Origin of the sequence: Paenibacillus gallinarum, assembly GCF_014836635.1 — a bacterium.
In the GTDB taxonomy this organism is placed as follows: Bacteria; Bacillota; Bacilli; order Paenibacillales; family Paenibacillaceae; genus Paenibacillus; species Paenibacillus gallinarum.
The window spans coordinates 1-57,671 of the sequence record NZ_JACSQL010000019.1 but is presented as its reverse complement, the minus strand read 5'-3'; the positions used below and the strand labels follow the sequence as shown (position 1 = coordinate 57,671).

The following is a 57,671-nucleotide window of genomic DNA, read 5'->3' as shown; positions in this document are numbered from 1 at the left end:
CCTATCCGCTATATCCAAAAGTAGATGCCGAAATACTTTCTTCGATTCGAACGAAAGCGATTGGGTATTACGTTACCTATTTTAATTCTAATAACGAAAATCGTTCGCATAACATCGGCTTGGCAGCCAAGTCGATTGACAGCACAGTGGTTTTTCCCGGAGAATCATTCTCATTCAACGAAGTTGTGGGCATGAGAACTGTCGACAAAGGCTATAAACGAGCGGGCGTCATTGTTAGAGGTGAACTTTCCGAGGGCGTGGGGGGCGGAATATGCCAAGTATCCTCCACTTTATACAATGCGATTGACAGAGCGGGATTACAGATCGTGAAGCGGTATTCCCACAGCCGAAACGTTCCTTACGTTTTGACTGGGCGGGATGCAACTGTCAGCTGGGGCGGGCCGGATTTTGTGTTCCACAATGCCTACAATCAGCCGATTCTGATTCGGGCTTACAGCAGCGGAGGACGAATCGCTGTTTCTGTCTATTCCTCAGAGCTTATCGAATATCGGCCCCGGCACGTACCGAGCATGTCCCATAAGATTCCAGAAGAGACCGTCGATCGACAAGAGACCTCTGTTAACGGTGAATAATAAAATCCCATAACCAAATTTTAAATATTTCGACGATTGAAATGTCACGTAAGGCAAAATATATGGGAGCAGTCTCTAAGATTAGCGGTACAATCCATAAGTATGACACCTTGAATAAAGCTTGTGTTATTGGGACTCCTTCTCTTATGATGACCTCTTCTAAATCTGTAGAATTGATTACAAATGAATACATGATTCCCATGAATAGTCGCTAATTAGCGGCTTTTTCTGTTGAATCGGTGTAAGCACTTGCACCGATTGCCGTAATGGAATGAACATGTTTCGATTATCGATAGTGAAACATTTCTTTAGTAATCCGGGAGCTATGAAATTTTTCTAAGACGAAAATTGAAATGAAGGGATAGTCCAATCTTCAAGATTGGTTAATCGTTATGTGTATTTATGTTGTGTTTGTCTGTATTGGCATGGCGGCGAGACTCCAAACTTTTTTCTGCGGATATCGAATTTTATTACGTCATTCATAACCCGATCCTACCCATTCTCCCGGTTTCTATGTTTTAATAAAATGAGCAGTATCAACAAGAAACGATGAAAGTAGGATTCTATGAAGCGACTAACAATTGGCCTGTTCGCCCATGTGGATGCAGGTAAGACAACTTTTGCGGAACAGCTGCTGTATCATACGAACAGTATCCGGTCGCGCGGGCGGGTGGATCATCAGGATGCTTTTCTGGACAACCACGACATCGAAAGGGCAAGAGGCATTACGGTGTTTGCGGATCAGGCAGTAATGGAATATAAAGGAGATACCTATTATTTGATAGACACGCCTGGACACGTCGATTTCTCCCCGGAAATGGAGCGGGCGATTCAGGTAATTGATTATGCGATCCTGATTGTAAGCGCGGTAGAAGGGGTCCAAGGCCATACGGAGACGGTCTGGCAACTGCTGCGCAAGCATCGGATTCCAACGTTCTTCTTTATCAACAAAACGGATCGGATCGGCGCAGACGTAGACAGAACTGTGGCGGATATCCGTCAGCAGTTGACGGGGGAAATATACTGCATAACTCAGAGCTTCGCTGACGGCATCATCGGTGAAGCGTTGCGAGAGGCTATGGCGGAGCGAGACGAAGCATTACTAGAAGCGTTCCTCGAGGGAAGCGAGGATCCTAGCTTTTGGATGGGGGCCTTGCAGAAGATGATAGCAGCAGGACTTCTCTTCCCCTATGCCTATGGTTCTGCGCTACAGGATACAGGTGTCATTGAATTTCTAGAACAGATGCATTTGCTGACGACATCGTCTTATGACGAGAATGCTTCATTCCAGGGGCGGGTGTATAAAATCCGGCACGATGAAAGCGGTATGAGACTCACATACATTAAAGCACTGGGCGGTAAGTTGAAGGTGAGAGAAGAGCTTGCTTACGAGAGCAATGGGGTCCAATATGACGAGAAAATCACGCGGATCTTCTTGATGAACGGTCTCAAGTCGCAGCCGATAGAACAAGTGGCAGCAGGCGATTTGTTTGCGGTTGCTGGATTGTCAGCGGCAGAGGCTGGGCAAGGCCTGGGATTGTTATCAGACAAGTTAACTTACGACTCGGAGCCGACGTTACAATCAAAGGTATTATTCGATAATTCGATACACGTACAGAAGGTCCTCGCTGCTTTTCGTACGCTGGAGGCAGAGGAACCGTCTCTGAACGTTGTCTGGGATGAGAAATTCCAAGAGATCTCTATCCGCGTCATGGGATTGATTCAACTGGAAGTGCTGGAACAGATTGTGAGGGGACGATTTGGCTTTGCAATCTCTTTTGGACAACCAGAAATCTTGTATAAGGAAACGATTCAGTCTGCTGTAAAAGGGTATGGCCACTTCGAACCGCTTCGACATTATGCAGAAGTACATCTGCTGATTGAACCGGGAGAAAGAGGTAGCGGCATCAAGTTTGATAGCAAATGTCATGTCGATGACTTGAATGTCAGCTATCAGAATTTGATTCGGGATCATCTATATGAACGGGAGCATCACGGACTGCTGACTGGTATGCCTGTTACCGACGTGAACATTACACTGCTTAGAGGACGTGCGCATAAAGAACATACCCATGGCGGCGATTTTCGTGAAGCTGTCTTTCGAGCGTTGCGGCAGGGGCTTGAGAAAGCTGATAATGTGTTGCTCGAGCCCTATTACGATTTCAAAATCAAGGTCGCTATTGATGAATTGGGCAGGGTACTGTCCGATATTCAACGTGCTTCAGGTATTTTTGATCCGCCGCAGACGAACGAAACGCAAGCGGTGGTTACAGGCAGGGTGCCCGTGTCGACTTTCATGAACTACAGTGCAGAATTTGCATCCTTTACACATGGACGAGGCAGTATGCGCTGCGTGTTCAGCGGTTACGATCGATGCCATAATACAGAAGAAGTCATTGAGCAGATAGGTTACCGCAAAGAGGCGGATCCACTGTATACTTCTTCCTCCATCTTTTGTGCTAAGGGGGCGGGTTACTCCGTACCATGGGATGAGGCCGAAGCCAAGATGCATCTTGAATTAGAACCTTGAGTTATCTATTAGGAAAACTAATAGGATACTAAGCAACTATGAAATTATCGTGAATCGTTAATCTGATAATGCGAGTATCTTTATCTATTGAGGAGATTCCTTTGGAAATACTTGATTTTTTCAGAATTCCTATAAAATTGTGTATAGCTATTGATGAAAGTACGAAAGAAGCCATGATTATTTATTCTTCTAGTTAGAAAATAATCTGAACAATTGAACTTTAGTAGAACAAATAGGCCTGTCGGTTTGGCAGCCTATTTGTTTTGATATATTTTCAAGATAGCTAGCAAAGACAATTAACACTTTTCTATTAACTATTAAATATAATGACAAGGATCGTTAAAAGGTTTCGCGAATAAAATACATGTGCGATTATATGCAAAACTCGTGAGTTTGAAGTTATCAAAAATCAATGCAAGTACAGTTTCAATGGGGAGGCTTGAGATGAGAAAAGTTCCAATAGTATTAATATTTCTATTAATACTTATTACTGGATGTATGAATGCACAAGAAGATAATATAACTGTTAACGTAATTGGTAACCCTGATGCTAATGAGATATTAAGTCTTGATTCAGATGCGAATATTTTTATGTTTAGAGACTTGATATATAAAACCGGTATTGATTGGGTTGATGAATTGGTACTAACGCCCAATGAAGAGATTGGAGAAATAAAAAACCAAACTTCAATTGCAGAAGATTTTGTGAATGGAACCTCAAATGTTCTACCAGTAGGGACCAAAATTTACTCAAGTAAAGAACAAAAAGATATTTTATTGGTTGAGATCGATGGAGCAATACTTAAGTATTATGCTTTAGTTGAAGGGTGATATTTTACTGAAACGTCAGACTGTAAACGGGCACTTCCGCTTTAAAATCCGTAACCGCTGTTGAATGGATGTACCCGCGCTATCTTGCGACCACTTTCCATAATGAGGAACTGAACTTTCCGAAATAACGTCGGGGGAACAGGAACTGGGTCCCGTTATCTTATAGCAAACTATTATTTGCTATAGTAGGAGATTTATTGTGAGGTCAGATATAATAAACCTGCTGTATAAACGAAATATTGTGCTGGAATGACTGGCCACATTACCATAAGAAACGTCAAAAATGAGTAAGAAGCCGTAACCCTAATTACAGGGCTACGGCTTCTTATTCATTAAGCTAGTCTGAATTTAAAATCCTGATAACCGAACTCGCGCACGATCCGGCAATCCCCATCTTTGTCCTGCACGGCGATTGCAGGCAGTGGCATTCCGTTGAAAGTGTTCGTTTTTACCATAGAGTAGATCGCCATGTCCTCGAATACCAATCGGTCACCATTCTTCAGGGGTTGATCAAAGGAATAATCTCCAATGACATCGCCCGTAAGGCAGGTAGGACCGCCAAGCCGATAGGTGAATGACTTCTCCCCAGCTTCTCCGGAACCGACAAGCGGCGGACGGTATGGCATTTCCAAAACATCCGGCATATGACAAGTTGCTGACGTGTCCACGATTGCAATCTCAATGCCGTTCTTATGGATATCCAGTACCGAGGTGACCATATAGCCTGCATTCAGTGCAATGGCTTCTCCAGGTTCAAGGTAGACTTCCAAGCCGTATTTATTCTGCATCCGCGAAATACAGGCTTCGAGTCTTGGGATATCATAGTCATCTCTGGTGATATGATGACCGCCACCAAAATTGATCCATTCCATTTGTGGCAACCATGACCCGAATTTTTCTTCGACTGCATTTAGCGTGGTCTCCAAGTCGTCCGAGTTCTGTTGGCAAAGGGTGTGGAAGTGCAGTCCCGTAACGCCTTCAAGCATTTCAGGGAGGAAATCCTCCCGTTTGACTCCGAATCTAGACCCCGGTGAGCAAGGATCATAGATTTCATGTCCTAACTGTGTTGAACATTCCGGGTTGATACGGATACCAATCTTTTTGCCGGCGGCAATGGCTTTTCCTTTATACTTTTCCAGCTGGGAGAAGGAATTAAAGATGATATGGTCGCAAATAGACACAATCTGATCTATTTCATCTTCACGATAGGCAGGGGCAAAAACATGAGTTTCTTTGCCCATCTCTTCATGACCCAGCCGTGCTTCGAATAAACCGCTCGCCGTTGTCCCGCTTAAGTATTTTCCGATGAGGGGATACATAGCGGTCATGGAAAAAGCTTTTTGCGCCAGCACAATCTTGGCTCCTGTACGCTGCATAACGCCGTTCAAAATCTTCAGGTTTTTTTCAATGAGTGCTTCATCGACTACGAAACAGGGTGTCGGTAATTCCTCGAACCTCATATTAGCGAACGCGCTCCGACTCTTTAGCTTCCTCAGGCAATGCGTCAACAAGCACTGGATTGAAGTCTTCTACCCATGGAAGGCCCCATTTGTTCAGTTCTTCCATGAATGGATCTGGATCGAACTCCTCAATATTAAATACACCTGGTTTATTCCATTTGCCGGTCATAACCATTGCCGCGCCGATCATAGCAGGTACGCCCGTTGTATAGGAGACAGCTTGGGAGCCCACTTCTTTATAGCACTCTTGATGGTCGCACACATTGTAAACATAGTAAGTCTTGTCTTGGCCGTCTTTTTTCCCTTTGAAGATACAGCCGATGTTCGTTTTACCTACCGTGCGAGGGCCGAGGGAAGCAGGGTCCGGAAGCACAGCCTTCAGGAATTGAAGCGGAATGATTTGTTTTCCTTCGAATTCGATTGGTTCGATGGAGGTCATTCCTACGTTTTCAAGTGCTTTTAAGTGCATGAGATAGCTTTGACCGAAAGTCATGAAGAAGCGGATGCGTTTCAGTCCAGGCATGTTTTGCGCAAGGGATTCAAGTTCTTCATGATACAGAAGGTACATGTCCTTTTGGCCGACTTCAGCAAAGTTATATTCGCGTTTGATTTCCATTGGTTTCGTTTCGATCCATTGCCCATTTTCCCAGTAACGTCCATTAGCGGACACTTCGCGGATGTTGATTTCCGGATTAAAGTTGGTTGCGAAAGGATAGCCATGATCCCCGCCGTTGCAATCCAGGATGTCGATATATTCGATTTCGTCAAAATAGTGTTTCAGTGCATAGGCGGAAAACACGCCTGTTACGCCGGGGTCAAATCCGCTTCCCAAAAGAGCTGTAATTCCTGCTTTTTCAAAACGTTCGCGATAATCCCATTGCCATTTGTATTCAAATTTCGCCGTATCTTCCGGCTCATAGTTAGCTGTATCCATATAATGCGTTTTAGTGGCCAAACAAGCATCCATGATCGTCAAATCTTGGTAAGGCAAAGCCAGGTTCATGACGATATCCGGTTTAACTTCGTTAATTAGAGCGATTAACTCGTCTACGTTGTTGGCATCCACCTGTGCAGTAGTAATTTTAGTGTTACCGCCGTCCAATTTTGCTTTCAGCTCATCGCATTTGGACTTCGTACGGCTTGCAATACAAATCTCTTCGAATACCTCGCTGTTTTGAACGCATTTATGAATTGCTACTGAAGCTACGCCGCCGGCGCCAATGATTAGTGCTTTTCCCATTTTCCAATCTCCTATTCAAATTAAATTTTATGTAAAACGGCAACAAAAAAAGCAAGCGAAACACGCACTATGCGCATCACACTTGCTTCAATATATAGTCAAATAATAAGAAAAGTCCCAATAAACATGACTGGACAAACCTCTAGCGTGTTCATCAGCCAATCATAAAACAAATCGTCTCATGGAAAGGATCTTAATATTCAACTATACAATGTTAGGATCAGAGTCTATATAGCAAATAATTACTTTTACCACTCTTATTGACCGTTTCACAAGTTGTGTGCATAATGCACTGGTTGTAAAGTAACCAACTTATAAAATTCGAGCTTTTAACTCAATCAATAAGGCAACAAAGTTGCCAATCGGCATTTGACCCGGCTGTCCGTATGGCCTTGACTTCCATTAAAGAAAGTGGTCAAAGATTATCTGCTTGGAAAGATCCTAAATAGGAGTTGAATATCTGCTTTCCAAAAATAATGCTTCTTCATAGTAGCAGGCTTGAAGTTATAGCGCAAGAAAAATTTTCAAAAAAGATAGAAAGGTTGAAATTACTGTAGATTTTGTAGACGAAAATGGTTGGTCAGATACAGTTTTAATAAAGATCAGGTGAATCAATTCATAATACCTTTAGCTGATTTAACAGAATTATGCGGGTAACCGAAATCAACCTCAACTATGTCAGCTAACAAGGTGAATAATGTATTTTTTATTGACGACTTCTTTATTAAGTAGTAGTATTTTACCAATTTAGCTTATTGTGAGGGGAGGATACATATGCCTAATATTCAGGCAATTCTTCTGGACTTAGATGGAACCTTGCTTGGTAATGATAAAACGATATCTCCAAGGAATTATCAGGCTGTCAAAAGATGTTATGATTCTGGAATTCATATTATTATTGCCACGGCGCGGCCGCCTAGAGCGGCTAATCATTTTTTAAAAGAATTCCCTTTTGTAGACTACATGGTTTATTACAACGGTGCATTAGTTACATGTAAATCGAAGCAGAATGAGCAGCATATTAGTATCCCTATGGAGATTAGCCAACAAATCAATAAATTCATCGAGTTACGGGCACCTCAATCAATAATCTCATATGAAGTTAACGATTCATGGTATACATATAGTCCAGTTCCCGACTCCGAGTGCGCTCAATTGGGTATCCGTATGAATGACCCCAAGCCCCAAGTTATGGATAAAGAATATATAAGTTCGCTATCCCCTACCAAAATATTGGTCCTAGGTTGCAATGCATGGAATGAAATATGTGAACAATTCGGTGACCATGTGAACGTAATCGCAACCGATGAAGGTGTATTGGTCCAAATCATGCATAAGTCAGCCTCAAAGGAACATGGGGTACAATGGGTGTTAAATGATATCGGTGTAAATTCTGAAAATGTAATGGTATTTGGGGATGACTTTAACGATTTAGGCCTATTTCATATGTCCGGATTTCCGATCGCAATGGAGAATGCAATCATTGAACTTAAAAATTGTGCAGCCCACGTAACCGAATCAAATATTAACGATGGTGTCGCTGTTGCAATTGAAAGGTTTGTGTTACGTGACTGAATGTTTAATAGCAAAAGTGAAACATCTAGATACCCATAAATTAATGCAGTTAGTTGACGAGAGTAAGAGTGAAGGTTTTTTTCACCTCGAACGGTTGGTGACCGACTACGGTACTGGAACAAATACATTCGATAAGAACGGGGAAGCCCTCTTTCTCGTTCTTAAAAACAGTGAAATTGTCGGGGTCTGCGGATTGAATCAAGACCCCTTTTCAGATAGTAAAAAAGTTGGTCGTGTTCGTCGGCTATATGTCTCACCAAGTGTTAATTCACAAAATGAAACCCATTTTCTAGAGTTAAGCTAACAGGCAAAGGGGACTTAACAAGTATTGATATTAACAAAGATATTTGCGAAATTTTCGCTTACAGACAGCAACGAGAAGGCCATCCTAATCCATCTAAAGTGTTATGTAAAAGTATTTTCGATAATGAAATAACGAATGAAAAGTTTGATATTGTAACCTTAATTGGCTCTGCAATCAAAGAACCTGGAGATTTTGAAAGATGCTTAGATTCGTGTTTTGATTTACTGAATACCGGTGGATTTCTTATGTTTATGGCTAACTTAAAATACTCGTTGTTAGAAAGGTTAGAAGAATATCTAACATCAAAAAATTGTCAGTTAGAACAAAAGAATTTTTTTGAAACTTATCCTGAATACGCTTTCTTCATTTGTGAAATCAAAAAATAATTCAACACGCGGGTAGATTTGCTCTTTGCTCAATAGTTAAGCCATTATTCTTTTCTACCAAGGATATAGAAAATCAACTAATGGTTTAGTTGTAAAGTATACTTCCATACCATTAAATAGCAGTGTAGTTATAATTAAACTATAAATTCATGGAGGTGTTATAAATCATAGAAGCGAATGCTAGTCATTTTGGAGGAAGAATCAGTCAGCTTCGTCACAGCAAAAGTATGACACAAGAACAATTAGGGCTATTACTAAATGTTTCTGCACAAGCAGTGTCTAAATGGGAAAAAGGCGACTCCTTACCCGACATTTCTCTTATAACGGAGTTGGCGACTGTCTTTGATTGCACAACCGACTTTTTGCTTGGAAAAACTAGCAATTTGCAAGCCATGCTGCCTCAAATTCGAACGGAACTTCGGACGATGTCACAAGAACAAAAAATCAATTTTCTGGGCGAGGTGATTGCTGCCACATCTTTCAATGTACAGACACCCGCATCAGATTCATCACTGACTCAAATTCAGCTAGGTCCATCTGGATTAGGCCTGTGGGCAAAAGATAGATTAGTTTGTATCGCTACCTCGCTTTTTTTAAACGAAGCCACTGAAGCAATGAATGAATTAGTTGAGTTTCCAATGAACATCTTACCTCCGGATATTATAACCGTGCTATATGAGTTATTGCTTAATAATGAAAACTTACAGCCTGACTTCACTCCAGTAGAGGAGTCGATACTTCGCTCACGTCTACCCGCTGACATGAATTTTGATAAAGTAATCATAGATTGCATTGAACTCGGCTTTGTGGATAGGGTTCGAGGTGGGTACAGGCTTAATGTTAAAGGTGATATTGCCACTCGGTTGTTCTCAATCGTTCATAGGGTGGTAAGTAGACCTAGTTCGTTTTCCTTTGATTTTTCGTAAAATCTACCTTGATTTGAAACAAATAAGCAGCCGATCAACAGACCGGTTGCTTTTTCTTTTAAGTTAACATGCAGGACTTATCAATAATGTGCAGAAAAATAAACCCATTAGTATTTCATTCATAACATACGAGGTGCGATTTGAACTTAGTACATACGATCATAGATAGATTTAACCTTAGTGTTTTAAGTATAGACAATGTTCCTGAGTCTTTTAGTTCACAAGTATACAAGCTGAATCTTACTAATGGAGAAACGGTATATGCGAAGGTACCCTATAACAGGGATAAACTATATCGCGAATATCGTATGCTAGAAATGTTGAGAGAGGTAATACCGGTTCCAAAAGTGTTAGATTTCTGGAGTGCGGATGACTTCATTTCGGGTGCCTTACTTTTATCGGAGATGAAAGGCATACCGTGTACAGGAGCTATTAACGATGAATTAGCATTCCAAATGGGAGTATTACATGCAAAGCTGCATGAAACTAAAATGCCTGGATATGGTGCTCAAGGATCCGACGGTTTTCAATTTTCCAATCAGAACAATTGGAGACTTTATATAAAAAATAATTTTGAAAAGTATAAAGAACCTGCTAAGGAAGTTCTTGAGAAACAGCTTTTCGAAAAATGTATAGATCACTTTGAGAGTGCCTTTTCCCATTTACCGCAACCTGATGGCCCCTGTGTAGTACATATGGATTTTAGACCAGGTAATATATTAATAAATAATAATGACGTTGTTGGAATTATTGATTTTGAAAGTGCTCGGGGTGGATCATCTGAAATCGACTTCACCAAAATTAATCGATATGTTTGGGAAGTGAATCCCCAAAGTAAAACTTCCTACACAGAGGGGTATTCCACAATTCGTCCTATGATCAATTTGGAAACGCTACTACCTTTTTATACTTTTTACGATGCTTTTAGTGCTGTTGTCTGGTGTAAAAATAGAGGGATTGATAAAAACAGAGCGTTCTTCATGGAAAGTATTTCTGTATTGCAAAAATCCGTAGGTTGTTGATCTAGCAGACAGAACAGCTTATCCGTAGGTAAAAGTATATTTAGATAACAACAGCCGTTTCTCAGTATTCAACTGGGAACGGTTATTTAATTTCCTATGAAAAAACCCCTCTGTTCAACAAGGTTACATCCAGCTTACCCGATGTCTAATTTCTCTTGTTTACTAGAAGGGGAATAGCAAATAACGGCTCGAGCTAAGAGAAGTCTCGGTGCACTAACATTTTGCTATAAATAATTTCTATTGTTTGATTTTGTGATGCCTTATTTTCTGTCGTTTGACCGTATCACGAATGAACGGGTTACACATGAAAAAGAATGTAGAGAAGCTGAAGTGTCCTTGTTAACTGATCTTCGATTGTTTAGCGACAACTCTTCTCTTGAGATCTTCGTTAATGACGGAGACCTCGTATTTTCACTTCTGTATTTCACTGAGGAAGCAAACGTACGGGTTAGTTATGCCGGATTGAAACCGGATGGAATATGTTGAATCCGATTTCACCTGGAAATGTGGCTCAAGCTGGTGCCGTTCTTGCGGTAGCCATGAAAGCCAAATCTCAGAAGCTCAAGCAAGTGGCTTATCCATCCAGTTTTTCTGCAGCACTCGGAATTACGGAACCTGCCGTTTTCGGAGTAACGCTTCCGCTGGTAAGACCTTTTATTATGTCCATGATTGGCGGAGGAGTCGGGGGATTTTTGGCCTCCATTCTACATCTTAAAGCAACAGGTATGGCTCTTACAGGCATTCCAGGCATGCTGCTTTATCTGAACAACCAGTTACCACTTTACATTCTTGTTAATCTAGTTGCTTTCTCTGTTGCTTTTGTATTGACTTACACGATTGGATTTCGAGAAGTCGAGAAGAAGTAGTCGGAACAAGACACATTTCTAAGTGGAGAAAAATCAGTTGTGTTAAGCGCAACCACCTATATACAGTTCTTATCAAAAAAATGATTATATAAGAAGTTTACCTGGAATTTATATGGGATTTTTAGGTAAACTTTAAAGAATAATAGCTGGAAGGGGCGATGAATCCATGTTAAACAAGGTGGTTATCATCTAAGTCCACAGAAAGCTTCTCTCATTTTTTGGGGTTTCTTCTGTGGTAATTTCAGTGTGGGGCGTCGTTGCAAAAATTTTGACTGGAGGAGATCGTATAAATCATAACGAGGTTGTTAAGATCAGTGATGAATATTTACTTCCATTAGCGTCAGAGTTATTCGGATTAGAAGGTTATCATATCCAGCTTATTCCGGCACATAAAGGTGGGCGGAATGTTGTATACTCCTGTGAAAAAGAGGGGATCGACTCAAAAATACTCAGGATCGGATTCTTACCTGACAGGAGCCGGGAAGATTTTCTGGGAGAGGTTCACTATATCAGGTATTTATTCGAGCACGGAGGAAGTGTCTCGGATGTAGTTAGCTCTAAGAAGGGGAATTTGCTGGAAGAGGTCACTCATAATAATCACGTCTTTTTTGTATGCCTGTTTAATAAGGCGAAAGGGAAAATGCTAGTAGAAAATAATTATCAGTACCGGGAAGGTGCTCCGATTAGTGAGTATTACTATAATTGCGGTAAAGTCCTGGGGAAACTGCACCAAATATCGAAAGGATATACTCCTGTCCATCGCCGGTATAGTTTTTTTGATAAATACAATGCCCAATATATCGATAAACTGATTCCTGAATCCTTCCCTTTGCTTAAGGAGAAACTGGTAGAGCTCCTTAATACCTTACATGGATTGGAAAGGAACCAAGAGACTTTCGGTATGAACCATTTTGACTATAACGATGGGAATTATTCGATAGATTTTGATACCGGGCAAATAACGGTATATGATTTTGATAATTCATGTTATTGTTGGTATATGTTTGATCTGGCGGGTCTCTGGATCAGTGGGGTAGGCTGGATACAATTTGAACCAGACGTCGGTAAACGTAAAACGTTTATGGATGATTATTTTGAAACAGTCCTCGCAGGATACAGATCTGAGACCAAGATCGAAGATTCGATGTTGGATAAGTTGCCCTTATTTATTCAGGTAAGCATTATGGAAAATATTATTGATACATTCGAAGTAATGCATCACAATGGTGAGGAAACGACATGTGACGAAGAACTATCATATCTCATAAAATGTTTGGAAGACGATATCCCGTATAAGGGGTTTTTTCATGAACTATACTCATGTGAAGAACCCTTTGAGTATGAAGAACGATTAATAACTTTGGGTGACAATACAAAATCCAGTAATCAGTAAAGATAGTAAACATGAGCAGCCGGCAATCGATCGGTTGCTTTTTTATTAAACTAAAACGGGAAACATAGTTCAAATCAGAAAGATTAATAGCGAAGTGTAGATTTTTAAAAAGGAGGCTCCAGATGGAAACTAATCAATCCATTCGCTTGGCAGTCGAAGAATCTATACAGTTTCTTGAGCATGAACCGAATTTTACTATGAATCACGGCGGGTACACTCGTCAAAAATGGGATGGAGCTTGGTGGCATATGGCTGCTCTTTATGAAATGGGTGAGGTGAAACGAATCCCCCATTCCGCTATTGAAAGAGCAAAAAAACTACTCAAAAACCAGGTCTGGCGAACTTTCATTATAACTCCTGAGGACCATCCAACAAGTGATAGTGATAAGATGAAGATGGATTGCTGCCACTGTGAGCTTGCCGTATATTATATGATTCTCATGGGGTATGGCTGTGATTTGGACAAGGAACTACCTTGGATCCGTGAATGGCTCTTAGAGCATCAGCTACCTGATGGTGGACTAAACTGCGATCCTGAAGCTTATACTCATTCTCGAAAAAGCTCTATTGTTTCCACATTACCTCCGCTTGAAGCTATCTTATGGCATACCAACCGCGAATTTACTGAACAGGAAGCTCATTTTTTAGACGAAGGCGCACGCTATTTAATTGAGCATCGTCTTGTATGTTCTAAACAAGATGGAAGCGTCATTGACATGGAATGGCTGAAGCCTTGTTTTCCTAGGTTTTTTGAATATGATATTTTGCGCGGCATGTCCTTCTTAGCAGAATGGTCCCGGCGTAGAAACAAACCATTACCCGTCGAGCTGTTTAGTGAAGGGTTAGAACGCTTGAATACATCAAAGGCTGAAAAAGGTTTGAGAATTGGTAGACAAGTTTTTGATCCACAAGGTCCGTGGGGAGGATATACCTTTCCTTTATTAGAAGCAGTTGCCGGTATTGGTGTTGTTTCGCCTTATCTAACCAAACAATTAGATCGAGTGATCGAAAGAATGGAATCGGAGCATCTCAATGCAAGACTAAAGTAATAGGGGAGAAACCATGGTAGATAAGGAATTGTATGTATATCACATTGTTACTAAGAAAAAAATGTCTCTGGGACAGTTCATATGCTTTGATGACAACCAAAAAAATGCCCTGTATCACTTCTTTTTTGAGAAGGAACGTTTGAATTCCAAAGGCGAAGACTTTATTCAGATTCTAAATGGTCATTATACAGCTGACGGTTTAAAGATGGATAAAGAAAATGCGGAAGTAGCAATAAGTTATGTAGGACAGACAATGAGAGCTATTAGGGAAGTTATCGTTGAAATGGTAAGACTACAAGAATATCCTGAATACCCATCAAGATTGTCTTGTTTATACGCTGCTAAAAGCTATGAAGACGCTTTAAAATGGAAAGATATATTTGATTCATATAACCGAAACGTTTTACAACTTGTTAAACTGCGGGTTATAGGGAGTATCTTTGAGGGTGATGGAAACCTTTTACCGAAAGAGGATGCAGTACCCTTCTCCGTGAAAATCGAACAGGCTAGGACCTATTGGCAGGGAAATGCCAAAAATGAACTCCCTGAGCTTTTGATTAATGGAAAAATTGAAGTCGTTGAAATTATTGAAGATTCCTGCGCGAATTTATAAACGTTTACTGATAGTTACACTATGCTGTAACAAGCAGGTGGGTATTGTTACTACCAAATAGATGGAGATACATTATCTTCGGCATGCTGACTTTTTCGTGCAGTAAATGCTAGGTAATCATTTCTTATCTACGATAAATTGATATGGAAGGGAGGGGAAACGATGGATTGGTTAGACAGGATGAATAACGCCATGGATTATATCGAAACAAATCTAGCGGACAATATCTCCTATGATGAATTAGCACAGAGAGCCTGTTGCTCTACTTATCATTTTCAAAGAATGTTTCCGTTTATTACAGGAGTATCGTTATCTGGGTATATTCGACGTCGACGGTTGACATTGGCAGCATTTGAACTTCAGACCACGGATGCAAAGGTTATTGATGTAGCTATGAAATATGGATATGATTCGCCAGAAGCATTTGCACGGGCGTTTAAAAATCTTCATGGGATCATGCCGATATCTGCGCGCGATAAAGGTGTTTCTCTAAAAGCCTATCCTCGAATGTCCTTCTCTATTTCAATAAAAGGAGATATCGAAATGAATTACCGAATTGAACAAAGAGGGTCTTTTGAGATGTTTGGAGTTTATGGTCTCATTAATTCCGATAGGAAGATAGCTTTTTCTGAAGTTCCTAAGTTCCGTAAACAATGTGATGAGGATGGCAGTGTTGATCTGATGAACGAATTGTTGGGCCGCTTTACAGACACGATGTTGCATGCTGCCTTATATGATGATAATGGAGATTCTTTCAAGTATATGGTATGTTACAACCTACCTAAGGGACTTGAAATCCCTGACAACTTCACAAAACTGTCCGTTCCTGCTTCAACTTGGGCTATTTTCTCAGAGCCGCAATGTGACTTACAAAAGCTATGGGATCGAATATATTTCGAGTGGTTTCCGACATCGGAGTATGAACAGATTGAAGCACCAAGTTTTGAAATGTACTATGGACCGGCAGGGCACCATACAGGGGAGATTTGGATTCCAGTAAAGAAGAAATAGCTTTTTATTTCATAATAAGGCAGGTCAGAACACCGAAATCTAAGGAGGACGTCCGCAACGTTGTGGACGTCCTCTTTCTCTTTTTATTGGTGAACGTTTCTAAAATGGTAATGTGAATATTGCGCTAATCGGCAGGATAGCTCAATGATTTCTCGAATAATTACAAATGGAATTATATATAAACTTCGTCGTTGTACATAACAATTACCTAATATCTATATTAGGAGGAAAAATGATGATAGAGTTAAGAAAAATTACATTTGATAACTTCAATGAATGTATCAATCTTAGGGTGGAAGAAGATCAACAAAAATTCCTTGCCACGAATATGTATACGCTCGCCGAATTATATGTAGTTAAAACAAATAATAGTAGTTTTATTCCGATGCCGTATGCTGTTTATCATAGTGATACGATGGTTGGTTTTATAACAATGTCTTATGTAATTTCACAAAATAATCAAAACAAAAATTACTATGACATTTATAGATTGATGATAGATAAAGAATATCAACAAAATGGATATGGTAAAAAAGCAATAGTAAGGGCAATTGAATTAATTAAGACTTTTCCGCATGGCGATGCTTCGAAAATAATAATTGTCTATGGAGAGGAAAACAAGATAGCAAGGAAACTCTATACGTCACTTGGTTTTATAGAAAATGGTGAGAGAGACGAAGATGGGGATATACTTGCTGAGTATATCCTATGAATATTAATTAATAAAAATAAGGAACTTGCGTTGGCTAACATAAATTGAATTTACAACAGGCTTCCGAGATCATCGGAAGCCTGTTCGTCTAACCGGCAGTTATGCGTAACTTCTAGGGAATGTAAACATCTAAATAACGTAAGGAACGAGGAGGCAGACAATTCATGGGGGGAACGAATGTATGGGATGCGGAGTGGGAGGTTAACGAAGAGCAGGCGCGGACGCTGATAGGCAGACAATTCCCTCAGCTGTCATCGAAGCAAGTGAAGCGATTGGGCTGGGGCTGGGACAATACGGTTTTTCTCATCGGTGACGAGTACGTGTTCCGGTTTCCAAGAAGAACGATTGCAGTTGGCTCGATTCGTATGGAAGGGAAGCTGCTGCCGAAGCTGGAGGCATATATGACCATCCCCTATCCGAAACCGTTGTTTTATGGCGAAGCAAGTGACGAATACCCGGCACCATTTCTTGGCTATGCCTACATGCCAGGAGATTTTCCAATCGGTTTGACGGAAGAACGCCGGGTTTTATCGGCAGAGCCGTTGGCGAAATTTTTGCGGAGATTGCATGAGTTTCCGGTGCAGGCGGCGCTGAAGTGCGGAGTTCAGCAAGATCATCGAAACTTGACGGACATAGCATCGCGCAAAGTGAAATTGGAGGGCTTTCTATCGAAGGTGGTTGAACACTTGTCGCCGGAGGAGTCCGATGTGATCGAAGCGTATATTAGCAGGCTGCAAAAGGACCGTGTTGAGGCGGTGAATGCACTGCTACATGGCGATCTTCATTTCAAGAATATGCTTGTGAATGAGAACGGGATCGTTTCCGGCATCATTGATTGGGGCGATCTGAGCGTAGGCCATCCGGCTTGCGATTTGAGCGTTGCTTATAGCTTTTTACCCCCTTACGCTCGCGGCGTGTTTTTCGAAACGTACGGAGGAGCGGACGAGGAAACGAAGCTGCTGGCGCGGCTGATCGCGGTATACATCCCCATACTGATCTTAATGCAAGCGGTCGATGACGGGAATGAAGCGATTGCGGCAGAGGCGAAATCCAACATCATGCGGGCACTGTCGGATTAGGCTCATTATTTCGTTGCGGCTACGGGGCTATGGCTATCGGCACCATTTTGTCGTTTAAAGGTACGATCCGCCTTCTCTGATGCCGCTTTATGTTGAGGAACACGAAATTCAACAGAGTAAGTCGTTGCGCTAACAGGAAACGTTAGTTGAACACAGCAGGGAGCAGCTTGCCAGTTGGCAGCTGCTCCTTTTTAGTTATGCAAACCGGCAGTTTAACGCAGCAAATATACCTTGAATTTATGATACGGGTTACCGTGATGTATCTAAGCGCAAAGTACAATTTGACCACAAGATATACATATCAGTATAAACACAAACATACTCCGCCAATGTAGTGGGTTTGTGTTTATAACTTTTCTTTTATGGAACTATCGTTCCGCTAAATCAAGGGAGAGTAGTATTTCTAACATATTTCATTCCAACTCTGAAACTGATTCGCCACTAATTATCGTACCGTTATTCTTACCTTCACAAATTTCTTTCATCGAGCCTGGTTTATCGAAGTTAAACACATGCATTGGCAAATTGTAGTCTCTTGCTAAAATGAAAGCTGATTGGTCCATTACCTTTAAGTTGTGTTTTAAAACGTCGTTGTAATGAAGCGAACGAAATTTCCTTGCATCTTTATCGAATTTAGGGTCTGCATTAAGAACACCATCAACTCCTTGCTTTGCAACTAATAAAGCGTCACAATTAACCTCGATGGCTCTTTGTACTGAAGGATAGTCTGTTGTAACGTAAGGTTGACCGTTCCCCCCTGCAAAAATTACAATACAGCCTTTTTCTAGATGGTGGATTGCTCTTAGACGGATGTATGGTTCTGCAACTGAAGTAATAGGTATTGCCGTCATTACTCGTACTTCCTTTTTGATCTTGGCTTTAAGAACTCCACGAAGCATTAAACTATTTACTACAGTCGCAAGCGTCCCAATATTATCAGCTTCTGCCCTTTCTATCCCCCAGCTTTCCGCCATATTACCTCTGAAAATGTTACCCCCACCTATAACTAACGATACTTCAACGCCTAAATTTACTACTGACATAATTTCATCCGCAATATGGTCTAACCTTTCTGGTTCAAAACCAAATTCAGAGTTTCCTGCTACTGCTCCACCACTTAGCTTAACGAGAACCCTTTTGTACCTTGACAATTATTACACCCCCATAAAATAAAAACACTAAAGCAATAAATGCTTTAGTGTCCTAATGGAATGGAAATATGAAATTACGTAAGTCGACTGAATGTAAGTCTTCCGTGTCCACCTCATACTCCCACTCCTTCATGTTTTTTCCATAAAGTAATTTTACATTACGTGAAGGTAAACTGCAATTACCATAACCTACATATTTTACTTGTTAGCGTATCGCTTGGGTATGGAAATATTGCTCTAAACCATATGGGGGGGCGGCTTAAAAGAACCGTAAAAGGGTTTTTAGATGTATTCCTGATGAAGGAAGAGGGGTGGTGGTTTATATCAAAAGAGTGATTAGTGCTTTTCGAATGGGCTATAGCACACCAAGCCAGCAACTTGAAAATAAAATGTAAGCGATAACGTTGAAGATCAATATTCCAAAATATAGTGCGATATACTGAGTTTATACTAATTTTCAAGACCGATTTTATAGATACTTAGAGGGGATGAGGATACATTGCAACAGAAATTACATGAGCCGACATGGTCACGACTTGGCTTTTCTAACCCACCTGAACAGGATGCAGGTAAAGATATTGGTATTGTAATAATTGATACGATAAGACCACATAATACAATTCGTCATTTGGGGTCACGTATAAAATATATTTCAGTTCAAAACGATTTATCAGTAGAGTGTCGAGAGATTGCCTTTGAAGAGCCTAATGATTCGGATGGTGACAAAGGTGAACATGGACTAATGGCTGTACTAGCGTTATCCCATGAGCCTTTTGAATTTGAAGGAATAAAATATACAGGTTTATCACCTGCATCAAATTTTATAGTTCTCAATCATCTAGCTTTTAGCGAGGGTGAAGGAGAACGTCTAAAACGTGGTATAGACTATATTCTTGAACGAAGACAAGAATGGAACATAAAAATAATTCTAAGTATGGGTTGGCACGCATTAGATAATTCAGTTTTGTTAAAAAACACAAATGAGAACTCTACAGTTAAGGCACTAGCTTCAGCTGTTAAGAGTGGAACCCTTGTAATTTGTGCTAACGGTAATACAAGGCTAGCAAACATAATGCCCCCAATAGAATACTTAGCGGTTGGTGGCTATAACGATCATGGCTCTGTACAAATAGATGTTCATTCTACTTATCCAGATGAGCCGTGGGGAAGGAATGGCGATGGACATATTAGACCAGATGTTTTAGCGCCAAGAGTTTACTTACCAATTCCTTATTGTGAAACACTGGAGAAACCTAATGAATTATCGTATTTTTGGGGAACTTCTGGGGCATCCACGCTTGTAACAGGGGTATGCGCATATTTACTTTCTAAATACCCTAATCTCCAGATAGACACATTACGAAATGCGTTAGTTGATTTTGGAATCCCTTTAGTTGGCTATGATAACCTAGCACCAAGGGTTAATGTTTCGAATGTAATTAAAGCACTTAACGATGGCTACCAAAAAAGAGGTGTTCCACACCATTTTTCCCCAATTGATATTCAAGATCCATACATATCAATTATTTCGAATGACCCCATAGAGAGAGGACTAGCCTTCTCAATATTGGTTAAACAAGAACGATGTAGTCGTGAAGAGTTATGGGAATTTGCACATGATGATTCGCCTGTGGTAAGAAAAATCGCTATTTGGGCTTTGCAAAAACCAAAAGATGCTAATGAGCGTAAGTTATATTGGGAAAATTTAAGTAAAGAGAAAGAAGGTGGGGTGCGTGGTTGGTATGCGTATGGATTATTACAAGATGCAACGAAAAATGAGGTAGACTTCTGGATTACCTGGGCTACAGATTTGAATTGGACTGTCCGTTGGTGTGTTAATGGATACTTAGATAAGTTTCCAGAATTCCCTAAACTGGAAAAAACTTATGACCCAGATTCAATATTCGACAAGGCGTTGCCGATTTATGAATGGTATGAAAAATACAAAGTGGATATTGAAACCCAGGTTAAATAAGAAACCACTCCATTATTAGGAGTGGTTGTGGTTTTATCATTAAATACATATGTATACCCTACGATCAAAATGTACTATGTGCTTGGGTATATTACGGTGAACCGTACAGGTGAGGTCATTACGCTAACGGGAAACGATAGCTCAATAAGAGCAAGTAAGCAGCCAATTAAAAATCCGGCTGTTTTTTTCTTTTGAGCCAACGGGTAGTACAGTTGAATGATAATAAGAAAGTTATCTATAAAGGATACGATTTGGACGAAAGAAGGGAGTTATAATCAGCCAATAAGAATGGATATGAAATTTAGAGTCTGATTCATTGACTTTCGGGGGAATTCATACCAAATTCATAGATTCGGTTCGCTTATCTTAATCGGACGGAACTAGATGTGACCATCTATTAGCTAACAACAAAATGAAACCGCTTAAAGACCGGCTGTATTTTCATTACCAAAGGGACGGGATAGTTTAATTAAAATTATTTTTTATTTACAGAGATCACTTGATTTCTATTAGAATAATATCAATCTACCTTTGGAGTGTGATCTTTAATACTATGGATAAGAAGATTAAACAGCTATTCAAACAAGATATACTGAAACAAGCAGCGGAACAATATGGAGTTCGTGAAGACTCATTGATCAAATTAAATGGGTTTCAGAATTTTGTTTATTCTGGGGTGGCTGGAGAGCAAGAAGTTATACTAAGGATTGCTCATATCTCTCATCGAGATGAATTATTAACGAAAGCGGAATTAGAGTTCATCATGTTTTTGGCTGATTCCAATGTAAAAGTAGCGAAACCGATTCAGTCTTTAACTGGGGAGCTTATTCATGTTATTGATGATGCTTTCGTTGTGACTGCTTTCGAAAAAGTCGCTGGCAGAAATGCGAAAATTGCGGAGGATAGCAATACTTTTTATGAGAATATAGGTCAATTTGTTGGTAAAATTCACAAGTTTTCTCATCACTATACTCCAAAGCACTTACGTTATGAATGGAATGATAATGCTTTACTAGCCTCATTTAAAAAATATTGTCCGTCAGAATTACATAACAGCTTCGATCGTTTGATTGGGGAAGTTAGCTCTCTTACTAAGGATAAAGATACATACGGACTTATTCATGGGGATATTAGTAGCGGTAATTATCTAAATGATGGAGAGAAGGCTCATATTATCGACTTTGACGAGGTGGAATATAACTGGTTTGTATCTGATATAGCTACACCATTATTTTACGAAATACCGATTCCATGGGTAGTGGAGGGAGAGGCAAGAAAGGAGATTACAAAACGTTTTTTTCCAACTTCTTGAACGGCTATTGCAAAGAAAATACGATTAGTCCCGTATGGTTAAAGAAAATACCTTTATTTATTGACTTAAGGCAAGCCAGAGTTCTATCTGCACTGTATAGAAGCAGAGATTTTAATGCTCCAGATTGGAGTGAATGGGATGAACAAGCTCGTCGCTTCTATTATTCCAACTTACTAAATAACACTCCCTATATTGACATGGATTTTTCACGATTGTAAGAGTGCTTTCTATTGAACTTACAGAAAACATTAAATATAGAAGTGTATTTTTGAATCAGTTCGATTCTGATGCTGAAATCATTACGAAATGAAAATTATTAAGCTTATGGAGAGGATACTACCAATATAAATGGAACTCTTATAGATATCGGATATTTTTTAGGGAGGGATCGATTAATGGAATTTAGAGAAATAACGTGGGATAACTATATTGAATGTATTGAGCTACAAGTTACAGAGGAACAGAAACGCTTTATCTCTTCTAATCAACATGCACTCGCAGAAGCTTATATTGCCTCAAAAGAAGGACAGGTCATTATTACATTTGCGATTTATAAAGACGAAAAAATGGTCGGTTTTATAAGCATGTATTATGACGATGGTGATGGAAATTTTGAATACAGCAGCTATGGAGTTTTTAAGTTTATGATTGATAAGCGATACCAAGGCAAAGGGTATGGTAAAGAGGCTATGGTAAAAGCGATAGAATTTTCAAAATCATCTCCTCATGGAAAAGCTAGGGTCGTTGAACTTACATATAAACCTGAAAATGTAGTATCCAAAAATTTATATTCATCACTAGGCTTTGTTGAGACAGGGAATACCCATCCTTCGGGTGAAGTATACGCTGAGTTTGTCCTGTAGTCGTGACAGATTAGGCTTACTGTGTCGGGAAAAGAGATAACGAGCTTACTCTAGACGTTAACATTACGAAACTGGGCTTAGTGATCAATACTATACCAAGTGGACACTCCATTTTCCCGATAGCCAAGTAATTCTGTAATACGCCCTGCACCTGATATTCTTTCTTCTTCGGTAGTATATGAAAGGTGTTCAGAGTGAATTGGTTCGTAATCTGTCTCGTTTAGTGATGCCAGATAAAAGTATGTATTATCGTAAATCGCGTGGGGAGACAACTTAATTATGTTGATGACCTTTCTTACATCATCTTGATAATATCGTTCATGTACATTGGCTTTTTTATATTTAAATTCTATAACAGCTAATACTTCCTGAATTTCATTCGTAGCGTTCAGTTTTACCACAGCAAGATCTGCTCTGCTATTAGGAGAAATCATGTCTCTATAATGCAATTCCGTATAAATTCTTATATTTTGCTCGGTTAGAATATTAGCAAGTGATGAGCGAAGATGAAAATAAAAAGCGTTCTTTAAAGAATCTTCTCTTAATAGGTAATGTTGGTCATAATCCTTAGAAATGCTGTGTTTCCATATATTTTTTATAGTCGCATGGATCATATTTTTGATCATGATTATAACCTCACAATACGGTTGTTTATGCTTTAAAATAACATTTATGAATGCGATTTCTCTATTTATATCGGCCATTTAATGGCTCTTATTAGAGCTATAATTTATTCTTAAAGTGTACCAGCAAAATATACAATAATCACCTTTTATATTAGAAGTAGGAATTGGAGAGCCACATTATGAACAGAGTACAACATGAAGTTCCTTTGAGATGTAAAGGCGTTGCAGTAGTACTACTTAAAAACACACCCTGTGGTTACAAAGTGCTGTTATTAAAGCGAGCTACTTCTGTATTACGAGATATTTGGTGTTATATTGGCGGCGGTATTGAAGAAGGGGAAAAAGCCTGGGAGACTGCGCTAAGAGAAATTCGTGAAGAGACAGGTATTACAAATGTTTCCCTTTTTACTTCAAATAAGTTCGATCAATTCTACTCTGCAAAAGAAAATTACATTTATGTTGCGCCGGTATTTGTGGGATATGTGGATGATGATCAAGAAGTGATTTTAAACAATGAACATAGTGATTACGAATGGTTGACATTTACTGAAGCCATAGAAAGAGTTAGTATACCCGGTAATGATGACGTTCTTACATTTATCGAGAAACATTTTGTAAGAAACTCTCCTATGGAATTTTTACGTATAGGAATGTAGTCTTTAAGAGATAAATATCGTCCCTCATGTTCTATAAATGTCGTTATATGCATTATGTTGACGGTTTTGGTCGTATGCATTTTGTCATGTTATGATTCTTTTTGCATGATTACCTGAAAGGAATGTTAAATGAATGAAGAATAAAATCATAAAGATGATTGGAACAACTGTATTGTCTATCTCCCTTATAACTGGAATTGCTAGTTTTTCTTTGGCAAGTAATGACGATGTTAGTCCCGAAGAAGGCAATGAAATCAATGAAGTTAGCCCTTATTCACTCAAAGATATATTAAATTGGGTTTTAGAGCGTGATACCGTGGACCCTGTAACCGATTATTTTGTGTCAATTGGATATCCCTATATAAAACTTGATGCAAAAAATACAGGTGCACAGCCTTTTAGAATTGAAGTAAAGCACAACAGTAAGAATACTATTATTTTTAATGAAACAGTTGAAGCAGGTGAAACAGTAGAATTTATAAACAATGATAATATGCCACCTGTTCCTTCAGGTGCTTATACAGTGAATATTTACGGTGGATCAGGCCTACCCAAGGGACAAGTTGTTCTGATAAGTTCTGACACTAGGTGGCCTTAAAAAAGAGATTCAATTAAACGATCCACCAGCCGAATTTGAGGAGGCTCGTTCATTAATTAGGATCTGAAAAGTTGCTATTACATCTTTAATCGTGAGGATTAAGTACGAACTCGAGCTCACAACTCCATAATACAGCGGCAGCCGGTTAGTAACCAGCTGCCGCTGTATTCGTATATCGTCTCATTTCTTCTGTTTCAGAATATACTGCATATATTATAAATACACCCTCCATATCACTGAGTAATTGTCCGTTTTTCTAAACTCAAAACAACCCATTCCGATCCCCTTCGAATATCTCGCTTTTTCGTTTAGAGGAATGAGTAACGAAAGTAGGATGGAAAGACCGATACCATTGAAGACAGAATATGAAAATTAAAACAAGATCGATCAAATCACCCCCATAATACATTAATAAACCACCAGTTTGGCCTTGATCTAGAGGGATTCCTTCAGGAGGATTTGCATAAATCCTCTTCGATAATATTCCGTGACCTGCAAAGGCCACGATCATCGTAAGAGACCGGAAGGTATAGCTAGTGCGATGCGGGATAGGTTCCGTATAGATCATGGAAGCCGTAAAGAGGTAACCAGCAGCAAAGACATGAAAGTGAACCAAAGTATGAATAAGCATACTATATTGCATCGCAGTATAGAGACCCGTACCGTATATTAGCCACAGTCCACCGATATTAAGAATGGCTGCTGATATGGGATGGGTTATTAATAATAAGGGTCTGGATCTTAGCAATCGGGTGACTCGTCTTGCCCAGTATACTTTCATTGTCCGAAGAGCAAGAGTGAGTGGCGAAGACAAGACGATGAGCAGTGGTCCTAACATACCTAAGAGCAAATGGCCCAGCATATGTGCCCTAAAGTCTAGATGTGCCCAATCAGCGAGCGGACCTGTAACGGCTGACGCCGAGCACAATACACCGATTATGAAGCAAGCATAGCGATAAGTTGGCCACTGCCTGCAGCGCCGATTAGAAGACCAGGCAGCATAAAAATATAGTGCGAATGCTGTTACAGTAATTAAGACCGGAATAAATAAAGATGAACCTAAGTCGAGGGTACCGCTATGTGAATGACTCATATGGTGGTTAGTCATAATAAACTTTTCCTTCCGAAGGCATTCGTTTCGGACTCGTATGTATCGTAATAACAATTCCGACAATTAATAAAACGAGGGCTGAAATATTCCATACCAAATCATATGGGATAATATCAACATGATAACGAATCTGGTGTAATCGCATAATCTTATGCTGAATAATACCGTCATAAAGTTGGAAAGAACCTGCCCCTAGCAGAATCCCTCCAATCCACCTGCGTGGCGAGAAAGAATCTCGTCGTCTAAGGTCAGCGAGCATGAATGAAGATCCTATGGTTGCAAAGAAACTAAAGGCATGGAATAAGCCGTCGGATACAAGGCCAATGTCGCTGGTGGACTTATCATAAAAGTGGTGCCAGTGCAAAAGTTGGTGGAACACCACCTCATCTATAAAAGCTATGACACCGAAGCCGAATAAAATTCCTGACCATAAATTACGGGACGAGTAATTATGTCCGGTAGAACTATTTATCCTTATTTTCTCATTCCCCATGATTGAACCCCTTTTTTACATATTAGTTATGCTTGAATTCTTCATACATCTATTGATAGTCTTACCCTCAAAGAAATACAGTAAACCACATATAAAGTCATTGAAGAATTTAGAGTCATACGGTTGAGAGATCAGCGCGTGAGACTATCAACTAGTCAATTTTCTTATGCGAATGGAGAATGATGATGAGCGGAATTATGTTTCCTACTGGGTCAACCAAGAAGGAGTGTATTAATTCAATGGACGCAATGGTGTATGATTTCTACGGAACACCAGAAGTCCTCCGGTTAGAAAAAGTAGAAATCCCGAAGCCTAAGGACAACGAAGTCTTGATCGAGGTCCACGCCGCTTCGGTGAATTCCTGGGATTGGGACCTCCTTCGAGGGAAACCATTTATGAACCGTATAGGTGCCCTGCGTCACCCCCGATATAGAATTCTAGGGGCTGACGTAGCAGGAAGGGTCATTTCGGTGGGAATGCACGTCAAACGATGTAAACCAGGAGACGAGGTGTTCGGAGATCTTTCTTCATGTGGCTGGGGTGGATTTGCAGAGTATGTTTGTGCCAGCGAGGAAGCGTTAACGCCAAAGCCTGAATCAATCAGCTTTTCGCAGGCCGCAGCCATTCCACAGGCAGCCGTTTTAGCTTTACAAGGTCTACGTAATAAAGGACACCTGCAAAAAGGGGAGCATGTTCTTATAAATGGGGCAGGTGGTGGGGTGGGGACGTTTGCCATCCAATATGCTAAATGGCTTGAAGCAGAAGTAACCGGTGTAGATCATACTAAAAAGTTAGAAACACTGCTTTCCATCGGAGCTGATCATGTCGTCGATTATATGAAAGAAAATTTTACTGCTCAGGATAAACATTACGACCTCATCCTCGACGTTGTAGGAAAGCAATCTGTCACTCAAATCAAGCGTGTACTTAAAACAGGTGGGAGATATGTAATGGTTGGTGGTTCTACGACTCGAATTCTCCAGACTCTATTAGCAGCACCGCTCATGTCTAAGATTGATAAAAAGAAAGGGGGAATACTCATACATAAGCCTAATCACGATGATCAGTTGATATGGAAGACCTTAGTTGAAACAGGCCAAGTGAAGCCTGTCATTGATAAGAGTTATTCTTTACAAAATGCAGCACAGGCCCTGGAGTATTTTGGAGAAGGCCATGCAATCGGGAAGGTCATTATAAGCATAAAACCGGAAGATGAAACCTATCATCCAGGCCTGTTTTAAGGAAAATACCACCTGACTATAGATAAATGCTCCTTGCTCTCTCGTTGAAAAAACATAGTACAGTGACGTGAATGAAGTTGCACCGATCTGTTCCCTCGAATCATTGGTGGTTATACATCAGCCAAGAGAAGAATTAAATAGTTTTTCAATTGAACAAGGGCGGGATTTTTAAGACCTCTACTGAAGATCTTCATATGGTAGAGGTCTAGATCAATACGATTATGTGAAGAAGAGGCGATAATACAGAGATTGATCTTAATAAGTTAATTCATTCTCAATAAATTGCAAAAGCTTACTCATCACTTTTGCTTGTTGGATGCTCCTGAGCGGTTATCATTTGACCTAAAGAACTGGCTGCTGCACGGCTCGAAGTGCATTTATTCGACCCTGCGTCCAATAGGTTCCCGTTCCTGGTATCGGATCGCAGGTGAAAACAATACAATCTCTTACATTGGTATTGGTTCTACCTTGAGATGCAAGGAGTGCTGCTAATCCTGAGACGTGTGGAGCCGCCATCGATGTTCCGCTTAAGTAAGCATAGCTGGTTCCCACGTAGGTAGATAAGATTTGTTCTCCAGGAGCAGCAACATCAACCCATGCGCCGTAGTTGGAGAAGGTTGATTTAACATCCGAAGAATTCGTTGATGCAACGGAAACGACACCGGGAAGATAGGCGGGATAAACAGGGGTGGACGAATTGCTATTACCTGCAGACGCGATAACAACTGCACCTCGGTCCCATGCATACTGTACAGCTGCTTGAAGAAATGAATCATTCGCTAGCGAACCCAGACTCAGGTTAACGACATGCGCTCCATTATTAGCAGCATAGACGATACCATTAGCCACGCTCGACAACAAACCATTCCCGTTATTATCTAGCGAACGTATAGGGATAATAGAGGCAAAGGGAGCCATACCTGCAATACCAACTCCGTTATTTGTAGCAGCAGCGGCAATCCCTGCCACATGTGTTCCGTGTCCGTTACCATCACTTGGATTCGGGTCCCAATCCACATAGTCGTACCCAGTTAGCAGCTTTCCTGCAAGTTCCGGGTGATCCGGCTGAACACCTGTATCTACAATCGCGATCCTGATATTCGCGGAACTTTGCGTAATATCCCAGGCAGCAGGAGCTATAACTCTTTGCGGCCCATACTGATAACCTGGGAAGAACGGGTCGTTTGGAGTAAAAAATGCTTTATACTCATGATTAGGCTCTGCAAATTTGATCAGTTTGCTTTTTGAATAGAGCTTAAGCATTCTGCGCATTTTACGATCTGAAGTAATCCGATGAAAACCTAAATCATCGTAGGACTCCTTAATTGTGCATTTTGTTTTTTTGTAAAGTGCATCCATATCCTCCTGTGATGTTCCATCAATAAATTTGATGATAAGCTCGTTTTGGGCATGAGGGTGGAACTTGCGATCAGCCCTTTTATCCAAATAACGATAGAGAATAATAGTGAACAAGACGGGGGTAGCGATAGAAAGCCCTAACCATAACAACATCCATACTCCTCCTCTAGTAATATCTAGTAGATTCGGAATATTGTATGGATAAGGGTGTAAAACAGCTTGGACTTCTTATGAATATGATGAATTCGTTACCACCAAAAAAAGTGCACCACATATTTATTAAGCTTTTAGTATGATTTTCATTTCGAATTGAGATAAACTGAACAAAAGAAATGAGTTTCTCAACTATTTGTAATTTGATTTATACACCATCTGGAAAACAAGAAAGGCAGGTAATAGACTTGAAGGAAAATAAAGGACAAGCTACAGCACCAAAAACACAACCATTTGGAAAAGAAGCTTTTGAGAAAACGGAAAATACAACCATTCGCTGGTTAGGAAATTCAGGATTGTTTATGAATAGCCACGGAACATGCATTATGATCGATCCTGTATTAATTGGTTTTGATATGCCCTTATTAATTGATATGCCTATTACTCCCCCAGATGTTCCTCATCTGGATTCGATATTAATTACTCATTCCGATAATGATCATTTTAGTCGTGAGACATGCAGTGCACTGAATGCGGTATGCGATACTTATCATACGACAAATTATGTTGCCGAATTAATGACGGAAGAACAGATTAATGGCGGTTGTGGTCATGATATTTATGACACTTTTGATATTGATCATATTCATGTTAAATTAACAGCCGCCGACCATGCATGGCAAAATGAGCTGAAGGATCAAAATCGTGTCTTTCAATTTGAAGACTGTTGCGGTTTTTATATAAATACTCCCGATGGCTCTATATGGGTAGTTGGTGATTCCCGGCTACTGGATGAACAACTTCACATGCCAATACCTGATGCAATACTCTTTGACTTTTCTGATCAATCATGGCATATAGGGTTGGACAATGCTATCAAATTAGCAAATGCCTACCCGGACACTAATTTAATTTTGTCACACTGGGGAAGTGTGGATGCTCCTGATATGGAGGCATTTAACGGTGATCCCAAATCACTGGAAGGACGCGTTGTAAATCCGAAACGTATACATGTATTGGCACCAGGCGAAGCATTTGAACTGCGAAGAATAAACGAAAATTAGTCCCTGGGTTTGAATGAGTTACTAGGAAAACGGTAGCTACTTCTTAAATTGAAAAGCAGCGGTCAATTATGACGGCTGCTTTTTCCATGATGAAAAGAAAGGTCTGAAGATTGCATCTGGGCAATTTGAATCGATCTTTGAGAATTATCTCCAAGCACAAAACTATGCAGATCGTGCACTAGGTGGTTTTCTAGATAAGCTTGAGGAAGATGGGATTCTTGATAAATCCATTATTGTCGTCTATGGTGATCATTTTGCTCCAGGGCTTCATGCCGACGATATGTATAAGTTACTAGGCAAAGATACAAAACCAAACGTATATGAGTCGTCTGAGCTGTTTAAAGTTCCTTTCATTGTTCGCCTGCCAAAAGGGGAAGATGCAGGTGTTATTGATAATACGGGAGGACAAATGGATCTTTATCCTACACTTATCAATCTTCTGGGACTGAACAAAAAGGAAACTTTTTATCTTGGTCATGATTTACTGAACGCTAAGAGTTATGCGGCTTTCCGTACCCACATCCCATCAGGATCGGTTGTGAATAATGAGTATTTCTATCTCAGTATGGGTGATGGTGTGTTTGAGAATGGTACTTGTTATGATCGAAAAACAGGATCAGCAGTTGAGGTTAATCTCTGTATTGCACCATACCGTGAAGCAAAAAATAGCATTAAGATCTCTGACTATATTTTAAATCAAGATAACCTTGAGGAAATTATTGATCACAAGCCAGGGGTGGAGAATGCAGAAACCGAAGATATGCTTTTTGCCAATACACCAAATGCCTGGGCCGATCATTATACTTTAATTGCTCATGCTTTAGGTGCCATTGATGGATACAGCCATACTAACTCCATCGATGCGCTGATCACCAGCTACGATAATGGCCATCGCGTATTTGAAATGGACCTCATCACCACTTCCGATGGAGTGCTGATTGGTCGCCATGACTGGTACGAGGATCTGTATGGAAAACTTTATCAAGAAGTATCTAAAGATAAATTTAATAAGCCACTGAGTCTAGATGAGTTTTTAAGTCTGCCGATTAATAAAAAGTATACGCCAATGACCGCGGAACAAATGCTTGTGATTCTATCCCAGTACCCTGATATGTATATCGTAACAGACACTAAAACAGCAAATTCTGAAGAGGTCAAGAAGCAGTTTAGTCAGCTGGTTGCTTCTGCCAGGTCTGTCGATCCTTCCGTGTTAGATCGAATCATTCCTCAGATTTACACAGAAAATATGCATAAAGCAGTGGATGAGATTCATCCATTTACAAACTACATCTACTCTCTGTATATCAATGATTATGATGACGACCGTGTTTTGCAGTATGCAAAGGATAATAAGCTCGGCGTTGTGATGATGGATGAAAATCGATATAGCAAAGCATTTGTTGATCGACTTGCCAAAGCGGGTATCAAAACATATATGCATACCTTTAATGACGTTGATAAGGTCAAAGATTATCAAAAGCAAGGTGTTATTGGGGTCATGACAGACCAACTGATTCCAAGCGATATAAAATAAATATTGAAAGAAATCTCTATTGTTGGATGTAGTTAAAAAGAAGAGGGAGTAGGTAGCGAATCGAGTAAGGGGAGGCTTTACAACGAAAAAATCAAGTCATTATTTATACTTATGTCAGATCAGAGTGGATAAAATCGCATGCGAAGTCGCCTTATGGTGACTTTTCTTTTTTTTAGGATATAAGCCTTATCCAGAGTTCAGGAAAGACTTATATCCTTTACTCCACATTACGAGAACAAGATATGGATGGAAGTTAATCGGATCACTTGTATTTAATTTCTATTGTCTAAATATCCTATACATTCACTTTCACTATGCTTGGTTTTTTCGATTGTATCATCTTTATAATGAGTACCTCTTTTCTCACAGAATTGCACAACATTTTTTCCCTTTTTTGTTAAACCATATAAATACTCCAATTGAGGTTCATCTTTGAAATTCACCAAATAATGCGCATGATAGACACTCTGATTGACCCCGTGTTTTGGAGCTATCATGTGTTGCTCTACTATGTCATCATCCGTATAGCCTAATTGCTCCAAATGAGCTGGAATATACTTATTAATTAGATAATTATGATAAGGATTTCCATTATTGAGAAGATAGAGCGTAACAAAGATAAACGATAATATTCCTAAGACTCCCATGAGGATAATACCTGAAATTATACGTAAAACATTCTTTTTAGTTAACAAACCTATAACACTTCCTTCTTCAGCCTATTGGTACGTCGTCAAACACTGTTTTATAAGACCACGTATCAAAAAAATAACTATCGTTGTAAATCTGCACTTTCCTGAGAACTATGACAGATTGTTCTCTAACATAATCCCTACTTGTTCTTCCATAACCTGTGGTGGATACGGCATTCCATTTGTAAACCACCATTCCACCAGTCCTACATATCCGGGTGCGAAAAATTGTACAAGAAGCTCCTCTTTTACTCCACTTTCTTTCCCTTCGGTCATATCCCATCCACTGCGTATATCTTCGATTACAAATTCAAGAAACCTACTACGAAAGAAGGGAGCTCCTTTGCTAGCAAGCATTACTGAAAAAAAGGAGTATTTTTCTGCAAAATACTCAAACCAACTGAAATCTCCTTCAGATGAATTAGAATCATTTTCACAGATCGCTCGAAGTTCATTAATATGCTCTTCGATGAGCTTATCCAACAAATCAAATTTATCCTTATAGTGATGATAAAAAGTTTTGCGATCTACATTTGCTCTGTCAGAGATATTCTGAACAGTGATCTGATCAAAATTATTTTTCTCTGTCATCAATTCAATAACCGCATTTTTTATCGCTTCCCGAGTTTTGAGTATTCGTCGATCCACTTTACGCATACGTGTGACACCAACTTTCAATAAAATATTCCACAATAGATTAGCTTTTGTTACTTATTCCGCAAATCCGTTTTATTTGGCCGTTGCAGAACGGTTGTAAGAACATAATAATACACATGTGGGGAATAATCCATCATTGTAGAGATTGTAGAGTGGTTATTTAAATTCATTACGAAGCTAATAACTTTACGAAAGAGAGCGTGATCAAATGGAATATGCAAAACTCGGAAACACGGGTATGGATGTTTCTCGGATATGTCTTGGATGTATGGGCTTCGGTGATGTGAACTGGGTGCATAAATGGGTGCTCGATGAGAAGCAGTCCCGTCCGGTAATTAGAAAAGCACTGGAGTTAGGGATTAACTTTTTTGATACAGCAAATGTCTATTCAAACGGCGTGAGCGAGGAGATTGTCGGAAGGGCATTAAATGACTTCGCAAATCGGGATGAGGTTGTCATTTCAACCAAAATTCATGGCCGGATGCATGAAGGTCCGAATGGCGCCGGTCTTTCTCGAAAAGCGATAATGAGTGAGATAGATAAAAGTCTGGCACGATTACAAACTGATTATGTAGATTTGTACCAGATTCATCGCTGGGATTATGATACTCCTATCGAAGAGACGATGGAAGCTTTACATGATGTGGTGAAGGCAGGAAAAGTAAGATACATTGGTGCTTCCGCCATGTACGCTTGGCAGTTTCAACAAGCTCTACATGTTGCAGAAAGAAATGGATGGACCCGGTTTATATCTATGCAGAATCATTTAAACCTTATATACCGCGAAGAAGAGAGGGAGATGCTGCCACTCTGTAAAGCTGAAAAAATTGGTGTTATCCCATACAGTCCGCTTGCGGGTGGAAGATTGACAAAGGATCCGGTGGAAAAGACACATCGTTCGGAAACCGATCAAATTGCAAAACAGAAATACGATGCCACCGCTGATACGGATCGAGTAATCATTGATCGTGTAGGATCTATCGCAGAAAAATACGATGTTTCACGCTCTCAAATTGCACTTGCTTGGTTATTGCAAAAAGAACCAGTAACCGCTCCTATTGTCGGCGCGACGAAAATATCTCATCTAGAGGATGCAGTAGCTGCTATCTCGATTAGGTTAACATCGGAAGAAATCACTTCCTTGGAAGAAGAGTATGTACCTCATCGGATCGTTGGTCATAATTAAATTTAGGGGATTTTAGCAATATAGGAGGATTTATATGCAAAACGTAATTTTAAACAATGGTGTTGAGATGCCTATTCTCGGATTTGGTGTTTTTCAAATAGAAGATCCAGAGCAATGTGAACAAGCTGTATACGATGCTCTTATCACGGGCTATCGCTTGATTGATACCGCGGCAGCTTATATGAATGAAGAAGCAGTGGGAAAAGCTGTGAAACGAAGCGGAATCCCAAGAGAAGAAATATTTATCACAACGAAACTTTGGATTCAGGATGCAGGTTATGAGAATACAAAGAAAGCTTTTGCAAAATCTTTGAAAAGACTTCAAGTGGACTATATTGATTTATATTTAATCCACCAACCTTTTGGAGATGTGTATGGTTCTTGGCGTGCATTGGAGGAATTGTATCGTGAAGGAAAGATTAAGGCGATTGGGGTCAGCAACTTCTATCCGGACCGATTGGTGGATCTAATAGATCATAACGAAATTGTTCCAGCAGTAAATCAGGTAGAAACCCATCCTTTCTGCCAACAATTAGAGAGTCATGAGCTTATGAATGAAAATAATGTTCAGATTATGTCCTGGGGGCCGTTTGCTGAAGGGAAAAATAATATGTTCCAGAATGAAGTATTAGTATCCATCGCTACAAAGTATAATAAATCCGTTGCTCAGGTGATTCTACGTTGGTTGACACAAAGGGACATTGTTGTTATTCCAAAGTCTGCTCATAAAGAGAGAATCATAGAAAACTTTAATATTTTCGACTTTGAATTAAAACAAGAAGATATGAAGAAAATTGCTACTCTCGATACGAAGGACAGCGTGTTCTTTTCACACAGGGACCCTAGCTTCGTAAGATGGATCGGTAATGTTAAATATGATATTTAATGTTCGTTACAAAAGACCAAGTTCTCTTTAGGAACTTGGTCTTTTTGTAATTTACCCGAAGTAGAAAAGTATAAAGAATAAGGAGATGAACATACGAGAAGAAAATAAAGTGAGAAAGATTACTGAGTTGATTATGCAATCAACCTTTTTCAAAGGAGCTACTCTTTTCAAGAGTGGGGATGAGAGTTACAATTTAGATAGAGTTGGAAAGGAAGTGACCGAATGATAAAAAGAAACCTATTGTTTAATTTTAATAGATTCTCAGAAAATGAAGTTTTGATAGAATGGGAAAAAGCTGTTAAGTCAGAAGATGTAATCGTATTAGAGTCCATTAATTCAGACTGGTCTATAGAAATAGATGGCATCCAAAGTATATCTCAACAAGAATTTGAAAGCTTTTTATCTAAAATTGATGTATTTGATAATGAAGTACAACTTTATTGTAAAGAGATCTATGAAAAAAGTTCTTTCGGAGCAGAAAATTATATTGTGACATTGCAGTGGATTTCGGTACTTAAAAATTCTATTACAATGGGGTACTGGGGGGATTATGTAAACGTAGAATTAAGATCTAATATAAAGTATGAAAATGGTATTTGGAAGCAGATAGGTATCTGCTATCAATAGCCTAGAAGATTATACATATTTTATATAAACCAATAAAAAGAAAGAGGGAAACACATTGTCTGTTTGGAAATCATATATTATAACAACTTTTGAGGTATTAGGATTTTTAATAATTGGCTTCCTCGTAACTGATAAAGTATTGAGACCAACACTTGAAGGTTGTGGTATTCGTTACACAGGAAACGTATGGGTGAATTGGTTCGGGGTCTCATACCTTTTGTTTTTTCTATACACCCTTACCCGTGGTCTATTTTTTAATAGACATAACACCTTTTTCAGGAAGCGTATAAAATCTATAGCTTTTTGGCTTTTTCTTATTGCCTCCGTCTATATTATTAATATTCCTTTTGTAAAAGGGGAAAACCCATTCTAAGCTTTAACTACGGGTTAACACTCTAATGTTTTTTATTTCCAAAGTTTTTTAATTTCATTCTTTAGGTTATTAATTGTTCTCCCATTCGTTATATTTGTGAAGCTACTAATCTCTTCTGATTCACTTTCAAAAGCGGAAAGAACATAATGATTATCTACGATATAATAAGTACCATAGCGAGTAAAAGTATAACTTCCTTCTTGCTGTGACCCAACTCTTTTTTTAACGGCTGTAATAATCTTCATTCCGGACTTTAAATGGGGCTCCATATCCGATAACTCAGAATTATACATAATATTTACTGTATCTTTCACTTCATCACCAACAATAACTTCATCAACGGTTACTTCGTACGATATAAAAGTCGGCTTATAAGGCTCAATTCCTCTAACCCTATCTTTTTCAGCTAGATTGCCTTCGGGGGTGCCTGACTCTGCAGGTAATTCTACGCTAACATCTTCAACTTGGTTGACAACTTCAGCAACGATGACTGAATCTGTAAAGTCTAAAATTTCGTTAAAGGGAACATCTCTAGTATTTACGGATGCTGCCGTTCCCATAGAAATTGGATAGTCTTTCCGGAGTTCTTGAATCCTTTTTTGCGATAATGCATCCGTAGATGTATTAGAACAACCAATGACTAAGACTGTCGTAAGTAAGACAAGGGCCGCTTTCCGTTTGAGTTTGTTCATATAAATAGTCCTCCTAACTGAATATTTGTTTTTAAGTTGGTAAAATGGATCTGTTTCACTTTACTGTATCATCGTACTTTGAGTAGATACAGAGAAGAGTTGAATCATAAGCAATTATTAACTTAGCAAGAAGGAAGGGCTTCCCTTGCTATCGAACTTGAGAAGCTCGCTCCTCCGTGGGAACGAACTTCTTTTTAAGGTTTGCAACGCAACCCGGTTTAGTTGACGCTAGACGTGCTTTCCCCAGAAGTCCAGTGCGCAATCCTTTTCTTTCTCGGCTGTCCTCTCCACGAGAGATATACCCAAATTCGAAGCATATGTTCGACCGGACCACTACGAAACTTCTTCAGATAGATTGGACTAATCCATAATTGAAAACCATAGATAGCAACTGCGATGACAGCACCGACGAACACACCGGCACGACCAAACAGTCCAAAACCATATCCATAATAAATCGTCGTACAGATCACACTTTGCACTAGGTAATTTGTCAATGAGAGACGACCGACTGCTTCGAGCCTATCAATGAGAGCAGGGCGGTGGCTTCTCGTATACAGCAGAGCAAAAGCATAGATATAACCGAGCGCAAGCAGCGAACCTCCGAGCGTTTCCCCAATTCCCATGCCAGGCCATCCTTCCACGCCGAGCTGCGGAGCAAGTACGCTATACGCTTTGAATGTCAGACCGATCGGAATCAGAAACATGGTACGTCGAAAATATGTACGTCTCATCGCTAGTGGATCATCGAAAGTCCCAAATCTGGCAGCGCGCATGCCGAGTAAGAACATCGGCACTGTCATGAGCGGAGCTAGTACCAGGGCAAAAACGATGACCATTGCCTCCATCTCACCAAACGGATCAGCATGGTTACGGAAATTCTTGATCTCCGCATAACTACCGCTGCTGTATACATCCTGACTTTGCAAGATGTAATTTTGCATATGCGGTGTCGTAGAAACCAGTTGATCCACTGGATTGGAAGCAGGTAAACCAAGGAGACCCGCTCCGGTAAGTAGTAATACCGCCCAGACCAATAGCGTCTTCGGTTTCCTGTTTAAAAACAGTAGAAGGAAGAAACCGGTAGCGCCGTAAAACGTCAGGATGTCCCCCTCCCATAGAAAAACGGAGTGCAATATTCCTAATGCGAACAGCAGCAGAAAACGGCGGCTCAGATGACATTTCGGACGGAGATCCTGTGATTTCAGACTGTCCGACAGTTTAATCATTCCGAACCCGAACATAAATGCGAAAATCGGCATGAAGCTACCCACTACCGTGATTGAGATGAATGAGTGGAAAGCTAGATCTATCCCCTTGATTCCGAACAACTGTGGTTCGCTGCCTCCGAATTGACCATATTGGAAAATTAGCATATTCGCGAGCACGATACCCGCGAGACTGAACCCTCGGAGTCCATCGATCAATTGGACGCGTTTTTTTAATGTATTAATTCGATCACCTCTGTCTTCAGAAATCCATTCCGTTATAATTAACGCTAATGCCTTCCTTAATGTTTCTTAAACTCCAAAAAGTGTAACACGTATTTAGTACGAAAAATGGAGGACAAGCCAATAATAAAGGCATTATCTTTCTAAATACTGTAAAATAAACCCAGGGTCTAGTGATGTAATAGCTATAGGATATTTGTTGTGGAAAAAATCATTTCACAAGCCGTTTATCATCGCCAGATGATGTACCTTATCTAGCCCCTGAAATCGTTCTTTATTATAAATCAAGCTATTTAAAGGGCATTGATGCTGCAGGTAAGATATCATAATGGCCACCCTTGGTTAGAAAGAATGAATTAACGGCCAGGATTTCTACTTACAATCAATAAAATACCTATTATCAGTTTTTAATGTTAGGAGGGGGCAGTAAATGGAATTTATATTTATTCGGCATGGACATGGAGAACATCTCAACGATTATCCAGATCGTTTGAATACTCTGCATCCTAGTCTTACAGAGTACGGCAAGTTCCAAGTAGCTCAGCTGCGAAATGAAATTAAAATTGAACCTGGTGATTTAATTCTTGTAAGTCCAACTAAACGTACAATTGAGACGGCATCTATTTTAACGAATGGTTTGGACTTCATTATATCTCCACTTGTTGGTCCAAGAATGTTTCCGCAGAATCCTGAACTTCCTTTTTTAAAGTGTGATCAGATCCTATCTAAAACTGAAATTATAAAGCTTTATGAATCTATTGAAATTCTTGATTTCAATTTGGATTGCTGGAAAGAAGGGATGAATAGGATCGAACAACATGTTTTCGAAGGATATGCTAAGCAGTTATTAGAGTGGACCCGGAAAAGCTATAAAAAAACATTCATTATTTCACATGATGGTACGATCACGAATTATCGGATATTGCTTGGAGAAAAAGGATTGACGAGAAAAGATTTCCTCGGTGAGGCTGGGGTATACCAAATGCAAGATGAATGACCGTGAAGCATCCTACACTTTAAAAGAGAGAGTGATAAATTTATGTCGATATATACGATGAATTCAGCAATGGAGTTTGCTTCAAAGAAGGATATAGAAACATGGGTTCATCTTTTTTTGAATGGGGAAGGTGGCAATGTAGGATTATCAGAGGGACTGAAATTGAAAACAAGATACTGGCTAGGACCCGTAGAAATGGAAACCAGATTTCTCAAGAGGATTGTTGGACCTGAATTAGATATGGAGTATATCGAAGATGAAAATTGGTGGAGTCATAACATCAATCAAATTTGTAATCGATTAGAAGAAGGCTGGGATATGCCTCCATTAATCGCGGAGAACAGAAATGGATATATAAGTGTAAGAGACGGGAATCACCGTCTGGGTGCATTGCAAAAGTTAAAAAAAGATAAATGCCATATCGTAATCTGGGATGATCATGGGGTATGCAATATAGTAAAAGCTTTAAAGCAGATCGTTAAAAATTAAACAAGGCATGAAATCTCAAGGAGTCATGAACTTCGTCGGACGATATACCAATTAGTAAAGCGATTAAGCTAAGGGAGTAGGAAAGGAGGATACTGAGAGTTGAGTAATGATGAAAGACTATTTGAATTTCAAGCACTAGCTTATCATACGTTAAATGATCCCCGAAGGGTGGAGTCTTGCTATAGACTCCGAGATTGCAAAAACTTTGGACTTACTTTCATACTAGCTTTTTTCAGAACATAAAAAAGAGGAGGAAGCAGGAATATATTTTGACCGGTATCAATTAAGATTTCTTGGGCTCGGTCAAATGATAACTTTCACGAACCATATCATGAATGTCAGGTATTGATAACTCGCCATCGAGATAAACCGTGTTCCAGTGTTCTTTATTCATATGATACCCCGGTTGTACATCTTCAAATGTATTTCGCAACGTTCCAGCATGATCAGGATCACATTTTAAATTGATACACAAACGATCCTTGTGACGGAAGATCAGAGCAAATATCTTTTTATTTCCCTTATGTCGAATCGCTGTCCAACCGTCACCAAATGGATGGTCTTCATAGGAGTCTGGATACGACAAACAGTGTTTTTCAATGTCCTTTATATTCATATTGATAACCTCGTTTACTTTTTAATGTTTGAATTCGGCCCTAAAATCTGAAGGTTTGCAGCCCGTTTCCTTTTTGAAAAATTTACTGAAGTGTGTGGTCTCCTTAAAGTTAAGTTTTTCTGAAATTTCACTAATGGAGTAATCCGTATGAACAAGCAATCTCTTTGCCTCTAGAACAATTCGAGCAGATATAAATGCTTTGGCACTCATCCCAGTAGCCTTCATTGTTGCTCGAGTTAACGTTTTTTCTGTGCAGTTCAAATGAATAGCGTAGTCACTGACATGACCCCACTCAGTAAAGTGTTTTTCCACAAGCTTCTGAAAGGATCTGAAACGCTGTGATATTTGAGATTTTGATTCTTGAATGTATTTTTGTTTATGCAGAACATTAAGCCAAGCCATAAAAGCATAAAGCTGATACCGTAACAGCATATGAATATCATCCTCTGTCCCTATAATCGATGCGTCCTGTGCCATTCTTACAATTGAATCAACCCCTCGAGATAACTCGGTATCGTTTAGAGTCAGAATTTTTGGTAACCTTTCCATGTCAAATGCTAATTTATGTTCGTTAAAAGTCGAAGTCGCAGGAATAAGAAATTCAGAACGAAACAGAATGATCCAACCTTCCCAATCCTCATCGTGCCCAAAGTTATGAACTTGACTCGGGGATACAGCAATTACAGTCCCTGGTTGACATGAAATCGGTTCGAAGTCTATCCATTGATTACACTTTCCCTGAGTTACACATATAAGCATATAGAATTCATAGCGATAAGGTACATACATTCTTCCTTCGGGCGTACGTTCTTTTAAGTCAGAGAAGCTAAAAATTTCTAAATCATATGTATATGGTAATGGTGGTTTATACTTCAGGGGTTCTATATTTACTTTCTCATTTGGTTTGGGAAACATAATGTACATTTCCTTTCCGTTGTGTTTATATAAATCATGAAATGTCCGATATATGTCATTTTTATTCCTCATTACGCCTTTATTCCCAATATAAAATGACCTAAAATGATCATACCATCTTAATACTGATTATGAAAAGCAGCTGAGGTGAAACGTGGAGATTAATAATACGATAGCTAAAAAAATATTGAGTGAAACCAAAGGAGAGTCTACAGTCGGGTTTACTCACTCACTTAACCCTTATAGCGGTTGTGCTTTTGGATGTTCCTACTGTTATGTGAGAGAAATGCCGATTCAAAAGTACAAAGATATCCCCTGGGGAGAATGGATCAACATTAAAATCAATGCTGCCGAAAACTATAAAAAAGAAATCAAAAATCTTCGCAGGAAGAATAAATCAATTAACATTTTTATGTCTACTGCAACAGATCCTTACCAGCCTATTGAACGCAAAGTAGAAATGACAAGAAAGATATTAAGGGAGATGATTGAATCTCCGCCTGATTTCCTTCAGATCCAAACAAGAAGTCCTTTGGTGGAAAGAGATCTTGATATCCTATTGAAGCTTCAGGAACGTTGTGAGTTACTAGTCTCTATGACGATTGAAACAGATCGAGAAGATATAAAACGCACTTTCTCACCTTTTGCTCCTGGAATCAATCTCAGATTAAAAAGTCTCAAAAACATCCACACTGCAGGAGTCCCAACTCAAGCTTCCATATCTCCTCTATTACCGTTCACCCCGGATTTCCCTGAAAAGTTAAAGGGGATTGTTGATCGAATTTACATTGATTCACTTAACATTGGCGATGGTTTAAAAGGGAAGCGATCGGAGCGTTTAGGGATGCCTCTATTATTTCAAAAGAATGAGCTTTCTAGATGGTATCAACCCGAGATTCATTTGAAGAGTATCCCATGAAGGGGAAAGTGTGAAAATCGATCATGTTAAATGGTCAAATGTGAATTGGGCTATATAATAAATTTTTAGTTAAGGTGAGTGCAACTACTATGACACAACACAAAAAATTGTTTGAGAGCGTACAGATTGGGACTAAATTATTGAAGAATCGTGTGGGGGTTGCTCCTTTGACGCGTACTAGTGCTACACCGGAGGGACTAGCTACTGAGCAGATGTCTAAGTATTATGCTTCTTTTGCTAGGGGCGGTTTCGGCTTTATTATTACAGAGGGAACTTACACGGATGAAGTGCACAGTCAGTGTTATTTTAATCAGCCAGGCTTAGTGAATGAAGAGCAAGCTGATGCTTGGAAACAGGTAGTAGATGCTGTTCATGAAGAAGGTGCATTAATCTTCGTTCAACTCCAACACGCTGGGGCCATATCGCAAGGCAATCGTTTTAAAACTACTAATCTTGCTCCTTCGGCGGTACTTCCTAAAGGAGATCCGTTGTTCTTTTATGGCGGTGCAACATCATTCTCAACTCCACGCGCTGCCACAAAATCGGATATCGATGAAGTTATCCAAGGTTTTGTAAACTCAGCAGTACGTGCAAAAGCCATAGGGTTTGATGGGGTAGAGATCCATGGCGCGAACGGATACTTACTAGATGAGTTTTTGACTGATTATACAAATCTGCGGACGGATGAATACGGGGGAAACCCTGAAAACCGAGTTCGGTTATTGGTTCAAGTAGCCAATGCAATTCGAGAAGTAGTTGGGGCTAGTTTTGTGGTAGGTATTCGAATTTCACAAGGTAAAGCTAATGATTATCTGCATAAATGGTCTGGAGCAGAAGAGGATGCTAGGGTGATATTTAGTGAACTAGGAAAAACGGAGTTAGATTATATTCACATCACTGAATATCAAGCATGGCAACCGGCCTTTTCTCAGGGTGAATCGCTTGTTAAACTAGCTAAAAAGTACTCTGGAATTCCAATTATAGCAAACGGTCAACTTGAAGATCCCGATAAAGCATCTGATATGATTGGACAAGATCAAGCTGATCTTGTTGCCTTAGGAAAAGGTGCCCTTGCTAATCATAACTGGGTAAATAAAGTACAACGTGGAGAGGCATTATCAGAACTGGATGATAAAGTTTTGAGACCTGATGCAACCATTAAGGATTTTGAAATAGATCTCTAAAAATCAAAAACAGTAGTAGTTAAGGATCAAACAAATCCGATAACTACTACTGTTTTTATTTTAAGGTAGTTTGTTAATTATTATTCTTTCGTCAATTTGTAGCTTTCATCAAGCAACTCCATTATCTTTTTCTTTGTTTGCTTGTGTAGCACTACACTAATCCAATGTTCTTTGTTCATATGATATGCAGGTAAAAATCCTTCTTCTTTTTGGAGTGATCCAACGAACTCAGGCTTACACTTTATATCCAAGATATCTACCTTGTCATCTCCATCTAAGTTAAGCTTATTTTTCTCTACATTCATAATTAAACCATACCACTTGTCATTTTCGTCATGACGGAGAACTGCATAATCAGGAAGTTTATCCCATGGGTAGTCTGGTGTTGTGTTGTACTTCTCTTTAACATGTTCGAAAATTTCTTCTCTTTTCATGATATCCTTCCTTTCATATACGGTGGATCAATTATTGATGTAACAAATCTGAGTATAAAATATTGAGTATTGACTATCTCTAGCTATTACCACTACTGATCAGAATTAAATCACAGAATTCACCGTAGGAGAAATGAGTTTGATTAATTAGATTCAGCACAAGAATGGATACATTATGATCTATTTCACGATCAAGGAACCGGACTAAGTGCGCAGGATCTTTGAATTTAAAATGGAACCCTTTCTATCTTTCCACGTTGTTTATAATGAGCAATTGTTTCTTAGTTAACTGGGTAAAGTGGAAAATAGAAGGGAGGCTAAAGCAGAATGGAATTCAAATTTGGGGACGCTTCTATACTCATACCTCCTTTACACATAACGCTGATCGCAATATTAATTATTTTCCTATTAGTAAGATGGAGCAAGCAATTAGAAACAAGACGATTTACGGTTTTCTTTTACTTTATGATTAGCGCTTCCATTACTCCAATTTTCTCCCGTGGTACAAGGGATGGTGTATTTGAGCTATGGATTCCCTTAGGATTTTTAGTGGTTATCTTTTACTTGTTTCGAAGCAAAAGAAATCATCCTTCTAAAATGAAAGCGAGTATTTTAGGACTTTCCATTGCAATATATCAGTTAATTCTTCAATATAACGGGACAGGATAGTTCAATAAGAACAAATAAGCAGCCGCTCAAGCGATTGGTTGCTTTTTCTTTTAATTTAACGGTCAGATTATTTCCAATATGTGATAAAATTAGAACAATATTAATAGTAGTCTTAGTTAAATTTCCATTGTAATGATGAGACAAGCCTTCTCCTAAGGAAGTGAGAATATATACATATGTGTGTCAGGATCATTAGTTATATAGAAGAACGCTGTAGCAATACTTAGTACATAAGGAGATATCTACTTCAAGGAGGGTTAACTTACAATGCACTATGACGTAATCGTAATTGGAGCAGGATCGATGGGGATGGCGGCAGGTTATTTTTTAGCAAAGAGTGGGAAGAGAACGTTATTATTAGATTCTTTTAACCCCCCTCATAATAGAGGGAGTCATCACGGAGACACAAGAATTATTCGGCATGCATACGGCGAAGGTGTAAAATATGTTCCGTTGGCACTTAAAGCCCAAGAATTGTGGAATGACTTAGAGAAAGTAACAGGAAAACAATTATTTCTCCCAACAGGGGTTTTAAACGTAGGTTACGAAAATTCGGATTTTATTCAGAATATCATCTCAAGTTCAACAACCTATTCATTGGCACTGGAGATTCTAGATTCTAATGAAGTAAATAAGCGTTGGCCGGGCATTAGTTTACCGGAGAATTACATTGGTTGCTTTGAGCCAACATCAGGAGTGCTGAAATGCGAGGAATGCATAGATGCATATCGAGAACTCGCAGAGCAGAACGGTGCTACCATCATAACCAATAGTAAAGTGCAAGAAATATCAGTTCATGATAAAAGAGTTACCATCAAAACCGATGATCATACTTTTAGTGCCGATGCATTAGTGGTTTCAGCAGGAGCCTGGTCTGGAAGTCTTCTTTCCATGCTGGACTTAAACCTCCCTCTAAATCCAGTAAGAAAAACATTTGCTTGGTTTGATGACAACGAAGATGTATATAATCAAGAAAATTTTCCAGCCTTTGCGTTTGAGACATCTCAAGGAATTTTTTACGGTTTTCCAAACATCGATGGAGCTGGATTAAAAGTAGGCCGGCATGATGGAGGAGAAACAATCAACCCAGATGAACCCATTCTGGAATTTAATGAACTAGAGAAAGATGCGACTGATATAAAACAATTTTTACAACACTACATACCTTCTACACAACAAATGAAGTATGGTAAAACCTGTATGTATACAATGACTCCTGATGAAGATTTCATTATCGATTTACATCCTACTTATTCAAACGTTGCCATTGCATCCGGCTTCTCAGGACATGGCTTTAAATTTAGCAGTGTAGTTGGACAGATTTTAAGTGAATTGATTATATCAGGAAAGACAGAACAGAATATTTCTCCTTTTTCAATCCATCGATTTTCATAAAACAGCTTTAAATATCTGAACAATATAGGTGAACAAAAATGAAATCCAAAGAAGACTCCAAAACCACTGCTGAAGTGGAGCTGGAGTCTTCTTTAGGCTGTGTCAAGTCATTCGTGCTTCAAGCCGCCGTGCCACGATGGACAACGTGTAGTTGATGACGAAGTACAGTACGGCTGCGAGTAGCAGAGCAGGGATGACGTAATCGAAACTCTGACCACCGAGGATCTGCACGTTGTGCATCAACTCCGGCAGGGAGATGATGATCGCAAGTGAAGTATCCTTCAACAAGGAGATGAACTGACTCACCATCGGAGGCGACATACGCCGTAAAGCCTGGGGCATGATGATACCGCCGAGTGTCTGCATGTAGCTCAGTCCAGAGGAACGAGCCGCTTCCACCTGACCGCGTTCAACTGATTTGAGTCCACTGCGGACAATTTCAGCGATCATGGCGCCTTCAAAAAGACTAAGTCCAACAACCGTGGACCAGAAGACGGACATTTTGATCCCCAGTTGGGGCAGCACGATATGAATGAAGAAAATGATCAGCAGCAGCGGCAGATTCCGGATGATATCCACGATGACCGCCACAATCTGTGACAGGACGGGAATGCGGGTATATCGAACGGTACCGAGCACCGTACCCAGTACAAAGCTGAATACAATCGATAAACCTGCCACTTGCAGGGTGATCAGGAATCCTTGCAGCAAGAAACGAAGGTTGGGCCATGCGTAGGCCCCGCTAAAGTCCATAATCATCGGCCTCCTTCTGTAGTAGGACAAGGTTTAGGATGAATGTCTGTTTTACATGGTGACCTGACCCGCTTTATTGTTCTTTTTAGGTTTGACTTTGGAAAGGCTGGCATCAGCATCACTTTGCCCGAATCGGCGTTCCATATAGTGAACTAGGAAGCTGAGCGGCAAGGTGAGCACCAGGTAGAACAGCGCAACAATGGTGTAGACGCTCAGCGGCAGGAACGTATCTGAATTGATCAGATCGGCAAAATACATCAGATCCATGCCAGCCACGACCGCAAGGATGGATGAGTTCTTGACAAGATTGATAAACTGGTTGCCAATGGACGGCAATACAATCTTTATCGCTTGCGGTAAAACGATCAGGTTCATGGCCTGTACATAGGACAGACCGGAAGATCTCGCGGCCTCTAACTGTCCACGAGGGACCGTCTGAATACCCGCCCGGATTGCTTCCGCAATGAATGCAGCTGTATAGATAGTCAGACCGAGTGTACCCGAGATGAATCCATCGAGTGAAATACCCAGTGCCGGTAATCCAAGATAAAAGAAAAACACGACAAGCAGTAGGGGGATGTTACGGATAAACTCCACAAAAGCCGTTCCGATCCAGTTGAGCGGTTTGATGGGGGATATCCGAAAGATGGCTATGATTGCACCAAGAATAAAGCTGCCAATCAAGGCCATGATGCTCACCTGGATGGTATTGAGGAACCCTTCCAGGAATCGATCTGAGTGTTTGATTAGTACGTTGAAGTCCAATTTGCCCATGCTCGCGAAGCCTCCGTTCTCCAGAGGTAGAAACAGCGACTAACGCCATGCCCATGCACAGCATAATACAGGCGAAGTCGCCGTTTTAACCATCATTAATCGGGGTTACTCGGGCTTGCTGCCAAGCCATTTCTCATGCAATGTATCATATTCACCGCTGTCCTTCATGCTTTTAAGCAGACTGTTCACCTCTTCGACGAAGGCAGTATCACCTTTGCGAATCGCCATGCCGTAAGGTTCACTCGTGAAATTTCCACCAACCAGCTTGTAGTTGTTATCCGTCTGCTGCATGCCGATCAAGATGATGTTATCGGTCGTTAGAGCCTCGCCTTTACCTGCTTTGAGGGCTGTGAAGGCATCCTGATAATTGTCGTATTCGAGTACCTCGGCACTCGGGGCTTTTTCGCGAATGTTTTGCGCAGAAGTCGAACCTTTGACGGCAAGTACCTTCACACCGCTGAGACTTTCCAGACCTGTAATCGTGCTGTCATTTTTCACAAGCAGGGACTGCCCGGCTTCAAAATAGACATCGCTGAAATCCACTTGTTCCTTGCGTTCATCCGTAATCGTCATCGTAGCGATGATGAGATCAATATCACCGTTTTGCAGCATTGGAATACGCGTTTTGGACGTTACTTCCTTCAATTCTACCTTCGTTTCGTCTCCAAGAATCTGTTTTGCGAGTGCCTTGGCAATATCAATATCAAATCCTTCGACTTCGCCGCTTGCGGGGTCTTTCAAACCGAATAATTTGGTGTCGTATTTCACGCCGGCAATGAGCTTGCCGCGCTCTTTAATCTGTTCGATCGTGCCTTTGGCTTCGGTATTCCCACCAGAGCCACCGCTGGCGCCACAACCAGACAATACAAGGGATAGAATCAAAACGAACATAAACGACGGCCACTTCAATACATTTTTCATTTGGTAAAGACCCCTTTCAAAATGGATTATTCTCAGTGGTGAATCAGACGGCTCAGGAATTTCTTGGCCCGTTCTTCTCTTGGGTTGTCGAAAAATTCAGCAGCAGAGGCTTCTTCTACAATTCGTCCTTCATCCATAAAGATGACTCGGTCTGCGACCTCGCGGGCAAAACCCATCTCATGTGTAACAACGACCATCGTCATCCCGTTGTGGGCAAGAGACCGCATAACATCCAGAACTTCCCCGATCATTTCGGGATCCAGCGCAGAGGTGGGTTCGTCAAAAAGCATGATCTTCGGCTCCATAGCGAGACCTCTTGCAATGGCTACACGCTGCTGTTGTCCGCCGGACAACTGGGAAGGATAACTATCGGCCTTGTCAGCAATGCCTACTCGGGTCAGATACTTCATCGCTGTAGAGGCTGCCTGCTCTTTGGGTTGTTTACGCACCTTCATGGGTGCAAGGGTAATGTTATCGATGACTTTTTTGTGAGGATAGAGATTGAAGTGTTGAAATACCATGCCGATGTCACGGCGAAAGAGGTTGATGTCCACCTTTTTCTGATGTAAAGGGACACCACTGACAACAAGTTCACCTTCGGTAATTGTCTCGAGACGATTGATGCAGCGGAGCAATGTACTTTTGCCTGAGCCAGAAGGGCCGATAATGACAACGACCTCTCCTTCTTCAATGTGAAGATGAATATCTTTGAGGACATGAAAATGGCCAAAATGCTTCTGTACACCTCTGAATTCAATCAAGAAATCCCATCCTTTCTGCTACGTCTGTTTGAAAAGGAATATGAAGGAATGAATTGGAAGTTATTTAATCATACATACTCATTCTGCTAAAGGCAATTCTTTTGTTATAAAATATAACATTGTTAATAAGATTCATAGAGAGAAGCCTGTGAACACGTTGAATATTTTATATTTGAGTGAACTCATTGTGATATTTACTCCCATAATATGAATCTATTCTACTGTTACTTCACAAAAATCGGAGCACATATATAGAGTATACTGGAAGGGATGTTTACTTTATGACTCTGAGCTTAAAAACAAATAACATCAAAACTTAATTGTACGGGGCAATAATACGTAGTCTTATGCCCTATGGCATTGATATGACAGAGCGAGAGAATGCGCTTACCAGTAAGTGCTGCAATATTAAAGACAGTCCAATTCAATTACAGGTAGAGAGGTTTTCTGAACGATAGGTACATATTACTTCCTACTTAAGAGAGGAGAAGGTATTGAATCCATATGAAAGCTTATGAAGTGAGTTTCCCTGTCATCTTTACACCAGATGATCAGATTACGGATTATGGAGCGGTAGGGGGTGGCTTGACGGATAATACTGATATGTTTCGACTGGCTGTAGCAGCTTGGAAGAAGCAGGCGATGGTAAAATTGTCATTCCTGCGGGTATTTGGCTATCTGGCTAATGGGTCCGGTTGTTCACCGCATCCGGATTAAACTTCATGTTCAGGTGGGAGCTCACGGGTAGGGGGTTTGGGATGGCGATAGTCAGGTTGAATTGAAATTGTACGGCAACGGGAATGAGCTTGAAAATGAAAAAGTGCTCGTGCTAGGTATGGATGTTGCTGCTAGGCACTCGCCGCAGATACTATATCTATAAATGAACAAACAAAATCCCGATCCAGGTACGTTTGCATCCGAATCGGGATTTTTTGAGGTATTCTAGCCTAATTGTATGTTGTGTATGTTAAGGTTAAAAGTTAAAGTTGTCCGGATCGGAACCAAAGCGCTTATTCTCGTTCAATTGATTAATGCGCTCGATATCTTCCATGGTCAGCTCAAAATCGAATAGGTCCGCATTATCGCGAATGCGCTGTGGTGTAACGGATTTAGGTATGGTGACTATCCCATTTTGCAGATCCCAACGTAGAATGACCTGTGCCGGTGACTTGCTGTACTTGGCAGCGATGTCCTGAAGAAGCGGATGCTCCAGCAGATGTCCCTGACCAAGTGGAGACCAGGCTTCAATTTGGATTTGATGTTTACTGCAATACTCCCGAAGCTCCTTTTGGGTCAATAGTGGATGTAGTTCCACCTGATTCACAGCGGGTTTAATCGTGCTATCTGTCATCAGGTCCTCCAGATGGTGGATCTGGAAGTTACTCACCCCAATGGCACGGATGCGTCCTTCCTTATGCAGTTTCTCCAGCGCTCTCCATGTATTTTTGTACTTGCCTTTGACAGGCCAGTGGATCAGATAAAGATCTAGATAGTCCAGATCTAGTCGTTCCATACTTGCTTCAAAAGCTGCAAGCGTGGATTCGTAACCTTGGTCTCCGTTCCACACTTTGGTGGTAATGAACAGATCCTCGCGAGCGATTCCGGATTCACGAATACCTTGAGCTACACCCGTTTCATTGTTATACGCTTTCGCTGTATCGATACTGCGATAACCTGCCTGAATGGCCGTTTTGACGGCTTCAACCACTTCTTCTCCATCCTTAACCTTAAATACACCAAAACCCAGCCAAGGCATTTTAACTCCGTTATAAAGTGTTGTTGTGTCCTGCACATGTTTCATGGTCCGAAATTCCTCCTCTGATTTGATTCATTATTCAATTATTCAATTATGTAATCACTCTGCTGAATGTCAGCCAATTGGTAATAGATGGCCGTCTGTACTTAATTATACTAGAATATTTTTGGTAATAGAAAGGGAATACGACCATTTTGATTGGAAAAACCCATATTTTATCTTTTTAAGACGTGTACGAATGGATATAGCGCTCACTACGATGGAAGATAATCAGGACGATGTGTAATTGACAGGATTGAATGCGAAAATTGTGTAAGGCTTAGCAAAGCTACTGGAGAAAACATAATTATAATAGAGATCTGATGCAAATATAGTTGAATTGGGTAATGTGAATTTTGTAAATAAAACGCTTAAAAACGATGCTAACAGCCGATGTGATCATAATGATTTTGTACTATGATGCAGATATGTAAACCATTAATGAATAGAATAGGAGATTGATATGAGGTTGAAGCGACGACTCGCATGTATATTTTACTTGACTGTACTAACCACTTTCATTTTGGGAGGGTGCCAGGACATGAAGCAAAGTGATAAACAGGTCTATTTTAAAGAAGCGGAAGAGGAAGCAGTAAAATATCTGAAAAACAAATATGAACTGGATGTCGTAATCACGAATAAAGAATTGTTACCTGAGATGGCACTCGATTCTATTGCTATGGAAGGACATGTTGTTGAACAGGAATCACAAGAATTTACGATCTCGTATGACTATGCGGATAAAAAAATCGAAAACTTTGGCATGAGTCCAGCAATTAAAAAAGTAATTATAGCTAAGGGTTATGATCCGTTTAGCGAATAAATCATACATAGAGGGGCACTGCTCTAGTACCTAAAAAGGGGGGGGAATTTAATTATGAATAATATAATAAAACCTTTACTTATTGTTCTATTAAGTGCAATTTCTATTATCGGATGTAGCGAAGATATGAAAATCTGGAGGGCCCAAAGTGAAAATTGGAGTGCTACTTTTCAAGGGGATGGGGTATATACAATAAGATATATAGGTGAAGAAGAGAACGTTGAGAATATTTCATATCTATTAAAAAGTGATACGGGTCTAACAGCAGATGGTAATATGGAAGATTTGGGATCAAGAAATGAAGTTAAGGTCCAGGTAGTTACAGATAATATTATCAGTAATAGGTCAATACTTCTAACAATTGAATGGAACGATAAAAAAGAGGAACTGACTTTAGAGTGACATTAAAATATTGATAACTCTAGCCATAGTAATGGTTATCCTAATTTCAAATACGTTACGAAGTTTATAAAAAGTTGCTAAGAATCGCACCTTTGGATATGATAATTTAATACTTATATAGTTGTAATTGATGATAAAGGAAAGTGAGATAAGCGAAATGATTGCAAAAACAGAAGAAGACTTTAATGGTTTGAAGGAAATCGGGAAAATTGTTGCTTCTATTCGAGATGAAATGGTACAAAGAACCGTTCCCGGCATAACGACCAAAGAGCTTGACGATATAGCTGAAGAGCTTTTTAAGAAAGAAGGCGCAGTTTCAGCTCCAAAAAGTGAATATGATTTTCCAGGCTATACTTGTATTAGTGTTAATGAAGAAGTGGCACATGGAATTCCAGGAGATCGGGTTATTCGCGAAGGGGATATCGTAAATATAGACGTTTCCGGTTCAAAGAACGGTTATTTCGCCGATACAGGAATCTCATTTGTAGTTGGCGAAGGAGATGAAATGCTAACTAAAATATGCGATGTTGCCAAGAAAGCATTTGAAGCTGGTCTTAAAAAAGCAAAACCTGGCTCCAAAAAAAGCGGAATTGGAAAAGCAGTATTCCTAACAGCAAAACAGAATGATTTAACGGTCATCAAAAACCTTACAGGACATGGTGTTGGACGTGCGATACATGAAGCACCCGACCATATTTATAATTACAACGATACGACGGATGATGAGTTATTAAAGGAAGGGATGGTTATCGCATTCGAACCATTTATCTCAACCTTAGAAGAAGAAGTATTCCAAAAAGACGACGACTGGACTTTTGCTACTAAAAATAGCTATGTAGCTCAGATCGAACATACGATTATCCTTACTAAAAATGGTCCAATTATCGTCACACTTTAATAAGTTCAAGAGGCCGATTCCAATCCGGAATCCGGCTTTTTTTGTTGTATTTGCTTGGCAGGGAAATAACCATTTTTTAGTGCAAGTGGTTTAGTCGTTCCTTGACAATCAGTATCCAATCCTTTAAATTGTATGCATGTGCATGTATATAACCTGATAAGTGGATGCATACATCTATCTTTTTACATATCATTGCTACTGACTAATATTCAATCGGAGGTTAATTAAATGTCTTATTCAGAATCTGTACAACCATTATTCCGTCCATATACTCTAGGAAACCTTACACTATCGAATCGTATAGTGATGGCACCAATGACGCGAAACCTATCTGTTGATGGAGTTCCTGGCCCAGACGTAGCAGCATATTACCGCCGTAGAGCAGAGAATAACGTTGGCTTAATCGTAACGGAAGGCACGGTTGTTAATCACGCGGATGCATCTTATCAAGAAAATGTTCCCTTCATTTATGGTAAGGAAGCATTAGAAGGTTGGGCAAACGTAGTTTCAGAAGTACATGAAGCAGGAGGAAAAATCATTCCTCAAATTTGGCACATGGGCGCTAGAAAAAACGTTAATGATTATTCTGAATCTGAAGTTGTTGAGATCGTTAATGCTTTTGCTCAAGCAGCTTCTAATGCAAAACGCACTGGGTTTGATGGCATAGAAATACATGGTGCACATGGCTACTTAGTTGACCAGTTCTTCTGGGAGAAAACAAACGAACGCACCGATCGCTATGGTGGCAGCCTGGTTGCGCGTACACGTTTTGCTGAAGAAGTTATTAAAGCTTGCCGCGATGCAGTGGGACCTGACTTTACGATTATACTGCGTATTTCCCAGTGGAAGGAGTCAGACTTCACCGCTAAACTAGCTAAGACTCCTGACGAATTAGAACAATTTCTCACACCACTAGTTGAAGCCGGAGTGGATATTTTCCATTGTTCCACCCGCCGATTCTGGGAGCCAGAATTCGAAGGATCCGATTTGAATCTTGCGGGTTGGGTGAAACAAATTACTGGAAAACCAACAATCACTGTTGGTTCGATTGGCTTGGATGGTGATTTCATATCACTATTCAGAGAAGGTAAAGGTGCTGGTAACGTAGGAATTGAAGATTTAGTTAAAAAATTAGATAATGATGAATTTGATTTGGTTGCCATCGGTAGAGCCTTGTTAGTAGATCCGGAGTGGGCAACTAAAATTAGAGAAGGACGTTTGGATGATTTGGTTCCATTCACATCTGAATCGCTTAAAACACTATATTAATCGAGAAATATACTATGTAAAAAAGACTGGATAATTATCCAGTCTTTTTTTGTTCATATATACTAAAAAACTAGTCTCTTCTTACGGGAAACATTATTATTTACTTTCCATTTATCAGCTTCTTTTAAAAGATAGATTGTTCCTTCTAGATCTAAAGTTTCTTCGCCCAATGAAGCAGTGCCAGTATAATTAAGTTCAATTTGCGTCTCATTTGCATTTCTTTCGGTAAATTCAAGATTAGACAGGCTTTCTAATTCAGCAGTTTTATATTTTCCCGCTACTTCCATAGCTTCTGATACTCCAGATGAAATCTCCGTCGTCTCTGAGCATGCAGAAATCACCAAAATCAGTACGAATAGTACAGAGAGTAACCCAACAGATCGTTTTTGCTTAATCATAAATTTGCTCCTCTCGGGATGTTAATATATCTATATAGAAATGGATTCTCTAAATGAAAAGGAGCTTGATTAAAAATGTTATATAGACTAAATGAAAAAAATCTAAACTTTTTGAATCCATTAGATGGATCAGAAGTTAACATTGATTTAAGTATGTTTCAAAACTTAGATAACTTTCATTTTATTTTAAGTAAAAATAATTCGCAGATAGCTTTTTCTGGAATAGTTGATGGAGTCAAAAATATGTATGTGATGAGCTTACATGATAAGAAGAATTGGCGTAATATTTATCAGGGGCAGCTTCATGATTATACTTGGCTTACTGATTTTGAAATAATAATCAATACTGGCAAGGAAATTTGTAAATTAAACGTAGATAATGGAGCATTAAAAATGCTATACAAGTTCTCCAGGATTAATATGGCGCCATTGAGCATGCTTGTAAATGAAGATGGAACAAAAATCATGGCAGTAACTGTACATAATAAACCATTCGTTTATGACTTAATCAATCAGGAAGTAACTAAAATACCTTTCAGGATAACTAATTATTGTTGGATTAATAAGGAGGAAATTCTGTATTCGAATCTAAATGGTATTAAAAGATTTAATGTCGTAACAGGGAAGAAATTTAATTTTATCACTACCATCAAAATGCTTGAGAAAATCCCGGGGTTTTCAGAGATCTTTGAAGGAGTTCATTTTAATGAAATGAATATAGATATAACTGAACCAAAATTATTTGGAAATCAAGTGTTCTTCAAGCTATCAATATCCCGAAACGTTGGGGAGACTATAAGCGCTGTACTATCTGTTGATATAAATCTGTCAAAAATCGAAAGAAATTACTTGTGTCAAAAAGGCCTTTTTTCATTTTATGAGCCTATGTTAGATGGTAAGGTAATTTCAATACTGGGTATCCCAGAAGAAAGAGAGAGCACAATATTAATCCATAATAAAGCAACAGTTATCAATTACAAAGGCTATTATCCCAGCCCTAACATTTCTATTCCTACAAGATCTTTTCCTTACCAAGGTTATTATGAGTCTTATTAACCTTAGTTACCAAATCATCTCTTTTTTCCAGACTAACGGGAATCGATAGTTGATTAAGATAAGAAGGCAGCGGATTAATGTGATCGGCTGCTTTTTCTTCACGCTAGTAATCAGTTTGTTGCAACCAATTCCATCCAATTTTCGTCTTTACATTATCGGGAGGGAAGTGCAATGAAAAAGATACTTTGTACGTTGCTTCTTTTATTTCTTTTAATAACGGGATGTAGTACTGATCATTCTGATTCTAACATGGTAAATAATACGGAATTAGCGAAGGGTGTTAAGCAGAAAACCGAAATGCCGTTAAAAATGCCAACAGATTTCAATTTTATGGTTAGCTTCGGTTATGGTGAAGTAACCAAGAATGTAATAGACACTTATACGGGAACGGTAACGAAAGATTTGATTACTCAAGGCTCGGCAACAGCAAACATCATATTTACCACAGATGAATTACGAGAAATATACGACAAAATGAAAACAATAGACATAATGGGACCGAAAAAGTCATCTAAAGAAGAGGGTTGTTTCAAAACGCCAAGCAACGAAGATAAGTGGAAGATAACTGTTGATGGCGAAACAAAGATTTTTTCGTGGACAGACCAGAATTGTAGAATGACGGAGGATGCGAATCAATTACTAGAATTAAGAATCTACATCCAGCAGATGGCCCAGGAGTCGGAGGCTTATAAATCTTTGCCTGAAGCCGAAGGAGGCTATGACTAAAGTAAGGGGGAACTGGATGGTAGCGACTCCATTCTCATTGAACTAACGCTGAATAATGAAAGCGCTTTTCGAAAATGATGAAGTAATGATACAACGCTATCAATTAACTGATCCTTACACGAACACCTTGGAGGGTATGTAAACTATTGAAAGGCATAGCGAATTTATTTGGTGGTGATCGCATGAGAAAGGTGAATTTTCTGAACATTCTGTTACTTTTCTTTATTATTGGGTGTATAGGAAGAGAAGTAGGCTTGGATAAGGATGAGTATCTTGAAAGTTTTGAGGCTTCTCTTAAAAGTCAAGGAATGGAAGTAAGACAAGTACAACCGTCGACAAATGCAGTGATGGAAAATGTAGTTCCTTATAAATTTAATATCAAAGAAACCGGCGAAGAAGAAGATGCCATTTTTATATATTTTTTTGAAACTTCAAGTCAAGTTGAGAATGCCGTTAAAAATGCAGAGTACACCATTACTACATTAACTAAAGTAACAGAGTATAAACGAGGAAACATTCTAGTTGTTCATTATGCATTTGACGGTTTCACAGAAAAATATGGTTCTAAAATCAAAAAAGCAATTTGAATTTGAGGAGGAAACGATGAACAACGATAAAAATAAATATTTAACCATATTTCTTATTATTGGATTTAGTAGTGGGGCTTGTGTAAGCTTGATTGTAAGTAGTTTCTTAGACCTTAACATAGGTATCAGTATATCACTCGGGGCAGGTTTTGGAATGTTATTAGGCATTGTGATTGGTTCCTTAATAGATTATGAACGGCAGAACAAGGATAAGTAAATTCGAGATTTTTTTATAATTTAATATTCACTATCCAAGCAGTTAGTCTATATGATTGACTGTTTTTATATTGCCCGTATGTGAAACATCCCGCGTTATTTCAAAAAGTGCGATTTTTTTTAATAGCGATATGTTTTTCTTTAGTCGGTGTAGGTTGCAGTAAATCGGCTGGAAAGAACGAGTACCTTATTCCAGATGGTTATATTGGGTGGGTTCACATCGTATATGACCAATCAAAGCACCCAGAGATTAAGAAGGAAGATGGCACATCTATTTTCCGGATTGGAAAGGATGGCATCCTTAAGGTTGAACTGAACCCCGAATGGTAGACACTTAAAAAGTGACTACCATTCGGGGTTTTTCTATTTTCTTTCTAGAAAAGT

Annotated in this window: 63 protein-coding genes and 1 pseudogene (1 of these 64 running past the window's edge); 44 read left to right on the top strand and 20 right to left on the bottom strand. The window is 39.6% G+C overall.

Features of this window, described 5'->3' with window-relative positions; genetic code table 11:
• From H9647_RS23700 to H9647_RS23690, 3 genes are all read left to right on the top strand, one after another.
• Positions 1 to 593: the 3' portion of a VanW family protein gene (locus tag H9647_RS23700; protein WP_191804681.1), read on the top strand. 337 nt of this gene lie to the left of the window's left edge; the window shows 593 of its 930 coding nt (coding positions 338-930); its start codon lies beyond the left edge, outside the window; its stop codon occupies positions 591 to 593.
• Positions 594 to 1,158: 565 nt separating this feature from the next.
• Positions 1,159 to 3,123: an elongation factor G gene (locus H9647_RS23695; RefSeq protein ID WP_191804679.1), complete on the top strand. Its 1,965-nt coding sequence runs from the start codon at positions 1,159 to 1,161 to the stop codon at positions 3,121 to 3,123.
• A 444-nt stretch (positions 3,124 to 3,567) separates the two neighbouring features.
• Positions 3,568 to 3,954: a hypothetical protein gene (locus H9647_RS23690; RefSeq protein WP_225229537.1), complete on the top strand. Its 387-nt coding sequence runs from the start codon at positions 3,568 to 3,570 to the stop codon at positions 3,952 to 3,954.
• A gap of 332 nt (positions 3,955 to 4,286) precedes the next feature.
• On the opposite strand, the gene nspC is transcribed toward H9647_RS23690, so the two are convergent.
• On the bottom strand, positions 4,287 to 5,414 hold the full coding sequence (nspC, locus tag H9647_RS23685; RefSeq protein WP_191804677.1) for a carboxynorspermidine decarboxylase: 1,128 nt from the start codon (positions 5,412 to 5,414) through the stop codon (positions 4,287 to 4,289).
• 1 nt (position 5,415) lies between these two features.
• Positions 5,416 to 6,654, bottom strand: coding sequence for a saccharopine dehydrogenase family protein (locus H9647_RS23680; protein WP_191804675.1), 1,239 nt, complete (start codon positions 6,652 to 6,654; stop codon positions 5,416 to 5,418).
• Between the two features lie 774 nt (positions 6,655 to 7,428).
• Between H9647_RS23680 and H9647_RS23675 the strand changes: the two genes are divergently transcribed.
• From H9647_RS23675 to H9647_RS23615, 13 genes and pseudogenes are all read left to right on the top strand, one after another.
• Positions 7,429 to 8,229, top strand: a complete 801-nt coding sequence (locus tag H9647_RS23675; protein ID WP_191804673.1) for a Cof-type HAD-IIB family hydrolase — start codon at positions 7,429 to 7,431, stop codon at positions 8,227 to 8,229.
• Positions 8,230 to 8,245: 16 nt separating this feature from the next.
• The gene (locus H9647_RS23670) at positions 8,246 to 8,533 is read left to right on the top strand and encodes a GNAT family N-acetyltransferase (protein WP_191804671.1); all 288 of its coding nucleotides are present in this window, start codon (positions 8,246 to 8,248) and stop codon (positions 8,531 to 8,533) included.
• A 14-nt stretch (positions 8,534 to 8,547) separates the two neighbouring features.
• Positions 8,548 to 8,919 (top strand): annotated as a pseudogene (locus H9647_RS23665) (class I SAM-dependent methyltransferase); the annotation flags it as partial.
• Positions 8,920 to 9,083: 164 nt separating this feature from the next.
• Positions 9,084 to 9,845 (top strand): helix-turn-helix domain-containing protein, encoded by a 762-nt coding sequence (locus H9647_RS23660; protein ID WP_318245366.1) that lies wholly within the window; start codon positions 9,084 to 9,086, stop codon positions 9,843 to 9,845.
• A 140-nt stretch (positions 9,846 to 9,985) separates the two neighbouring features.
• Positions 9,986 to 10,867, top strand: coding sequence for an aminoglycoside phosphotransferase family protein (locus H9647_RS23655; RefSeq protein WP_191804669.1), 882 nt, complete (start codon positions 9,986 to 9,988; stop codon positions 10,865 to 10,867).
• A 240-nt stretch (positions 10,868 to 11,107) separates the two neighbouring features.
• On the top strand, positions 11,108 to 11,353 hold the full coding sequence (locus tag H9647_RS23650; RefSeq protein WP_318245365.1) for a GH32 C-terminal domain-containing protein: 246 nt from the start codon (positions 11,108 to 11,110) through the stop codon (positions 11,351 to 11,353).
• A complete protein-coding gene (locus H9647_RS23645; protein WP_191804667.1) occupies positions 11,347 to 11,733 on the top strand; it encodes a PTS transporter subunit EIIC in 387 nt (128 codons plus the stop codon). The genes H9647_RS23650 and H9647_RS23645 overlap by 7 nt, the downstream gene beginning before the upstream one ends.
• Positions 11,734 to 11,965: 232 nt before the next feature.
• A complete protein-coding gene (locus tag H9647_RS23640) occupies positions 11,966 to 13,126 on the top strand; it encodes a phosphotransferase enzyme family protein (protein WP_318245364.1) in 1,161 nt (386 codons plus the stop codon).
• A gap of 122 nt (positions 13,127 to 13,248) precedes the next feature.
• The gene (locus H9647_RS23635) at positions 13,249 to 14,175 is read left to right on the top strand and encodes a prenyltransferase/squalene oxidase repeat-containing protein (protein WP_191804665.1); all 927 of its coding nucleotides are present in this window, start codon (positions 13,249 to 13,251) and stop codon (positions 14,173 to 14,175) included.
• Between the two features lie 13 nt (positions 14,176 to 14,188).
• Positions 14,189 to 14,788, top strand: a complete 600-nt coding sequence (locus H9647_RS23630) for a DUF2441 domain-containing protein (RefSeq protein WP_191804663.1) — start codon at positions 14,189 to 14,191, stop codon at positions 14,786 to 14,788.
• A 162-nt stretch (positions 14,789 to 14,950) separates the two neighbouring features.
• Positions 14,951 to 15,799, top strand: coding sequence for an AraC family transcriptional regulator (locus tag H9647_RS23625; protein WP_191804661.1), 849 nt, complete (start codon positions 14,951 to 14,953; stop codon positions 15,797 to 15,799).
• Positions 15,800 to 16,031: 232 nt separating this feature from the next.
• Positions 16,032 to 16,511 (top strand): GNAT family N-acetyltransferase, encoded by a 480-nt coding sequence (locus H9647_RS23620; protein ID WP_225229535.1) that lies wholly within the window; start codon positions 16,032 to 16,034, stop codon positions 16,509 to 16,511.
• A 164-nt stretch (positions 16,512 to 16,675) separates the two neighbouring features.
• Positions 16,676 to 17,590 (top strand): phosphotransferase, encoded by a 915-nt coding sequence (locus H9647_RS23615; protein WP_191804659.1) that lies wholly within the window; start codon positions 16,676 to 16,678, stop codon positions 17,588 to 17,590.
• Between the two features lie 413 nt (positions 17,591 to 18,003).
• On the opposite strand, the gene pyrH is transcribed toward H9647_RS23615, so the two are convergent.
• A complete protein-coding gene (pyrH, locus tag H9647_RS23610) occupies positions 18,004 to 18,741 on the bottom strand; it encodes a UMP kinase (protein ID WP_191804657.1) in 738 nt (245 codons plus the stop codon).
• A gap of 499 nt (positions 18,742 to 19,240) precedes the next feature.
• Between pyrH and H9647_RS23605 the strand changes: the two genes are divergently transcribed.
• From H9647_RS23605 to H9647_RS23590, 4 genes are all read left to right on the top strand, one after another.
• The gene (locus H9647_RS23605) at positions 19,241 to 20,716 is read left to right on the top strand and encodes a S8 family serine peptidase (RefSeq protein ID WP_191804655.1); all 1,476 of its coding nucleotides are present in this window, start codon (positions 19,241 to 19,243) and stop codon (positions 20,714 to 20,716) included.
• A 27-nt stretch (positions 20,717 to 20,743) separates the two neighbouring features.
• A complete protein-coding gene (locus H9647_RS23600; RefSeq protein ID WP_191804653.1) occupies positions 20,744 to 20,911 on the top strand; it encodes a hypothetical protein in 168 nt (55 codons plus the stop codon).
• A 358-nt stretch (positions 20,912 to 21,269) separates the two neighbouring features.
• Positions 21,270 to 22,028, top strand: coding sequence for a phosphotransferase enzyme family protein (locus H9647_RS23595; RefSeq protein ID WP_191804651.1), 759 nt, complete (start codon positions 21,270 to 21,272; stop codon positions 22,026 to 22,028).
• A gap of 395 nt (positions 22,029 to 22,423) precedes the next feature.
• Complete coding sequence (locus tag H9647_RS23590; protein ID WP_191804649.1) at positions 22,424 to 22,891, top strand: GNAT family N-acetyltransferase; 468 nt, start codon at positions 22,424 to 22,426, stop codon at positions 22,889 to 22,891.
• Between the two features lie 77 nt (positions 22,892 to 22,968).
• Here H9647_RS23590 and H9647_RS23585 read toward each other — a convergent pair whose 3' ends face one another.
• Entirely contained in the window at positions 22,969 to 23,517 is a 549-nt protein-coding gene (locus H9647_RS23585) for a hypothetical protein (protein ID WP_191804647.1), read from the bottom strand.
• 179 nt (positions 23,518 to 23,696) lie between these two features.
• Here H9647_RS23585 and H9647_RS23580 point away from each other — a divergent pair, with 179 nt between their 5' ends.
• A complete protein-coding gene (locus tag H9647_RS23580; RefSeq protein WP_191804645.1) occupies positions 23,697 to 24,173 on the top strand; it encodes an NUDIX hydrolase in 477 nt (158 codons plus the stop codon).
• Between the two features lie 133 nt (positions 24,174 to 24,306).
• Entirely contained in the window at positions 24,307 to 24,771 is a 465-nt protein-coding gene (locus H9647_RS23575; protein WP_191804643.1) for a hypothetical protein, read from the top strand.
• Positions 24,772 to 25,033: 262 nt separating this feature from the next.
• Here the strand turns inward: H9647_RS23575 and H9647_RS23570 are convergent, their stop codons facing one another.
• Both H9647_RS23570 and H9647_RS23565 read right to left on the bottom strand, forming a co-directional pair.
• Positions 25,034 to 25,864: a cytochrome c oxidase assembly protein gene (locus H9647_RS23570; RefSeq protein ID WP_225229534.1), complete on the bottom strand. Its 831-nt coding sequence runs from the start codon at positions 25,862 to 25,864 to the stop codon at positions 25,034 to 25,036.
• Positions 25,865 to 25,871: 7 nt separating this feature from the next.
• Positions 25,872 to 26,375, bottom strand: a complete 504-nt coding sequence (locus H9647_RS23565; RefSeq protein WP_191804638.1) for a DUF2243 domain-containing protein — start codon at positions 26,373 to 26,375, stop codon at positions 25,872 to 25,874.
• Positions 26,376 to 26,614: 239 nt separating this feature from the next.
• Here H9647_RS23565 and H9647_RS23560 point away from each other — a divergent pair, with 239 nt between their 5' ends.
• Positions 26,615 to 27,616: an NAD(P)-dependent alcohol dehydrogenase gene (locus H9647_RS23560; RefSeq protein ID WP_191804636.1), complete on the top strand. Its 1,002-nt coding sequence runs from the start codon at positions 26,615 to 26,617 to the stop codon at positions 27,614 to 27,616.
• 342 nt (positions 27,617 to 27,958) lie between these two features.
• On the opposite strand, the gene H9647_RS23555 is transcribed toward H9647_RS23560, so the two are convergent.
• The gene (locus H9647_RS23555; RefSeq protein WP_191804634.1) at positions 27,959 to 29,128 is read right to left on the bottom strand and encodes a S8 family peptidase; all 1,170 of its coding nucleotides are present in this window, start codon (positions 29,126 to 29,128) and stop codon (positions 27,959 to 27,961) included.
• 203 nt (positions 29,129 to 29,331) lie between these two features.
• Between H9647_RS23555 and H9647_RS23550 the strand changes: the two genes are divergently transcribed.
• Positions 29,332 to 30,192, top strand: a complete 861-nt coding sequence (locus H9647_RS23550) for an MBL fold metallo-hydrolase (RefSeq protein WP_225229533.1) — start codon at positions 29,332 to 29,334, stop codon at positions 30,190 to 30,192.
• Between the two features lie 103 nt (positions 30,193 to 30,295).
• Positions 30,296 to 31,726, top strand: a complete 1,431-nt coding sequence (locus H9647_RS23545; protein WP_225229538.1) for a glycerophosphodiester phosphodiesterase family protein — start codon at positions 30,296 to 30,298, stop codon at positions 31,724 to 31,726.
• 272 nt (positions 31,727 to 31,998) lie between these two features.
• Here the strand turns inward: H9647_RS23545 and H9647_RS23540 are convergent, their stop codons facing one another.
• Positions 31,999 to 32,421: a DUF3139 domain-containing protein gene (locus H9647_RS23540; protein WP_225229532.1), complete on the bottom strand. Its 423-nt coding sequence runs from the start codon at positions 32,419 to 32,421 to the stop codon at positions 31,999 to 32,001.
• 108 nt (positions 32,422 to 32,529) lie between these two features.
• A complete protein-coding gene (locus tag H9647_RS23535) occupies positions 32,530 to 33,075 on the bottom strand; it encodes a TetR/AcrR family transcriptional regulator (RefSeq protein ID WP_191804694.1) in 546 nt (181 codons plus the stop codon).
• A 208-nt stretch (positions 33,076 to 33,283) separates the two neighbouring features.
• On the opposite strand from H9647_RS23535, the gene H9647_RS23530 reads away from it, so the two are divergent.
• The 3 genes from H9647_RS23530 (at position 33,284) to H9647_RS23520 (ending at position 35,774) form a co-directional block, all read left to right on the top strand.
• Entirely contained in the window at positions 33,284 to 34,261 is a 978-nt protein-coding gene (locus H9647_RS23530; RefSeq protein WP_191804629.1) for an aldo/keto reductase, read from the top strand.
• Between the two features lie 34 nt (positions 34,262 to 34,295).
• Positions 34,296 to 35,147, top strand: coding sequence for an aldo/keto reductase (locus tag H9647_RS23525; RefSeq protein ID WP_191804627.1), 852 nt, complete (start codon positions 34,296 to 34,298; stop codon positions 35,145 to 35,147).
• Positions 35,148 to 35,369: 222 nt separating this feature from the next.
• The gene (locus tag H9647_RS23520; protein ID WP_191804624.1) at positions 35,370 to 35,774 is read left to right on the top strand and encodes a hypothetical protein; all 405 of its coding nucleotides are present in this window, start codon (positions 35,370 to 35,372) and stop codon (positions 35,772 to 35,774) included.
• Positions 35,775 to 36,179: 405 nt separating this feature from the next.
• On the opposite strand, the gene H9647_RS23515 is transcribed toward H9647_RS23520, so the two are convergent.
• Together H9647_RS23515 and H9647_RS23510 are read right to left on the bottom strand one after the other, a co-directional pair.
• Positions 36,180 to 36,839, bottom strand: a complete 660-nt coding sequence (locus H9647_RS23515; RefSeq protein ID WP_191804622.1) for a hypothetical protein — start codon at positions 36,837 to 36,839, stop codon at positions 36,180 to 36,182.
• 218 nt (positions 36,840 to 37,057) lie between these two features.
• Positions 37,058 to 38,266, bottom strand: coding sequence for a DUF418 domain-containing protein (locus H9647_RS23510; RefSeq protein WP_225229531.1), 1,209 nt, complete (start codon positions 38,264 to 38,266; stop codon positions 37,058 to 37,060).
• Between the two features lie 454 nt (positions 38,267 to 38,720).
• On the opposite strand from H9647_RS23510, the gene H9647_RS23505 reads away from it, so the two are divergent.
• Both H9647_RS23505 and H9647_RS23500 read left to right on the top strand, forming a co-directional pair.
• Positions 38,721 to 39,287, top strand: coding sequence for a histidine phosphatase family protein (locus H9647_RS23505; RefSeq protein WP_191804620.1), 567 nt, complete (start codon positions 38,721 to 38,723; stop codon positions 39,285 to 39,287).
• A 57-nt stretch (positions 39,288 to 39,344) separates the two neighbouring features.
• Positions 39,345 to 39,776 (top strand): ParB N-terminal domain-containing protein, encoded by a 432-nt coding sequence (locus H9647_RS23500; protein WP_191804618.1) that lies wholly within the window; start codon positions 39,345 to 39,347, stop codon positions 39,774 to 39,776.
• A 283-nt stretch (positions 39,777 to 40,059) separates the two neighbouring features.
• Here H9647_RS23500 and H9647_RS23495 read toward each other — a convergent pair whose 3' ends face one another.
• Together H9647_RS23495 and H9647_RS23490 are read right to left on the bottom strand one after the other, a co-directional pair.
• A complete protein-coding gene (locus tag H9647_RS23495; protein ID WP_191804616.1) occupies positions 40,060 to 40,392 on the bottom strand; it encodes an MmcQ/YjbR family DNA-binding protein in 333 nt (110 codons plus the stop codon).
• Positions 40,393 to 40,413: 21 nt separating this feature from the next.
• On the bottom strand, positions 40,414 to 41,307 hold the full coding sequence (locus tag H9647_RS23490; RefSeq protein ID WP_191804613.1) for an AraC family transcriptional regulator: 894 nt from the start codon (positions 41,305 to 41,307) through the stop codon (positions 40,414 to 40,416).
• Between the two features lie 154 nt (positions 41,308 to 41,461).
• Here H9647_RS23490 and H9647_RS23485 point away from each other — a divergent pair, with 154 nt between their 5' ends.
• Complete coding sequence (locus H9647_RS23485) at positions 41,462 to 42,226, top strand: SPL family radical SAM protein (protein ID WP_191804611.1); 765 nt, start codon at positions 41,462 to 41,464, stop codon at positions 42,224 to 42,226.
• 89 nt (positions 42,227 to 42,315) lie between these two features.
• Positions 42,316 to 43,410: an oxidoreductase gene (locus H9647_RS23480; RefSeq protein ID WP_191804610.1), complete on the top strand. Its 1,095-nt coding sequence runs from the start codon at positions 42,316 to 42,318 to the stop codon at positions 43,408 to 43,410.
• Between the two features lie 80 nt (positions 43,411 to 43,490).
• Here the strand turns inward: H9647_RS23480 and H9647_RS23475 are convergent, their stop codons facing one another.
• The gene (locus H9647_RS23475; protein ID WP_191804690.1) at positions 43,491 to 43,847 is read right to left on the bottom strand and encodes an MmcQ/YjbR family DNA-binding protein; all 357 of its coding nucleotides are present in this window, start codon (positions 43,845 to 43,847) and stop codon (positions 43,491 to 43,493) included.
• 324 nt (positions 43,848 to 44,171) lie between these two features.
• Here H9647_RS23475 and H9647_RS23470 point away from each other — a divergent pair, with 324 nt between their 5' ends.
• Together H9647_RS23470 and solA are read left to right on the top strand one after the other, a co-directional pair.
• Positions 44,172 to 44,513, top strand: coding sequence for a hypothetical protein (locus H9647_RS23470; RefSeq protein WP_191804608.1), 342 nt, complete (start codon positions 44,172 to 44,174; stop codon positions 44,511 to 44,513).
• Positions 44,514 to 44,780: 267 nt separating this feature from the next.
• Positions 44,781 to 45,908, top strand: coding sequence for an N-methyl-L-tryptophan oxidase (gene solA, locus H9647_RS23465; RefSeq protein WP_191804606.1), 1,128 nt, complete (start codon positions 44,781 to 44,783; stop codon positions 45,906 to 45,908).
• A 102-nt stretch (positions 45,909 to 46,010) separates the two neighbouring features.
• Here solA and H9647_RS23460 read toward each other — a convergent pair whose 3' ends face one another.
• From H9647_RS23460 to H9647_RS23445, 4 genes are all read right to left on the bottom strand, one after another.
• On the bottom strand, positions 46,011 to 46,661 hold the full coding sequence (locus H9647_RS23460) for an amino acid ABC transporter permease (protein WP_191804604.1): 651 nt from the start codon (positions 46,659 to 46,661) through the stop codon (positions 46,011 to 46,013).
• Positions 46,662 to 46,712: 51 nt separating this feature from the next.
• Complete coding sequence (locus H9647_RS23455; RefSeq protein WP_191804602.1) at positions 46,713 to 47,435, bottom strand: amino acid ABC transporter permease; 723 nt, start codon at positions 47,433 to 47,435, stop codon at positions 46,713 to 46,715.
• Positions 47,436 to 47,540: 105 nt separating this feature from the next.
• Complete coding sequence (locus tag H9647_RS23450) at positions 47,541 to 48,356, bottom strand: transporter substrate-binding domain-containing protein (RefSeq protein WP_191804600.1); 816 nt, start codon at positions 48,354 to 48,356, stop codon at positions 47,541 to 47,543.
• A 32-nt stretch (positions 48,357 to 48,388) separates the two neighbouring features.
• Positions 48,389 to 49,117 carry an amino acid ABC transporter ATP-binding protein gene (locus tag H9647_RS23445; RefSeq protein ID WP_191804598.1) on the bottom strand — a complete coding sequence of 243 codons (729 nt, stop codon included), beginning with the start codon at positions 49,115 to 49,117 and terminating at the stop codon, positions 48,389 to 48,391.
• 504 nt (positions 49,118 to 49,621) lie between these two features.
• On the opposite strand from H9647_RS23445, the gene H9647_RS23440 reads away from it, so the two are divergent.
• On the top strand, positions 49,622 to 49,834 hold the full coding sequence (locus H9647_RS23440; protein WP_191804596.1) for a hypothetical protein: 213 nt from the start codon (positions 49,622 to 49,624) through the stop codon (positions 49,832 to 49,834).
• A gap of 256 nt (positions 49,835 to 50,090) precedes the next feature.
• Here the strand turns inward: H9647_RS23440 and H9647_RS23435 are convergent, their stop codons facing one another.
• Entirely contained in the window at positions 50,091 to 50,918 is an 828-nt protein-coding gene (locus H9647_RS23435; protein ID WP_191804595.1) for an aldo/keto reductase, read from the bottom strand.
• Between the two features lie 535 nt (positions 50,919 to 51,453).
• On the opposite strand from H9647_RS23435, the gene H9647_RS23430 reads away from it, so the two are divergent.
• The 4 genes from H9647_RS23430 to H9647_RS23415 all read left to right on the top strand — a co-directional run bounded on the left by H9647_RS23430 (position 51,454) and on the right by H9647_RS23415 (position 54,304).
• Positions 51,454 to 51,735, top strand: a complete 282-nt coding sequence (locus tag H9647_RS23430; RefSeq protein WP_191804593.1) for a hypothetical protein — start codon at positions 51,454 to 51,456, stop codon at positions 51,733 to 51,735.
• A 54-nt stretch (positions 51,736 to 51,789) separates the two neighbouring features.
• Positions 51,790 to 52,137, top strand: coding sequence for a hypothetical protein (locus H9647_RS23425; RefSeq protein ID WP_191804591.1), 348 nt, complete (start codon positions 51,790 to 51,792; stop codon positions 52,135 to 52,137).
• A gap of 157 nt (positions 52,138 to 52,294) precedes the next feature.
• Positions 52,295 to 53,035 carry a type I methionyl aminopeptidase gene (gene map, locus H9647_RS23420; protein ID WP_191804588.1) on the top strand — a complete coding sequence of 247 codons (741 nt, stop codon included), beginning with the start codon at positions 52,295 to 52,297 and terminating at the stop codon, positions 53,033 to 53,035.
• 228 nt (positions 53,036 to 53,263) lie between these two features.
• The gene (locus tag H9647_RS23415) at positions 53,264 to 54,304 is read left to right on the top strand and encodes an NADH:flavin oxidoreductase (protein ID WP_191804586.1); all 1,041 of its coding nucleotides are present in this window, start codon (positions 53,264 to 53,266) and stop codon (positions 54,302 to 54,304) included.
• A 62-nt stretch (positions 54,305 to 54,366) separates the two neighbouring features.
• Here the strand turns inward: H9647_RS23415 and H9647_RS23410 are convergent, their stop codons facing one another.
• The gene (locus H9647_RS23410) at positions 54,367 to 54,702 is read right to left on the bottom strand and encodes a hypothetical protein (protein ID WP_191804584.1); all 336 of its coding nucleotides are present in this window, start codon (positions 54,700 to 54,702) and stop codon (positions 54,367 to 54,369) included.
• 75 nt (positions 54,703 to 54,777) lie between these two features.
• Between H9647_RS23410 and H9647_RS23405 the strand changes: the two genes are divergently transcribed.
• From H9647_RS23405 to H9647_RS23385, 5 genes are all read left to right on the top strand, one after another.
• Complete coding sequence (locus H9647_RS23405; protein ID WP_191804582.1) at positions 54,778 to 55,758, top strand: hypothetical protein; 981 nt, start codon at positions 54,778 to 54,780, stop codon at positions 55,756 to 55,758.
• Between the two features lie 171 nt (positions 55,759 to 55,929).
• On the top strand, positions 55,930 to 56,484 hold the full coding sequence (locus tag H9647_RS23400; protein ID WP_191804580.1) for a hypothetical protein: 555 nt from the start codon (positions 55,930 to 55,932) through the stop codon (positions 56,482 to 56,484).
• Between the two features lie 146 nt (positions 56,485 to 56,630).
• Positions 56,631 to 57,071 (top strand): hypothetical protein, encoded by a 441-nt coding sequence (locus H9647_RS23395; RefSeq protein WP_191804578.1) that lies wholly within the window; start codon positions 56,631 to 56,633, stop codon positions 57,069 to 57,071.
• Between the two features lie 16 nt (positions 57,072 to 57,087).
• The gene (locus H9647_RS23390) at positions 57,088 to 57,288 is read left to right on the top strand and encodes a hypothetical protein (RefSeq protein WP_191804576.1); all 201 of its coding nucleotides are present in this window, start codon (positions 57,088 to 57,090) and stop codon (positions 57,286 to 57,288) included.
• 107 nt (positions 57,289 to 57,395) lie between these two features.
• Positions 57,396 to 57,617: a DUF6843 domain-containing protein gene (locus H9647_RS23385; protein ID WP_191804575.1), complete on the top strand. Its 222-nt coding sequence runs from the start codon at positions 57,396 to 57,398 to the stop codon at positions 57,615 to 57,617.
• The last annotated feature ends 54 nt before the right edge of the window (positions 57,618 to 57,671 follow it).

Coding starts and splice junctions, on each gene's coding strand:
- H9647_RS23695 (WP_191804679.1), top strand. CDS start 1,159: ATGAAGCGACTAACAATTGGCCTGTTCGCCCATGTGGATGCAGGTAAG.
- H9647_RS23690 (WP_225229537.1), top strand. CDS start 3,568: ATGAGAAAAGTTCCAATAGTATTAATATTTCTATTAATACTTATTACT.
- nspC (WP_191804677.1), bottom strand. CDS start 5,414: ATGAGGTTCGAGGAATTACCGACACCCTGTTTCGTAGTCGATGAAGCA.
- H9647_RS23680 (WP_191804675.1), bottom strand. CDS start 6,654: ATGGGAAAAGCACTAATCATTGGCGCCGGCGGCGTAGCTTCAGTAGCA.
- H9647_RS23675 (WP_191804673.1), top strand. CDS start 7,429: ATGCCTAATATTCAGGCAATTCTTCTGGACTTAGATGGAACCTTGCTT.
- H9647_RS23645 (WP_191804667.1), top strand. CDS start 11,347: ATGTTGAATCCGATTTCACCTGGAAATGTGGCTCAAGCTGGTGCCGTT.
- H9647_RS23635 (WP_191804665.1), top strand. CDS start 13,249: ATGGAAACTAATCAATCCATTCGCTTGGCAGTCGAAGAATCTATACAG.
- H9647_RS23630 (WP_191804663.1), top strand. CDS start 14,189: ATGGTAGATAAGGAATTGTATGTATATCACATTGTTACTAAGAAAAAA.
- H9647_RS23625 (WP_191804661.1), top strand. CDS start 14,951: ATGGATTGGTTAGACAGGATGAATAACGCCATGGATTATATCGAAACA.
- H9647_RS23620 (WP_225229535.1), top strand. CDS start 16,032: ATGATGATAGAGTTAAGAAAAATTACATTTGATAACTTCAATGAATGT.
- H9647_RS23615 (WP_191804659.1), top strand. CDS start 16,676: ATGGGGGGAACGAATGTATGGGATGCGGAGTGGGAGGTTAACGAAGAG.
- H9647_RS23595 (WP_191804651.1), top strand. CDS start 21,270: ATGGATAAGAAGATTAAACAGCTATTCAAACAAGATATACTGAAACAA.
- H9647_RS23590 (WP_191804649.1), top strand. CDS start 22,424: ATGGAATTTAGAGAAATAACGTGGGATAACTATATTGAATGTATTGAG.
- H9647_RS23585 (WP_191804647.1), bottom strand. CDS start 23,517: ATGATCAAAAATATGATCCATGCGACTATAAAAAATATATGGAAACAC.
- H9647_RS23580 (WP_191804645.1), top strand. CDS start 23,697: ATGAACAGAGTACAACATGAAGTTCCTTTGAGATGTAAAGGCGTTGCA.
- H9647_RS23575 (WP_191804643.1), top strand. CDS start 24,307: ATGAAGAATAAAATCATAAAGATGATTGGAACAACTGTATTGTCTATC.
- H9647_RS23570 (WP_225229534.1), bottom strand. CDS start 25,864: ATGAGTCATTCACATAGCGGTACCCTCGACTTAGGTTCATCTTTATTT.
- H9647_RS23565 (WP_191804638.1), bottom strand. CDS start 26,375: ATGGGGAATGAGAAAATAAGGATAAATAGTTCTACCGGACATAATTAC.
- H9647_RS23560 (WP_191804636.1), top strand. CDS start 26,615: ATGGACGCAATGGTGTATGATTTCTACGGAACACCAGAAGTCCTCCGG.
- H9647_RS23555 (WP_191804634.1), bottom strand. CDS start 29,128: ATGTTGTTATGGTTAGGGCTTTCTATCGCTACCCCCGTCTTGTTCACT.
- H9647_RS23535 (WP_191804694.1), bottom strand. CDS start 33,075: ATGCGTAAAGTGGATCGACGAATACTCAAAACTCGGGAAGCGATAAAA.
- H9647_RS23530 (WP_191804629.1), top strand. CDS start 33,284: ATGGAATATGCAAAACTCGGAAACACGGGTATGGATGTTTCTCGGATA.
- H9647_RS23525 (WP_191804627.1), top strand. CDS start 34,296: ATGCAAAACGTAATTTTAAACAATGGTGTTGAGATGCCTATTCTCGGA.
- H9647_RS23520 (WP_191804624.1), top strand. CDS start 35,370: ATGATAAAAAGAAACCTATTGTTTAATTTTAATAGATTCTCAGAAAAT.
- H9647_RS23515 (WP_191804622.1), bottom strand. CDS start 36,839: ATGAACAAACTCAAACGGAAAGCGGCCCTTGTCTTACTTACGACAGTC.
- H9647_RS23505 (WP_191804620.1), top strand. CDS start 38,721: ATGGAATTTATATTTATTCGGCATGGACATGGAGAACATCTCAACGAT.
- H9647_RS23500 (WP_191804618.1), top strand. CDS start 39,345: ATGAATTCAGCAATGGAGTTTGCTTCAAAGAAGGATATAGAAACATGG.
- H9647_RS23495 (WP_191804616.1), bottom strand. CDS start 40,392: ATGAATATAAAGGACATTGAAAAACACTGTTTGTCGTATCCAGACTCC.
- H9647_RS23490 (WP_191804613.1), bottom strand. CDS start 41,307: ATGTTTCCCAAACCAAATGAGAAAGTAAATATAGAACCCCTGAAGTAT.
- H9647_RS23480 (WP_191804610.1), top strand. CDS start 42,316: ATGACACAACACAAAAAATTGTTTGAGAGCGTACAGATTGGGACTAAA.
- H9647_RS23470 (WP_191804608.1), top strand. CDS start 44,172: ATGGAATTCAAATTTGGGGACGCTTCTATACTCATACCTCCTTTACAC.
- solA (WP_191804606.1), top strand. CDS start 44,781: ATGCACTATGACGTAATCGTAATTGGAGCAGGATCGATGGGGATGGCG.
- H9647_RS23460 (WP_191804604.1), bottom strand. CDS start 46,661: ATGGACTTTAGCGGGGCCTACGCATGGCCCAACCTTCGTTTCTTGCTG.
- H9647_RS23455 (WP_191804602.1), bottom strand. CDS start 47,435: ATGGGCAAATTGGACTTCAACGTACTAATCAAACACTCAGATCGATTC.
- H9647_RS23450 (WP_191804600.1), bottom strand. CDS start 48,356: ATGAAAAATGTATTGAAGTGGCCGTCGTTTATGTTCGTTTTGATTCTA.
- H9647_RS23440 (WP_191804596.1), top strand. CDS start 49,622: ATGAAAGCTTATGAAGTGAGTTTCCCTGTCATCTTTACACCAGATGAT.
- H9647_RS23435 (WP_191804595.1), bottom strand. CDS start 50,918: ATGAAACATGTGCAGGACACAACAACACTTTATAACGGAGTTAAAATG.
- H9647_RS23430 (WP_191804593.1), top strand. CDS start 51,454: ATGAAGCAAAGTGATAAACAGGTCTATTTTAAAGAAGCGGAAGAGGAA.
- H9647_RS23425 (WP_191804591.1), top strand. CDS start 51,790: ATGAATAATATAATAAAACCTTTACTTATTGTTCTATTAAGTGCAATT.
- map (WP_191804588.1), top strand. CDS start 52,295: ATGATTGCAAAAACAGAAGAAGACTTTAATGGTTTGAAGGAAATCGGG.
- H9647_RS23415 (WP_191804586.1), top strand. CDS start 53,264: ATGTCTTATTCAGAATCTGTACAACCATTATTCCGTCCATATACTCTA.
- H9647_RS23410 (WP_191804584.1), bottom strand. CDS start 54,702: ATGATTAAGCAAAAACGATCTGTTGGGTTACTCTCTGTACTATTCGTA.
- H9647_RS23405 (WP_191804582.1), top strand. CDS start 54,778: ATGTTATATAGACTAAATGAAAAAAATCTAAACTTTTTGAATCCATTA.
- H9647_RS23400 (WP_191804580.1), top strand. CDS start 55,930: ATGAAAAAGATACTTTGTACGTTGCTTCTTTTATTTCTTTTAATAACG.
- H9647_RS23390 (WP_191804576.1), top strand. CDS start 57,088: ATGAACAACGATAAAAATAAATATTTAACCATATTTCTTATTATTGGA.